43 protein-coding genes and 1 tRNA gene (1 of these 44 running past the window's edge) are annotated in these 57,671 nt (G+C 45.3%); 12 read left to right on the top strand and 32 right to left on the bottom strand.

Features of this window, described 5'->3' with window-relative positions; all coding sequences use genetic code 11:
- From FFM77_RS03025 to yycF, 9 genes are all read right to left on the bottom strand, one after another.
- On the bottom strand, positions 1-285 hold the 5' portion of the coding sequence (locus FFM77_RS03025; RefSeq protein WP_137634267.1) for a DUF4411 family protein. 216 nt of this gene lie to the left of the window's left edge; 285 of the gene's 501 nt are visible here — the first part of the coding sequence; its start codon is at positions 283-285; the stop codon falls past the left edge of the window.
- A gap of 4 nt (positions 286-289) precedes the next feature.
- Entirely contained in the window at positions 290-1,441 is a 1,152-nt protein-coding gene (locus FFM77_RS03020) for an ImmA/IrrE family metallo-endopeptidase (RefSeq protein ID WP_137634266.1), read from the bottom strand.
- Positions 1,442-1,709: 268 nt separating this feature from the next.
- Positions 1,710-2,189, bottom strand: coding sequence for a 23S rRNA (pseudouridine(1915)-N(3))-methyltransferase RlmH (gene rlmH / locus FFM77_RS03015; protein WP_137634265.1), 480 nt, complete (start codon positions 2,187-2,189; stop codon positions 1,710-1,712).
- A gap of 545 nt (positions 2,190-2,734) precedes the next feature.
- The gene (locus tag FFM77_RS03010; protein ID WP_137634264.1) at positions 2,735-4,009 is read right to left on the bottom strand and encodes a S1C family serine protease; all 1,275 of its coding nucleotides are present in this window, start codon (positions 4,007-4,009) and stop codon (positions 2,735-2,737) included.
- A gap of 114 nt (positions 4,010-4,123) precedes the next feature.
- Positions 4,124-4,939, bottom strand: a complete 816-nt coding sequence (locus FFM77_RS03005) for an MBL fold metallo-hydrolase (RefSeq protein ID WP_137634263.1) — start codon at positions 4,937-4,939, stop codon at positions 4,124-4,126.
- Between the two features lie 182 nt (positions 4,940-5,121).
- Positions 5,122-5,988 (bottom strand): two-component system regulatory protein YycI, encoded by an 867-nt coding sequence (locus tag FFM77_RS03000; protein ID WP_137634262.1) that lies wholly within the window; start codon positions 5,986-5,988, stop codon positions 5,122-5,124.
- A 12-nt stretch (positions 5,989-6,000) separates the two neighbouring features.
- A complete protein-coding gene (locus tag FFM77_RS02995) occupies positions 6,001-7,326 on the bottom strand; it encodes a YycH family regulatory protein (RefSeq protein ID WP_137634261.1) in 1,326 nt (441 codons plus the stop codon).
- Positions 7,307-9,184 (bottom strand): cell wall metabolism sensor histidine kinase WalK, encoded by a 1,878-nt coding sequence (gene walK / locus FFM77_RS02990; protein WP_137634260.1) that lies wholly within the window; start codon positions 9,182-9,184, stop codon positions 7,307-7,309. The genes FFM77_RS02995 and walK overlap by 20 nt, the downstream gene beginning before the upstream one ends.
- A gap of 13 nt (positions 9,185-9,197) precedes the next feature.
- The gene (yycF, locus tag FFM77_RS02985; protein WP_137634259.1) at positions 9,198-9,905 is read right to left on the bottom strand and encodes a response regulator YycF; all 708 of its coding nucleotides are present in this window, start codon (positions 9,903-9,905) and stop codon (positions 9,198-9,200) included.
- A gap of 314 nt (positions 9,906-10,219) precedes the next feature.
- On the opposite strand from yycF, the gene FFM77_RS02980 reads away from it, so the two are divergent.
- From FFM77_RS02980 to pgmB, 4 genes are all read left to right on the top strand, one after another.
- Positions 10,220-10,292 (top strand) — tRNA-Lys (locus FFM77_RS02980).
- A gap of 529 nt (positions 10,293-10,821) precedes the next feature.
- Positions 10,822-11,256 (top strand): pyridoxamine 5'-phosphate oxidase family protein, encoded by a 435-nt coding sequence (locus FFM77_RS02975; protein ID WP_137634258.1) that lies wholly within the window; start codon positions 10,822-10,824, stop codon positions 11,254-11,256.
- A gap of 414 nt (positions 11,257-11,670) precedes the next feature.
- The gene (locus tag FFM77_RS02970) at positions 11,671-14,394 is read left to right on the top strand and encodes a glycoside hydrolase family 65 protein (protein ID WP_137634257.1); all 2,724 of its coding nucleotides are present in this window, start codon (positions 11,671-11,673) and stop codon (positions 14,392-14,394) included.
- A 13-nt stretch (positions 14,395-14,407) separates the two neighbouring features.
- Positions 14,408-15,094 carry a beta-phosphoglucomutase gene (gene pgmB, locus FFM77_RS02965; RefSeq protein WP_137634256.1) on the top strand — a complete coding sequence of 229 codons (687 nt, stop codon included), beginning with the start codon at positions 14,408-14,410 and terminating at the stop codon, positions 15,092-15,094.
- 395 nt (positions 15,095-15,489) lie between these two features.
- Here the strand turns inward: pgmB and FFM77_RS02960 are convergent, their stop codons facing one another.
- The 10 genes from FFM77_RS02960 to FFM77_RS02915 all read right to left on the bottom strand — a co-directional run bounded on the left by FFM77_RS02960 (position 15,490) and on the right by FFM77_RS02915 (position 30,304).
- A complete protein-coding gene (locus FFM77_RS02960; protein WP_137634255.1) occupies positions 15,490-16,257 on the bottom strand; it encodes a Cof-type HAD-IIB family hydrolase in 768 nt (255 codons plus the stop codon).
- Positions 16,258-16,546: 289 nt separating this feature from the next.
- Entirely contained in the window at positions 16,547-18,361 is a 1,815-nt protein-coding gene (locus tag FFM77_RS02955; protein ID WP_137634254.1) for a glycoside hydrolase family 13 protein, read from the bottom strand.
- 12 nt (positions 18,362-18,373) lie between these two features.
- Positions 18,374-20,779: a glycogen/starch/alpha-glucan phosphorylase gene (locus FFM77_RS02950; protein ID WP_137634253.1), complete on the bottom strand. Its 2,406-nt coding sequence runs from the start codon at positions 20,777-20,779 to the stop codon at positions 18,374-18,376.
- 19 nt (positions 20,780-20,798) lie between these two features.
- The gene (glgA, locus tag FFM77_RS02945) at positions 20,799-22,238 is read right to left on the bottom strand and encodes a glycogen synthase GlgA (protein WP_137634252.1); all 1,440 of its coding nucleotides are present in this window, start codon (positions 22,236-22,238) and stop codon (positions 20,799-20,801) included.
- Entirely contained in the window at positions 22,231-23,403 is a 1,173-nt protein-coding gene (glgD, locus tag FFM77_RS02940; RefSeq protein ID WP_137634251.1) for a glucose-1-phosphate adenylyltransferase subunit GlgD, read from the bottom strand. Before glgD ends, glgA begins: the two co-directional genes overlap by 8 nt.
- A complete protein-coding gene (locus FFM77_RS02935; protein WP_137634250.1) occupies positions 23,400-24,539 on the bottom strand; it encodes a glucose-1-phosphate adenylyltransferase in 1,140 nt (379 codons plus the stop codon). Before FFM77_RS02935 ends, glgD begins: the two co-directional genes overlap by 4 nt.
- Positions 24,532-26,490: a 1,4-alpha-glucan branching protein GlgB gene (gene glgB, locus FFM77_RS02930; protein ID WP_137634332.1), complete on the bottom strand. Its 1,959-nt coding sequence runs from the start codon at positions 26,488-26,490 to the stop codon at positions 24,532-24,534. The genes FFM77_RS02935 and glgB overlap by 8 nt, the downstream gene beginning before the upstream one ends.
- A 316-nt stretch (positions 26,491-26,806) precedes the next feature.
- A complete protein-coding gene (locus FFM77_RS02925) occupies positions 26,807-28,057 on the bottom strand; it encodes a glutamate-5-semialdehyde dehydrogenase (RefSeq protein WP_137634249.1) in 1,251 nt (416 codons plus the stop codon).
- A 21-nt stretch (positions 28,058-28,078) separates the two neighbouring features.
- On the bottom strand, positions 28,079-28,867 hold the full coding sequence (gene proB, locus FFM77_RS02920; RefSeq protein WP_171001541.1) for a glutamate 5-kinase: 789 nt from the start codon (positions 28,865-28,867) through the stop codon (positions 28,079-28,081).
- A gap of 231 nt (positions 28,868-29,098) precedes the next feature.
- Entirely contained in the window at positions 29,099-30,304 is a 1,206-nt protein-coding gene (locus tag FFM77_RS02915) for an MDR family MFS transporter (RefSeq protein WP_137634248.1), read from the bottom strand.
- A 257-nt stretch (positions 30,305-30,561) separates the two neighbouring features.
- Here FFM77_RS02915 and FFM77_RS02910 point away from each other — a divergent pair, with 257 nt between their 5' ends.
- Positions 30,562-31,167 carry a sunset domain-containing protein gene (locus FFM77_RS02910; RefSeq protein WP_137634247.1) on the top strand — a complete coding sequence of 202 codons (606 nt, stop codon included), beginning with the start codon at positions 30,562-30,564 and terminating at the stop codon, positions 31,165-31,167.
- 192 nt (positions 31,168-31,359) lie between these two features.
- Positions 31,360-32,325 carry a DNA/RNA non-specific endonuclease gene (locus FFM77_RS02905; RefSeq protein WP_137634330.1) on the top strand — a complete coding sequence of 322 codons (966 nt, stop codon included), beginning with the start codon at positions 31,360-31,362 and terminating at the stop codon, positions 32,323-32,325.
- Positions 32,326-32,413: 88 nt separating this feature from the next.
- Here the strand turns inward: FFM77_RS02905 and FFM77_RS02900 are convergent, their stop codons facing one another.
- From FFM77_RS02900 to dnaA, 13 genes are all read right to left on the bottom strand, one after another.
- Positions 32,414-34,684 (bottom strand): ATP-binding cassette domain-containing protein, encoded by a 2,271-nt coding sequence (locus FFM77_RS02900; protein WP_137634246.1) that lies wholly within the window; start codon positions 34,682-34,684, stop codon positions 32,414-32,416.
- A 155-nt stretch (positions 34,685-34,839) separates the two neighbouring features.
- Positions 34,840-36,279: a replicative DNA helicase gene (gene dnaB / locus FFM77_RS02895; RefSeq protein WP_137634245.1), complete on the bottom strand. Its 1,440-nt coding sequence runs from the start codon at positions 36,277-36,279 to the stop codon at positions 34,840-34,842.
- Between the two features lie 15 nt (positions 36,280-36,294).
- Positions 36,295-36,747 carry a 50S ribosomal protein L9 gene (rplI, locus tag FFM77_RS02890; RefSeq protein ID WP_137634244.1) on the bottom strand — a complete coding sequence of 151 codons (453 nt, stop codon included), beginning with the start codon at positions 36,745-36,747 and terminating at the stop codon, positions 36,295-36,297.
- 13 nt (positions 36,748-36,760) lie between these two features.
- Complete coding sequence (locus tag FFM77_RS02885) at positions 36,761-38,773, bottom strand: DHH family phosphoesterase (protein WP_137634243.1); 2,013 nt, start codon at positions 38,771-38,773, stop codon at positions 36,761-36,763.
- Between the two features lie 199 nt (positions 38,774-38,972).
- A complete protein-coding gene (rpsR, locus tag FFM77_RS02880) occupies positions 38,973-39,209 on the bottom strand; it encodes a 30S ribosomal protein S18 (protein WP_057705745.1) in 237 nt (78 codons plus the stop codon).
- Between the two features lie 35 nt (positions 39,210-39,244).
- Positions 39,245-39,862: a single-stranded DNA-binding protein gene (gene ssb / locus FFM77_RS02875; protein WP_137634242.1), complete on the bottom strand. Its 618-nt coding sequence runs from the start codon at positions 39,860-39,862 to the stop codon at positions 39,245-39,247.
- A gap of 44 nt (positions 39,863-39,906) precedes the next feature.
- The gene (rpsF, locus tag FFM77_RS02870; RefSeq protein WP_137634241.1) at positions 39,907-40,206 is read right to left on the bottom strand and encodes a 30S ribosomal protein S6; all 300 of its coding nucleotides are present in this window, start codon (positions 40,204-40,206) and stop codon (positions 39,907-39,909) included.
- Between the two features lie 613 nt (positions 40,207-40,819).
- Positions 40,820-43,399 carry a DNA gyrase subunit A gene (gene gyrA, locus FFM77_RS02865; RefSeq protein ID WP_137634240.1) on the bottom strand — a complete coding sequence of 860 codons (2,580 nt, stop codon included), beginning with the start codon at positions 43,397-43,399 and terminating at the stop codon, positions 40,820-40,822.
- Between the two features lie 83 nt (positions 43,400-43,482).
- Positions 43,483-45,432 (bottom strand): DNA topoisomerase (ATP-hydrolyzing) subunit B, encoded by a 1,950-nt coding sequence (gene gyrB, locus FFM77_RS02860; protein ID WP_137634239.1) that lies wholly within the window; start codon positions 45,430-45,432, stop codon positions 43,483-43,485.
- Positions 45,429-46,553 (bottom strand): DNA replication/repair protein RecF, encoded by a 1,125-nt coding sequence (gene recF, locus FFM77_RS02855; RefSeq protein ID WP_137634238.1) that lies wholly within the window; start codon positions 46,551-46,553, stop codon positions 45,429-45,431. Before recF ends, gyrB begins: the two co-directional genes overlap by 4 nt.
- Entirely contained in the window at positions 46,554-46,790 is a 237-nt protein-coding gene (gene yaaA / locus FFM77_RS02850; RefSeq protein ID WP_137634237.1) for a S4 domain-containing protein YaaA, read from the bottom strand.
- Between the two features lie 950 nt (positions 46,791-47,740).
- Positions 47,741-48,880: a DNA polymerase III subunit beta gene (gene dnaN / locus FFM77_RS02845; RefSeq protein ID WP_137634236.1), complete on the bottom strand. Its 1,140-nt coding sequence runs from the start codon at positions 48,878-48,880 to the stop codon at positions 47,741-47,743.
- Between the two features lie 173 nt (positions 48,881-49,053).
- On the bottom strand, positions 49,054-50,415 hold the full coding sequence (gene dnaA / locus FFM77_RS02840; RefSeq protein WP_137634235.1) for a chromosomal replication initiator protein DnaA: 1,362 nt from the start codon (positions 50,413-50,415) through the stop codon (positions 49,054-49,056).
- 507 nt (positions 50,416-50,922) lie between these two features.
- Here dnaA and rpmH point away from each other — a divergent pair.
- The 6 genes from rpmH to mnmG all read left to right on the top strand — a co-directional run bounded on the left by rpmH (position 50,923) and on the right by mnmG (position 57,172).
- Positions 50,923-51,057 carry a 50S ribosomal protein L34 gene (rpmH, locus tag FFM77_RS02835; protein WP_137634234.1) on the top strand — a complete coding sequence of 45 codons (135 nt, stop codon included), beginning with the start codon at positions 50,923-50,925 and terminating at the stop codon, positions 51,055-51,057.
- 117 nt (positions 51,058-51,174) lie between these two features.
- A complete protein-coding gene (rnpA, locus tag FFM77_RS02830) occupies positions 51,175-51,519 on the top strand; it encodes a ribonuclease P protein component (protein WP_137634233.1) in 345 nt (114 codons plus the stop codon).
- Positions 51,520-51,533: 14 nt separating this feature from the next.
- On the top strand, positions 51,534-52,367 hold the full coding sequence (yidC, locus tag FFM77_RS02825; protein WP_137634232.1) for a membrane protein insertase YidC: 834 nt from the start codon (positions 51,534-51,536) through the stop codon (positions 52,365-52,367).
- A 327-nt stretch (positions 52,368-52,694) separates the two neighbouring features.
- Positions 52,695-53,600, top strand: coding sequence for an RNA-binding cell elongation regulator Jag/EloR (gene jag / locus FFM77_RS02820; RefSeq protein WP_137634231.1), 906 nt, complete (start codon positions 52,695-52,697; stop codon positions 53,598-53,600).
- A gap of 242 nt (positions 53,601-53,842) precedes the next feature.
- Positions 53,843-55,234 carry a tRNA uridine-5-carboxymethylaminomethyl(34) synthesis GTPase MnmE gene (mnmE, locus tag FFM77_RS02815; RefSeq protein ID WP_137634230.1) on the top strand — a complete coding sequence of 464 codons (1,392 nt, stop codon included), beginning with the start codon at positions 53,843-53,845 and terminating at the stop codon, positions 55,232-55,234.
- Between the two features lie 24 nt (positions 55,235-55,258).
- A complete protein-coding gene (gene mnmG / locus FFM77_RS02810) occupies positions 55,259-57,172 on the top strand; it encodes a tRNA uridine-5-carboxymethylaminomethyl(34) synthesis enzyme MnmG (RefSeq protein WP_137634229.1) in 1,914 nt (637 codons plus the stop codon).
- The last annotated feature ends 499 nt before the right edge of the window (positions 57,173-57,671 follow it).

Genomic DNA, 57,671 nt, shown 5'->3' with positions numbered 1-57,671 from the left:
TTCTGAAATACCAGCTGCACTCCATCGCTTGGATTGCGTAATCCAATCCATAATTTCTCCATAAGCCTTTATAATCTCCTTATTAGGAGTAACGATTTCTTTCTGATACGTATTTTTTGTCCACATAGCTAAGTCGTTTGGATACCTAATTTCATTATAAACAAAAGATGTCATCTTAACATTCTTATGACTTGCAAGACAATTCCAAACAGATACAAAGACATTCGGTCGATACCACTTTTGATGCGCATCTATTAATGAATTAGAGTCAATTAAATATTCCATAATATCACGCCATTCCTAAAATTTTATCAACCGTTGTATCATATGTTTTGAGAGTTACTCCTAACATTGACGCTGCCTGTACAATTGCCATACTTCCACTGGACTCTGTATTAATAATCGCATTAGCAAAGTATCGATCAATTCTTGATACTGCCGTATTATAAAAGTCCCCACCGGAAGACTTTTTCTCGAATTTTAATTGTAAATATTTTGATTGTTCTTTCTTCGACCAATCAACTATGTTGTCACCCCAAATATGCAATTCCTTCATACGAATTGCCGTAGCTACCAAACTAGTATGAAACCTTCTGGATAAAAGTTTTACATTATTCTCAGGTGACACTTTTTTTGATATTAATTTGTCAATCTTATTGGCAGGTATAAGCACGTTAATTGTAACTTGATTTATCCAACGCTCATTTGCAATATCATCTTCAGGCGACACATTGAGTACTTCATTATTCCCTAAAAATACGTGAATAAGCTCATGAATCAAAGAAAATATTTTTGCCTTTTTACTATCGCGACTATTTACAAAAATCAAGGGAATTACGGAATCAATCAGTACAAATGCCCGAAACTCCTCAACATCTAATGGACGCTGTGTATTAGTACCAACAATACCATTCTGCATAACCATAATACCTAAAGAACTAATTTTAGTTCTAATGACATTAAAAAAGTCATCATCAGACATTGCAATTCCAAGTGTATCTGACAAATTTAAAAGTTCCAATACGTCCTTCGAAACAGCAACTGGATCCATAGTGTCACTAAACACTTTTGAAAACTGAAAACTTATGGTTTTATTTTGATCTAGCAAATACTCCTTCATCCATTCCTGACGAGTCTCCATAGCATATATTGTATCAATCAACCGTCTGCTTGGCTGAACCGTATCGTTATTAATTGTTCTAAATTTGACAAATTCATTTTTTTCTTCAGGAAGTTTGTCCTTGAAAAAGTAGTTGAATGGAATATGTGTATCTCGACTAAAATTCTGAATTTGCTTGAATGTCGGATTGTCATGGTCAGTCTGTGGATTTTTCCAAGCATCAAGCGCATACTTTTTTTTCAATTCTAATTCTTTTTTTTCACCGTTATCAATTGCCCAGTCAATAATTTCGGCTTTCACTGGAATCCTTAATATTGCCATGACATTCCGCCACCTCTCTTAGTTTGATACTCAAAGTTTAGCATACTTTTTAAGTTTTGATATCTCACAAATACAAAGAATTAAAACAGATGAAGTATCAACTAAATCTTAACCCAATAAGTCCTTAGTCCCCAGCACATGAACTGTTTATTTCTCACTTATGATACGGACTTCCCTAACGACGCAATTAGCTATAAACGCCGAATTACCAAATAATTTACGATGTCATGAATCCCAAGCGCCTAGCATGTGGGACACCTTTTTCGCGTCACTTATGATACGGAGACCCAATATTAATCATAAACGCCCGATAAACCTGCTCCGACAGCACCAACCGCATCAACTGATGGGGCAACGTAAACCGCCCAAACGAGATCTGCGTATCTGCCCGTTGCAAGACCTCTGGTGCCAACCCTAATGAGCCACCAATTATAAAGTCAATATCACTATGCCCATAAGTCGTCAGTTTATCGATTTCAGCGGCGAATTCTTCACTCGTCCGTTCCTTGCCTTTAATCGCCAGCGCATACACATAGTCGCGATCCTTGATCTTCTCCAGAATCCGCTGACCTTCCTTGTCCATGACATTAGCCATCTCTGCGTTACTTAATGACTCAGGAGCCTTTTCATCGGGAACTTCAACAATTTGGAATTTTGCAAATTTACTCATGCGTTTCGCATATTCCGCAATCCCCTGTTTAAAATATTTTTCCTTTAATTTTCCGACACAGATAATTTTGATGTTCATAATTAACCACCTTTACACAAGTTATTAACAAAGTTATCCACAGGTGTATAACTCGATTTGCTACATGTTGTGTTGAACGTATGTTTGCCACAACATTTATTTTGACCGGTTTTGTCAATAGCCCGTCACTTTATCCACAGTTATTAACAGCAACATCCGTTCGCGTTTTCCGGTTACAAATCCCATTATATCAACAATCCAGTTTAATTAAAATAAATTTCAAAAATTTAATCCACAGACTTTTCGGCTGCCTGTGGATAACTTTTAAACACCCCGAATTGCCGAGCTAGCGCCTGTTCATAAAATTCAGTCTCCGTCCGTCAAAGTTATCCCCGAAGTTGTCCACAGTTTTACCCAACTGGTCGACCGGGCAAAAAATGGTTTCCGGATAACCAACTCAGTTTGTTCGGATTCTTTCATAATTATATCGGTTTCATCGTCTAAATAGGTTTTTTGAAAGATGAACTTTCGGTTTTTCCAATTTTGATCGCAAAAAGCGCCGGAACGGCATCACCGCTCCGGCGCTCTTATGAAAGCTTAATCATTTAATTGGATTGTTTAGTTAACGCTTTGGTAGTTTCGGTTAACTTCATCGTTGTACTCTTAAGTTTCCCGTTGTGATAGTACTTCACACTGACCGTATCGTTCACTTGATGATCATATAAAGCTGTCCGCAAGGTTGCTAGACTTGTAATCTTCTTACCGCCTAATTCGGTAATAACATCATACTTCGTCAAGCCAGCTTTCTTCGCCGGTGACCCCGTATAGGTCTTCATAATAACGACCCCTTTAGTCACACTCGTTGGCAACTTCAAGACTGATTTACGATCACTCGCTTGGATATTAGACAAGTTATACGTTGCGACCCCTAAAGCTGGCCGGACGACTTCACCGTTCTTAACTAACTCATTGATAATCTTCACGACTTCATTACTTGGAATCGCAAAGCCCATCCCTTCAACGCTCGTCCCAGAACTATCCGATGACAGCTTCATCGAGTTAATCCCGACGACTTGACCGGCTAAGTTAAATAGTGGCCCACCGGAGTTCCCAGGGTTAATCGCAGCATCAGTTTGGATAACCGTCGCATAACCGGTTTGCTGTCCCGACGTATTCGTTGTGGCAATCGTCCGTTTCTTAGCGGAAATGATTCCTTCCGTTAAGGTCGTGGCGTAGTTAGAGCCTAATGGTGACCCGATCGCTAAGGCACTTTCACCCACTTCGATACTATCGGAGTTCCCGAAACTGGCAATCTTAGAAACTTTAGCTGAGTTAATCTTTAAGACAGCTAAGTCGGTCACAGAATCGGTCCCGACTAACTTAGCACTGAGCTTGGTGCCATCACTCATAATGACGCGAATCGCATTCGATCCACTCACCACGTGATTATTCGTCACGATATAGGCGGCACTACCACTCTTCTTATAGATCAAGCCAGAGCCTTCACTATATTCCTGCAACTTACTGTTACTGCTGGAAGATCCAGAACTTGAATTTGACCCATCACTATCCGATGAGCCGTCATCGCCGCCTAAGATTCCACTCCAGCCACTAGACGTACTTTGCTTTTGCAAGTTGATTACGGAAACGACAGCGGCCTTATTATTCTTAAAGACCTTCGTTGCTTGCGAGCTCACATTAACTTTCACATTGGTCGTTGAAGTTGAGCCCGACTTGTTGGAGCCGGTCGGTACACTGGTTGAAGACGTGGAGACATTATTGTTACTCATGTAATTAATCCCGCCATAAGCGATCCCGCCACCTAACAAACCGGCGACAAGTGCGGTCACCGCCACTTTAACTAATGAATTATTTGCCATAATTTCGCGTTAAAACGCGTTCCCTCCCTACTGATGTTCATTGCTTTAAGCTTATTCTAGCTAAAAAGTGTGATTTTTCTATGACTGAACAATTGTGGAAATATTAAATCGTCATTATAGCGTCACTAATTTCGTGGCCGCTTCCGGGTCAGTATCATAGAGTTGGAAATCATGTTCAACACCAAAATCATGTTCTTTCATCATCGAAGCGACCGTTAAGTGGGCAAGCGTCTTCATATTATTATCCTGACTCCGGTGACCCAGATAAATCCGCTTCGTATGACGGCCAATCACGTCCATTAGCGCATTAGCCCCATCTTCATTAGATAGATGGCCTTCATCGCCCAAGATTCGTTGTTTCAACGGCCATGGATAACGCCCCATCCGTAACATTTCTAAATCATGATTGCATTCAAATAAATAACCATCCGCATCGCGAATCACACCCTCAACCTGTTCAGAAACATAACCGGTATCGGTAATGATCACAAACGACTTGCCCGCATGGTGCAATTCATAAAATTGTGGTTCGGCCGCATCATGGGAGACACTAAAGGATTCAATATCCAGATCACCCAAGCCCAAAGTCGTATTCGGATCAAAGACATGGCAGAGTTCGGCAGGGACTTTACCAATCCTATGAGCCATGGCATCCCATGTTCCCTGGTTCGCATACACATCTAACCCATACTTACGGGCTAAGATCCCGGCCGAATGACAATGATCGGTGTGTTCATGGGTGACAAACAAACTGTCAACCTCGTTAATATCACGACCGATTGACGTCATTAAATTAGCAATCTTCTTGCCGCTCAAGCCGGCATCGACTAAGACTTTATGTTCTGGCGTTTCAATATACGTCACGTTACCGGTACTACCGGACGCTAAGACGCTCACTTGCATTTGATCTGTTGCTAATTTTAATACCATTATTTAGGTTCTTCCTATCTCTGAAAAATCAACGTTCCCAGTTACCACCAGCGGCCCACCTTTCTCGACCACCAATGCGCATTACCCCATATATGATACACGCTTTGAACCAGCATGGAAAGTTATGGCCCTATCAAAAAAGCAATTGCCAACCATTTTAGTGGGGCAATTGCTTATTTTAACTATTCAGCATTCCAAATCATCCCCGCGGCCACATCGCCATCCGTCGTATCACTCGACGCGGTATTGGCGGTATTGGCCTTCATCGCCGCCCCAGTAAAGGCGTTGATTCGATGCAAGCTAATATTGGAACTATTTTTACTGCGGACTGCAAAGACCCAGGTTGGCACATACACACTACTGTCTTTTAACTTCAACAGGCGTGAGTAACCCAACCGGCCCCACACAATCCGGGAGTCATTTGAAACTTGATTATATTGATACAACGCCACTAAGGCTTTCTTCTCACTAATGGTGACGGCCTTTTCGCGCAACGTCTTGACATTGTTGACATAGCCTTGCGTATAGCCAATCAACTGATGATTCTTATTGATCGTCAAGTGCAATTGCCCCGTGCCTGTCAAAATCTTCCCATCTGCGACCTTTTGCACATAGACGTAATCACTGCTTGATGACAATTCCGCACTATACACATATTCATCACCATGAATCACATTAGTCGCTGACTTAACATACTGATCCAACGTCTTTTCAGGGTGATCCGGATCAACCGTTACGGAAGTGCGCAGCGTACTCGTGATCTTGCCGTTGCTTAAGACGCGGGTTGACTGGTCAGTTAACTGATTCAGATGTGCTTTTAAGCCACTATCGTTATTGCCAGCAATATAGTACCCATTATTTTCCTTACCACTGGGGGTACTAAAGCTGATATTGTCATCGCGCATTTCCCGAATCACGGTCGTGGTCGTATCATTCGTCGACTTCGTACTCGTATCACTCGAACTAGTTTGCACGAACATGTACACCAAGAACACATCTAGGACAACAAAGGCCACCAAGAAGATCCATTCAATTCTACGAAAATTCATTATGCGTCCCCCTTACGACCCACTCAGCATGGACGTGTATGTCCGCCAAGCGCCATTGTAATAGACGTAGTACGTCGGATTGAGATCAATCACTAATCTCGATGACGTATTCTTCGACCAGTGGTAGCCAAGTTCAATACTGCCAAGCTTACTTTCTTTAAAACCAGCGGCGACCAGTTTCTTTAAAACGGTGCTCGTACTTGGCAGCGTGACCGACTGTTGTTTCCCAGTCGTTGGAACCGGGACTTGCAGACTATACAATGAGAAGTAGTACCGTTCTAAGCTGTTCGTGGTCATTTGCACCCGGACATCACCGTTTTCCGTTTGATTGAAGATTGGGAACCCTTCAACATAACTCCGATAGATGACACTGTTGCTTGTCGTATCGTAGCCGTAGTAGCGGATATTATCCATCGGGACGCCAATGCTAACTAAGTGATTGTAACTCTTCCGTAGCTGCGTCGTTAACGTCAGTTGCCGTTGATTGCCCGCATCACTATAGTCCTCATACTTAACGGTGCCCTGTTTCGTATTGACGGTCATCCGCTTATACGATCCGGTCGTATATTCTTGTTCGTGCTTACGGTTATGGACCGTCACGGATGAGTTGCCATCCGCATCTAACAACCGGTTAGCCAATTGACTCGCCGCGAGTTTATTCAATAAATAACTATATTGCTGCATCTTCACTGGCTGCGTGTAATCCAAGTAGGTGGCATTATGCCGATACGTCATGGCGACCGGAATCGACTTCACGCTAACCGCCGCAAGGATCTTTTGCATCTTCGTCAGTGACTTTTGCTTGAGCCGCACACTGTAGATCTGATGCTGACTATCATTTAAGAGATAGATATGACTCGTATCATTGATTGGAATCACGATGCGACTGAACTTCGCCGCTTTATAGCTTTGCAAGTTCTGACTAAAGATCGTGTTAAACATGCTAACCGTGACGCTATCTGGGAAATTCAAGACATACGAATCTTGTCCATTCAAAAGCGCGGTATAGCTACGTGCCGACGTGATCCGGACCTTCGAGATACTACGAGCATCCCATTTACTAATCTGCTCTTTGAATTGGGTCACCAGACTGACATTTTTATTAATCAGTAAGGTTTGCTTGCCCTTAGCATCCGTGTGCACAAGTTGCGTCGGCAAATAAACATCATCGATCGTCCGGGTCGCAATCGTCGAATTGGAACTGGCCGTGCTGACCTTACTTTCTCGTTCATAACGCGACGGATTCGTCCAAATATACATCGACAACCCAATACTGAGTAGAATCAATAGGGATAGTCCGATCGGCAGCATTAACCGTCTAAGCCTTCGCATCATCATCCCAAAGATCCTCCTCCTCATAAGGTTCATACGGCAACGAAATATAGAACGTTGACCCTTGGCCTTCAACACTATCGACCCAGATGCGGCCACCAAGCATTTGAACGACTTCCTTAGAAATCGCCAAGCCTAAGCCAGTCCCACCTTGCGCCCGTGAACGCGCCTTGTCGACTCGAAAGAACCGATCAAAGACGTGGTTCAAGTCAGCCCGTGGAATCCCCAAGCCTTGGTCATTAATACTAATAATCACTTGATTATGGGTCTCCAAAAGCCGACACGTAATGACCCCACCATCGGGCGAATACTTGATCGCATTGTTCATAATATTATCGAGCACTTGGGTGAACTTATCGGTATCGATTTCGACCCACAAGTCCCGTTTCGTAAATTCACGTTTAATCGTGTAATATTTGGCTGGATTATCGTCTTTTTTCAGAATCATATCAAACCGATTGAGAACATAGTTAAACATTTCGTTGATATTGACAAGTTCCATATCAACTCTAGTTGTCCCAGAATCCATCCGTGACAAGCTTAACAGCTCATTAATCATCCGAATCATCCGGTCCGTCTCTTCTTGAGTCACCTTTAAAAATCCAGGGGCCACTTCGGGATCTTTCCAAGCACCATCACTTAATGCTTCAATATAGCTGCGTAAACTCGTTAACGGTGTCCGCAATTCATGCGACACGTTAGAAACGAATTGTTTACGATCATTATCAATCTTTTGTTGTTCCGTGACATCGTGCAAGACACAGACCAAGCCGCTAATAAAACCAGATTCACGTTGAATCAGCGAGAAATAAGCGTTCAAAATCAAATCCCGTTCATTTGACGAGAAATCGAGCGTTAGTTCATCTTGATTTTCAATTAAATCCCGCAACGAATAGTCGTCTCGAATTTGAAGCATATCCAAAATCGAGCTACCAATCGCCTTTTCAGCAGTCACGTCCATAAAGTCTGACGCCGTTTCATTAATAATTGTGATATTACCGCGCCGATCCGTCGCGATAACCCCATCACTCATATGGGCTAGGACACTATCCAACCGGCGCCGTTCCGCTTCAGTCGATTCTTGGGCTTCTTCCACCCGAATCGACAAGTTATTGATGGCGCCAGCTAATTGGCCTAATTCATCGTCACTATAAACGCGCACTTGTCCCGCGTAATCGCCACGCGCAATTCGTTGCGTCTGTTGCTTCATTTCTTCAATTGGTCGGGTAATTGCCCGGGCAATGATGATTGCAATCACTAGTCCTAACGCAATCGCAATCAGTGACGCCGACGCAAAGATCACCATAATACTGTTGATCGTATTGTAGACCGACTTCATATTGGCCCGCACATACAAGACCCCGACTAGCTGATTACTATTTCCGGTCGAATTGGAATTATATAACGGCACAATTGAAATATAGTAGCGACTATTGTCTTGGGTATCGTAAGTGTTCTTCGTATAGGAGCGATTATTATAAATCGCGTTCTTAATGTTCCGATCAGTGGTCTTTTGACCAATAATCGCTTGATCATTGACGTCGTTCGTCCCTCGAATCGTCCCTTTACTGTCGACCACGCGGACTTCATCCACGCTAGAATTGTTGATTTCTGACAGAATCGACTTGATTTGAGCGTTCGCCTTAATGGTTCCATTCGTTGACAGTTGTTCTGCCAATGAATTATCCACGTAAGTCGGAATTTGAACCTGACTCTTAAATTGCCGTAAGTTCTCTGTTTCGAGTTGCCGGACAAAGACAGCCCCGACAATCTCCAGCGTAATTAATAGGAGTAATGCAAACACTAACGCAATTTTAAAATTAATCGTTTTGAAGAAGTTTCTCCGTTTAATAAATCTAAACACGGTTCAATGCCCTCTACTCATTTTCTGGATTGCGGAGATAGTAGCCAACACCCCGCCGTGTGACTAACCATTTAGGATGGCTAGGATTATCTTCAACTTTTTCACGTAAACGCCGAACAGTAACGTCAACCGTCCGCACATCACCAAAGTAATCATAGCCCCACACCGTTTGTAGTAAGTGTTCACGGGTCATAACTTGGCCAATATGTTGCGCTAAATAATGGAGTAATTCAAATTCACGGTGGGTTAATTCGATATTATCACCGCGTTTTGAGACCATATACGCATCGGGATGAATCACTAAGTCCCCAATTTCAATGTCGGAATTTGTCTCTTCTTCAGCCGGTTGTGCGGCAGCCGAACCTTGTCGCCGTAAGTTAGCTTTGACCCGCGCCACGAGTTCACGGTTCGAGAATGGCTTTGTGACATAATCATCAGCACCCAATTCAAGGCCCAAGACCTTATCTAGCTCTGAATCCTTGGCAGTAACCATAATGATTGGCATATCATAATTCTTACGAACTTGGCGCGCCACTTCTAGGCCATCCATCTTCGGTAACATCAGATCAAGTAGAATTAAATCTGGATGAACTTCATCAACTTTTTGGAGTGCCTCTTCACCATCAGCAGCGACGTGCACTTCATAGCCTTCTTTAGTTAAATTAAACTTCATAATATCTGAGATTGGTTTTTCGTCATCAACGACTAAAATTTTCTTCATAACGATTCTTCCTCCTTAGGGGAAAACAGTTGCAATTTTTAAATATTCGAATAGTTGCGGGCGTTAGTTGGTCAACCCGCGTCAGGTGGCCGAAAAAAGTTTCTTTTCAGCACTGGTTTTAGTATATCACAAATACTAAGAGCTTTCTTTGATTGCTAATCCGCGGGTTAACGGTATTTCCCGGGAAATATTGCCCTTGATTTTGACAATATTAATCGCCAATTTTCCACGAAAATTCACCTTTTTTGAAAAACTTTTCGAAAAACTATTGTCAGAACCCTGAATTCATGATATTATATTTTTTGTTGAGTTATGGGCAGTTAGCTCAGCTGGCAGAGCAACGGACTCTTAATCCGTGGGTCCAGGGTTCGATCCCCTGACTGCCCATCATATAACCACTAATCAGTTTTCACGCTGTGAGTATTCACCGTGAGAGCTGATTTTTTTATGGCCATTTTTCCCGTAACCTTGTAACCACCGATAGACTACTAGATTATTAGTACAATAACCCATCGTCGCATGATTAGTTTACACTTGGCGTTAGTTAAAATTGTCGCCTGCCGGTTGGTTGGTTTCCAAAATGCTGGAACGCCAAGGCCAACGACACGGCTGAGCACTTTAGCAGCCAATCTCTCGGCTAAATTTGTGGTCAATAATAGATAATCATCAATGCCCGTTAGTTAACGTTGGGCGGGCCAGCATTGGCTCAGTGGTGTCGTTTATCTTAGTCGGTGATTTTCCGACTTAGATAAAGCCCGGCTTTGGAGACCGCCCTTGAGGCTCCAAAACGCGGCCACCACGTTCCAGCCGATGCTGGCCCAACCAGAGTGGTTTCACTTTCCCTGCAGAAATGAGCATATCGGCTGACAATCTCAACAATAATCGGCATACTTAATAGTAAAAAGAGGTGCTGACTATGCAACACACGACCCGTCAAAGCGCCGCCCAAATGATTGCGACCACCGATGTCTTCACCGTTGCTACCATTGACGCAAGCGGCTTTCCAACGACGGTCGCCCTGAGTCCCTTAGCCACTGAACGAACCTTAACTCGGTTATTCTTCTATACTAGTCGACAAATGACGACCGTCCAAAATATCCAAGTCTGTCACCGCGCCACATTATTTTGTTATGACCAAACCACCTATTCCTCACTAATGCTCAAGGGTCATCTAACCGAAGTGGGCGCTTCTCAGTTTCCATCTGGTTGGCAGCAGGCCTTAACCCCCTTTCAGCGGGCGCTGAATTACCACGATCCGGTTATTTTACAATTTCAAACAAGTGCCATCAAAGTTCGCCAAGCCATGACCATTGATCATTTAGAGTTGGGTTCACGACCTGATGACGACTAACACCGAGTTTGGGGTCATCCCAAGCTCTTTTTTAATGCCAACTCATGGTCACTTCGTTCGCTCACTTCCCGTTCAGTCACCTTAATAATTAACCGCACTTTCCACTAAAGTTCTAGTCAATTTCAACACCATTATTTGCAGACCATTTTAAAAGGGACTAACCTTAAACTAGAATTAAATTTTTTATTTCTTATGTATTATCTAATTTATGAGAATGGCAGGTACGGTCATCCGGCTTGAATTCAAGGCACTCTACCCTAGTTTGAAGCGTCTTGAAATTACCGGTCTGGTCCCAGCAGTAAGTTAAGCTAACCGCCATAAATTCATCAGACCAATTATCCAACAACCCGCATGCCGTACAACCTCATAAGTTAGTCTTGTCGCACTAGTTTTAGATAAGGGGTGGACCAATCAATGCAACTGATTAGATTAAGAATTGAAAACGACGCAATGGCGATTGCTTATTACCCGGCTGAGGATCAGGCCGCCACAGCGCATTTTATGATCGCTTATAATCCCCAGCAAGGCATCGGCGAAAACCTTGAAAATATCAAAATTCGCTTAGCTGGTTTACACTTTGACGCGGCGGTCTTGGAAAACGGTCTCGATTATCCGTTTTCCGATACGATTGTCGGCGTCAACTACGAACGTATTGATGTCGGCTTAGCACTAACGAACATGCTTAATATTCCCGTCGTTAGTCAAGCCGCCGTCGAACGTGACGGTCTAACCGCTGCTGTTAAAGCCAAATCAGCCTATCTCAAGTGGCATCTGGACTACTATGGTCAATACGATGGTGTCCGCAATAATGGTCAAGAAGCCATGCTAACCGTGGGGAACGGCTACTTTGGCTTACGTGGAGCCTATGTTGAAGCCCATGCTGACAAAAATAATTATCCTGGCGCCTATGTCGCCGGGATCTTTGACCAAGAAACCACCCAGATCAAAGACCATGCTGTTGTTAATGAAGATTTAGTTAACCTCCCCAACGCCCAATTCATGACTTTTGGCGTTGACCACCAACCCCCATTCACGATTAATCAACACGATATCCAAGACGTTTATCGGAGCCTAGACCTCAAGACTGGGATCTTAACCATCTCGATGATCGTCCAATTAGCTTCCGGTCACCTACTGCAAGTTCAATCTCAAAAACTCGCCAACATGCGCGACTGGCACCGTTATGCCATTCGCTATACGATCACCCCGATGAATTTCTCGGGATCGCTGCAAGTCTACGCCGATATTGATGGAAGCGTTGTCAATGGCAATGTAAGTCGGTATAATGTTTTTGACCAGCATCATTTGCAAACGTTAGGACTGGAATCACAAACGAACACGGCTTATCTCTCTGGTCAGACGAAGACATCGCAGATCACGTATACGATTGGGGCTAAATTAACTAGTCCAGATGTTGAGACGACTAAACACGTTAAGGTCACCAATCAAGCCCAAAGTGTCCGGCAGACGTTGTCATTAAACGTGCAAGCTGGCCAAACGGTTACCTTTGATAAAAACGTTGTCTTACGCACCGGCAATGATCATGCACCAAAATCGTTACCAGCAATCAATGATGAGTTAGCCCAAGCCAGCTTTGACGACACTGTCAAAAGCAGTACCGATTACTGGCATAACTGTTGGCATGACGCCGATATTAAGATTCGTGGTGACATTACGAGTCAACGATTAACGCGTGTCAATATCTACCATAGCTTCGTTTCCGCCGCAGCCATTGAAAGTGGCCAATTAGATGCATCGGTGGGGGCACGTGGCCTACACGGTGAAGCCTATCGGGGACATGTCTTCTGGGATGAGATGTTTATCTTGCCATTTTACAGCTTGCATCGACCAAAGTTAGCCAAACAATTACTGCTATATCGTTATCGACGATTAGCAGCGGCACGTCAGAACGCCCAGAAAGCGGGCTATGCCGGTGCCATGTATCCCTGGCAATCGGCCCAAAAAGGTGACGAACAAGCCCAGTTCATGCATTTGAACCCAATTACCGATACTTGGGACCCTGACAACAGTCGGTTGCAGCGCCACGTCTCACTCGATATTGCGTATAACGTCTGGATGTACTATCACATCACTCAAGATAAAGCTTTTCTCGGCCAATACGGGATGGAAATGTTGTTATCAATCGCCGAATTTTGGATCAGTAAGGCGACCTATGATGACCAGACCGGCCGTTACAGTATTGCGGGCGTCATGGGACCTGATGAATTCCACGAAAACTACCCGAATGCCAAGCAACCCGGCTTGAAGAACAACGCGTATACCAACATGATGGTCGCTTGGTTATTCGATACCATTGATCAGTTACGTGGCGACTTGGCCAATGACGTCTATCAAAAAGCTGCCGGGGCCGCTAACTTTAACGGCCAGTTGCTGAATAAGATGGATGATATCAGTCACAAGCTAACGTTAGAAATCAATCGGAGCGGCATTATTGCCCAATTTGAAGGGTACTTTAAGTTGCCGACCTTAGACTTCCGCGCTTATCGACAAAAGTACGGTGACATCGCTCGGATGGATCGGATCTTAAAGGCCGAGGGTAAGACCCCGGATGCCTATCAAGTCGCTAAACAAGCCGATGCGTTAATGGCCTTTTATAACTTTGACGTGCCGACCGTTCAAAAGTTAATTGAAAAGTTAGGTTACAAGTTGCCCAAAGAATATTTGACCCATAATATTCAATACTACTTGGAACGGACGACACACGGCTCAACGTTATCGCGAATTGTTTATGCCGTCTTGAACCAATTAGATGAAAACTACGACCAAGCTTGGACGCTCTTCTCAGAAGCCTTGTTCTCAGATTACTACGATATTCAAGGCGGAACGACGGCTGAAGGGATTCACTTAGGCGTCATGTGCGCCACCCTTCTCTTGACCACCCGGAACTTTGGTGGGGTCAGCGTCTTAGGCGAGCAGTTGCAAGTCAATCCACAATTACCCGAACAATGGGCTGGCTTAAAATTCAAGCACACCTTCCGTGGCACCCATTACCACTTTGCCATGACCCACAGCAAAGTCTGTGTCACCGCTGATCAAGCGCAACCGATTACGATTGCAGGTAAACAGTATCAATTAAAAGCTAATAAGCCGCTCACAGTAGCGGACGTTACGAATTAGGAGGATTTTATTTATGGCACAATTTAACAATATTAAAGGCTTTGTATTTGATTTAGACGGGGTTATCACAGATACCTCAACGTTCCACAGTCAAGCCTGGCATCAGGTTGCCGATAAAGTCGGCGTTAAGTGGGATGATGATTTAGCTGACGCTTTAAAAGGCATCAGTCGCATGGATTCATTAAATCTAATCTTAGCGCGTGACCACAAGGAAAATGAGTTCTCAGCTACTGAAAAGGAGGCCCTAGCTGCCGAAAAAAATGATAACTATTTGAAGCTCGTTAGCCAAATGAGTCCAGCCAATATTTTGCCTGGTATTCAAGCTTTCCTTGATGATTTAAAGGCTCAAGGTTACCTATTATCATTGGCATCGGCTTCCAAGAACTCGCCATTAGTGTTGAAACATCTCGGTTTAGGTGATTTCTTCACCAAGTCGGTTGATCCCGCTAGTTTGAAACACGGCAAGCCCGATCCTGAAATCTTCCGCCGCGGTGCCGAAATCTTAAACTTAGACCCCGCTCAATGTATCGGGATTGAAGATGCCGCAGCCGGTGTCCAATCTATCAACGGCGCTGGCGAAACATCAATCGGCATCGGTGATCCGAAAGTACTAGCCGCTGCCGATATCAACTTCACCGACACGGCCCAATTGACCTTAGCAAATATCAAACAAGCGATGAATGCGGCCGCTTTAGCTTAAAGTTGCTCACCTTCACTTGAATCCAAATAAGCATCGGCCAAACTTGATTAACAAGTTTGGCCGATGCTTATTTAATTTCAACTAACACTGTAAAACGCTTGGTGCTAGTTGAAATTTCCGCCTGCCGGTTGATTCCTAAAACGCTGGAACGCCATGGGCACGGCTGAGCATTTTAGGAACCAACGGCTCGGCTAAATTTGTGATCGATAATAAATAATCATTAATTCACGTTATTTAACGACGGGCGGGTCAGAATTGGCTCAGTGGTGTCGTTTATCTTGGTCGGTGATTTTCCGACTTAGATAAAGCCCGGCTTGGAAGACCGAATTTTGGCTTCCAAACGCGGCCACCACGTTCCAGCCGATTCTGGCCCAACCAAAGTGACAAATTTTAAGCTAGATCAGTCCAAAATGCTGCAACCCATGCTGAATGCCAGCATGCATATTGTCATCAGTCACATAAGCCGCTAACTTCTTCACGATAGGATTCCCGTTGCCCATGGCGATTGGTGTCTGCACCATTTTGAACATTTCAATATCGTTTAATTGATCCCCAAACGCGTAAGTTGGCACCTGCGTCAGCCCCGCTTTTACTAAAATATCCCGAATCCCAGTTGCTTTAGTCACACCCCAGGCCATCGTATCTAGCGCCCGCGGATTATTCCGGACAAATGTCAATTGGCCGCGATAGCGCTGCTGATACTGCTTAGCGTCCCGCGGATCAAACGTCAACATAAAATTGATATGATGGTTGCGATAGTAATCTGGCGCCACCACCGCCGTTTGTTTTAAGCTCGCAAAGTTGTCAACGGTCAAAGCGTCCGCATGGCTCAACGCAAAACCGGCGTTATTATAGTAAGCCAGTGCTTGACCATGACGATTGGCAAAGTGCGTCACATCGTGTAGCAACCCTTTGTCGAGTTCATGTGCCGATAAGAATTGGCCCTGATACTGCACGTAACTCCCATTGGCACTCACAATCGAATCAATCCCGGTCTGCTTTAATAACGGCATCACTTCAAAGACATTCCGTCCCGTTGCGACCACTGGTAAGATCTGGTTGGCTCTAAGCTGCTGAATGGCTTGCACACTACTGGCGGCGACCGTTTTATCATCTTGCATTAACGTGCCATCTAAATCAAAGAACACCACTGCTTGATACACCGAATTACCCCCTAGGTTTTTATCGTCCTTAGCTTGATCATCACCAAGTTAGCTACCTTAATTATAACGCGGGTCAGGACAGCCCATGAAAATAAAACTTACAAACGCTTTCATTAATTCAGGCCATAGAAAAAAGCCGTGACCAATCAAGGAAAGCCACGACCTCTTCTACGTCTCTTAAGGATCGACGGGGATACTTCTTAATGACATAATCGCGGGGTGCTGATTAAGAAGTACAACTATAATATACGGGTTCACCCTGTAACCAACTATCTTATTTCTGTAAAGTTCATGTAAAGTTTTCAATAAGTTGCACTTGGGTCCCAGCCAGTTCTTGACCGACCAACCGGTGCTGAATCGCGGTCGCCAATGCCCTTGGAATTCCAGCTAGGTGCAAGTCAGCTGCTTTGAGTACTTGGCCCATGGTCGTCACATTAATCACGACCAAGACTTGTTGCCTGGCTTGCCAGAAGACGTAGCCAATCCCGTAATCCCCGACATAAAACGGGGCGAATTCAGCGGTATTTAGCCACGGATGATTCTGTCGCCAGACGGCCCAACGTTGCACAACTTGTTGCTGGGTCTGATCAACGTTAGCCCACGGGAAGTACGCCCGATTATCCGGGTCCTTACCACCCGTCATCTTCGCCTCATCGCCGTAGTATAAACATGGTACTCCCGGCAAGGTCAGCAGCATCGCCACTGCGAGTTGCAGGCGCTGACGATCATTTTGTAGCATCGTCAAGATCCGTGGTGTATCGTGACTGCCGATATTGTTGAAGTTATTGTTGAACGTTGAGGTTGGATAATTTTCCTTCAACGTCATCAGCTCACGCCACCAATCCACTGGGGCCAGTGTCCCATTTAATACGTGGATAATCAGCCGCCGTAGCGGATAATTCATGACCGCTTGTAGGCCGCCACCTTCTAGATAATGCCGCCGTTCACCATAGGCCAACTTATGCGAGGCATCTTCCCAAACTTCTCCAATCAAAACTTTATCCGGATATCGATCCAGCGCTTGGCGAATACCGGCAATAAAGTCATCCGGCAGTTCATCGGCAACATCCAAGCGCCAACCATCTACCCCACGTGCCGTCCAATAATCAATCACGGAACCTGGTTTTGCAAAAATAAAGTCACGATAATCTTGATTCTCTTTATCCACAGTCGGTAAGTCGCTAATCCCCCACCAACTGTCATATTCCGTTGGGTAGTTAATAAAGGTGAACCAATTGTAGTACCGACTCGTCCGGGATTGCGCAGCCCCAACGGTATCGTAGTGCCCACTGCGGTTAAAGTAACGGGAGTCGACCCCGACATGGTTAAAGACGCCATCTAAGATCAGCCGCATGCCAGCGCGATGCAAGGCCGCAACTAAATGATCGAAGTCGGCCAAATCTCCCAGAACCGGGTCAATCTTAAAGTAATCGCCCGTATCATAACGGTGATTACTCGTGGCTTGAAAGATCGGCGTCAGATAAATAATCGTCACGCCAAGTTTTTTTAGATACGGAATCTTTGCTTCAATCCCCTTTAAATTACCGCCAAAGAAATCCCAGCGCATGATCTCCTGATGGGGTCCGCGAATATACAGAGGTCGATCACTCAAGCGACCGTATAGAAAGCTGTTAGGCTTAGGCGCATTTACATGACCGTCCGGATTACCATTGTAGAATCGATCGGCAAAGATCTGATAGGCCACGCCTTCACGATACCAGCGCGGCAAGTGTTCGACACTGGCTAAGATGGTCAATTGATACATTTGAACCTGATTACGTTGCGCATATTGCACACCTGGTCCACCGGCACCACCATCGACACAACCATAATAGATCGCATCGGTCGCCGTTTGCACTTGAAAGTAGTAGAAATACAACCCCGTTTGCGTTGGTGTAAAGGTCGTTGTATAAGTCCCAGCTTGCGCCGTCATCGGTACGGCTTGTTCAGCATTCCATTGGCCATCATGCACGATGCAAAGCTTAACTGCACGCACGGTGGCACTAGTCTGAACTCGCAAGGAAAACGTCACTGGCGTCTTAACCAGCACCGCGCCAAACGGGTGCTTACATTGCGGCTGAAAGGAATCATAATCCAGTTGCATGCCCAAGCCCCCTTAAGCTTTAAGCGGCGTATGTGGCATTTGCCAGATATCATCCGCATAACGCGCGACCGCTAGATCCGCGGAAAAGACGCCAGCTGCGGCAATATTTGCTAGTGCCTTTTGTTGCCAACGCTGCTGATCTTGAAAGTCATGACTGATTTGTCGTTGTTGTTGAATATAACCTTCATAGTCAGCTAAGACAAAGAATTCATCGTTGTACCGTAAGAGCGAGTCATAGATTTCGCGTCCTTCCGTCGAAATTCCCGGAATCGTCCCATCAACCAACGTATCTAAGACTCGTTTTAATTCCGGATCGGCCTGATAGAAGTCCGCGGCATGATAGTCGCCACGGTCATAATAGCCATAAACAGCTTTCGCACTCAGGCCAAACGGATATTCATTGGCTTCACCGGCGGCTTGAATAATATCGATATTAGCGCCATCACGCGTCGCTAACGATAACGCACCATTGGCCATCAGCTTCATATTACTCGTCCCCGATGCTTCCTTAGAGGCGGTTGAAATCTGCTCACTAACATCTGCAGCCGGAATAATCAATTCGCCCAATGAAACCCCATAATTTGGAATAAACGCCACTTTTAACCGATCACCAATATCTGGATCATGGTTGACTAAGTCGGCTAAGGCATTGATGAGCTTAATAATCGACTTGGCATAGTGATAACTAGGCGCAGCTTTGGCACCAAAGATATGCACCCGCGGCGGTTCAACCTGCTCTGGATGATCCTTAATCGCTAAATACTCACGAATAATCTCAAAGACATGCAAGAGTTGTCGTTTGTAAGCATGCAGGCGCTTGATCTGGACATCAAAGATGGCATCGGTCCGTAATGTCAATCCTAGCTCACTCTGAATGTAATCGGCCAACGCTTGCTTATTCTTGGTCTTCACTGCGGTTAACTGCTTTAAAAAGGCCGGTTCGTTGGCGTAAGCGCCTAACAGCTTTAACTGGCTAGGCTCATGCCGCCACTCCGTTCCTAACTTTTGGTCAATCAAATTGGCCAGCGGTTCATTGGCAATCTGCACCCAACGCCGCGTCGCAATCCCATTCGTCTTATTATTGAAACGTTCAGGATAGACCGCATATAAGTCGCGTAAGACATCGGTCTTCAACAGTTCCGTATGCAGCGGTGCCACGCCATTCACACTATGACTACCAATCACCGCCAGATACGCCATCCGCACTTGCCCATTCCCTAAAGGCGCCGTCCGGTTAACCAAGGCTTCACCAAAAATCGGTGTCTTATCGGCACGATAATGTCGATCAATTTCGACCACAATTTGATACAACCGCGGTAATAAGCCTTTAAACATGTCAATTGGCCAAGTCTCCAAGGCTTCTTGCATGATCGTATGATTGGTATAGCTCATCACTTCGCGCGTTAATTCCCAAGCAACGTCCCAGCTGCAATGGTGGTCATCCATCAATAACCGCATCAGTTCCGGAATAACTAGGGTCGGATGCGTATCATTAATATGAATGGCAATCTTTTTGCCAAGCTCACGCATACCGTGATGCCGCAAACTGTAATGCCGTAAGATACTTTGGACGCCAGCTGACGAGAAGAAATACTCCTGTCGCAGTCGTAGCGCTTGACCAGCCGAATTTGAATCATCGGGATACAACACTTTAGTGATCTCATCGATGCGATCACGTTGGGCTTGCGAATAGTAGGTCTGATCAGCACTCGGTGGCAATTCCGCCGACCACAACCGCAACGTATTGGTGACACCATTATGGTCACCGACCATCCCGGTATCATACGGTACCGCTAACACGTCATCGGTATGCTCATACGTTGGCTTCAAACTGCCATCTGCTTGCGGAGTCATCCAGACATTCCCGCCAAAGCGCACTAAACACGCTTTATTTTCCCGGCGAATCTCCCAAACGTCTCCATTACGCAGCCAATCATCTGGTAATTCAACTTGGTAGCCATTCATAAAGACTTGCTTGAACAAGCCATAACGATACCGAATTCCGTTCCCGTTGCCCGCCAAACCTAAGCTAGCCATCGAATCCATATAACACGCTGCCAAGCGGCCTAACCCACCGTTACCTAGACCAGGGTCGGGTTCGGCTGCACTGATGGTTTCCAAATCTAGCCCTAGTTCTTGCAGTCCCTGGCGCACCGGCTGCATCAAGCCTAAGTTCAGTAAGTTGGATTTTAGTAGGCGACCAGGTAAGAATTCAATCGAAAAGTAATAGACCTGTTTCACATCGTCTTGGCGATAGCGTTCGGACGTCTGCGTCCAGTTAGGGCCGTCATACCGCCGCAACAAATGTCCCAAAGCGACGAATTGGCCAAATGACGACGTATCCGCAAGATCTGTGGCATACAACGTCTTAATTTCCGCTAAAAAATCCGTTTTAAATTGTGCCGTCGTTAATTTCAATATAGTTCCCCCTTAACTCCTAACTCATAACGTCTTGGTACAACTGCAAATAAGTCGCGGCCGAAGCCGTCCAACCAAAGTCGTGGCTCATCGCCTGTTGCTGTAATTGCCGCCAAGCTTTCGGCGTGTCGTGATAGACCCGACAGACTTGGTTCATCATCTTGCGTAAGACGGCCGGCTGGAAATCATCAAAGCCAAAACCGGTCCCCGCCCCCGTGAAACGATTATACGGGGTAACGGTATCCTTAAGACCGCCGACTAGATGAACTAACGGCAAGCTGCCATACCGCATCGCCATCATTTGTGACAAGCCACACGGTTCAAACGCAGACGGCATCACAAAGCAATCACTACCGGCATAGATCAGCTGCGCCAAGTTCACATCAAACTTAATCTGCGCTGCCACTTGCTTAGGATAAGCAGCCTGATAGGTCTTAAAGGCATTTTCTAACGCTGGTTCACCAGTCCCCAAAACAATCAATTGCGCTTTTTGCGCCATTAAAAAGTCATTTAGACTATCCAGTAAGACATCCATCCCTTTTTGCTTGGTCAGCCGGGACACGACGGCAAAGACCGGCACATCGGCCACCGGCAAGCCCACCTTTTTTTGTAAAGCCGCTTTATCCGTTGCCCGTTCTGTCAGCGAATTAACACTGAAGGGTGCCGGCAAAGCTGGATCAATCGCCGGATCATAGCGCGTCGTATCAATACCGTTCAAAATACCGTGAAGCTTCCCTTGATTCGCACGTAAGACACCATCTAACCGTTCACCAAAAGCCGCGGTCTGAATCTCTTCGGCATAGCTTGGTGAGACCGTCGTAACGGCGTTGGCAAAGTTAATCCCGCCTTTTAAGAAGTTCACTTGGTCGTAAAAGGCAATCCCGTCATCCGTAAACGTCTGGGTGCCAATCCGAAATAAACTGTCGAGCACGATTGGGTCATAGATCCCTTGGAACTGCAAATTATGAATCGTTAAGACCGTTTTAATTGCCTGATAGGCCTCAATCCAGTAATACTTTTCAGCCAACAGTACTGGAATAAACGCGGTGTGCCAATCATTTAGATGTAAGACATCGGGAACATAGGCCACGCGTTCCATCATTTCGCAGATGGCCATCTGGAAGAAGGCAAACCGTTCGCCATCATCCCAATAGCCGTAAAGCCCCTCACGACCGAAATAATCCCGATTATCGATCAAGTAATATTGCAGCCCATCTAAGGTGAGTGTTTTGATCCCGCAATATTTCGCTTGATCACCAACTTGGACCCAGAAATGGGTGACATCCGCCACTTGATCCTGATACTCATCCGGGAAAAGTTGCTCGTAATAGGGTAAGACGATCCGTACCGTCGCCCCCGCAGCCGTCAACGCCTTTGGTAATGCGAGACTCACATCGCCCAGTCCCCCAGTCTTATAGAACGGCGCAGATTCTGCGGCGGCAAACAAGATCTTAGTCACTGGAAACCACCTCCGCTTGTTGAAAGATATGCTGGCCTTTACTGATGACCAGCGGCTGATCCGGCCGGCCTTTCAAGACTAGGTTAGGTCCAATGACCACATTCTTATCAATGACGACATGCTCAATCTTCGTCCCAGCCCCAATCCGGGTGCCTTGCATAATCACAGCATCCTTAATCTGGCTGCCACGATTAATCAGAACGTTCCGGAAGATGACTGAATGGTCAACTTGGCCTTCGATATAACCACCGGTACCACACAGACTCGCTCGGAACTGTGAGCCTTGCGCGAAGAAAGTTGGAATTTCATTCTTCACTTTGGTGTAAATCCGCCGTGAACTGTAAAATAACGCTCGGAAGTTATCTTCATCTAAAATCGCCATATTCGCCGCGTAATAGCTGGCTAAGTCGTGAATATTGGCATAAAAGCCAGTATATTCAAACGCATTGGCATTGTGCTGAATCACTGCTTGCTTCATCAATTCTTCTAGACTAATCAAGTCACCGCGCCGATTGGCTTCTTGTAAGATGTCAATCAAATCAACCGTACTCATCAAGTAAATATCCATATTCTTGGCAGCCTTTTTCGTTGTGGCTTTCAGCTTGGCTTTCCCAGCCGGTACGACCGCCGTCGCCATGCCTTTATCCGTCAGCTGCAAAATCGTGTTGGCTGGGGTTAATGTCTGCGGATCCACACTCTTATAGACCGTGGTGACTGGATTATCACGTTCTTCGTGATAGCGAATCAATGCTTTTAGATCAATATTACCGACATTGCGAGTACTCATCACCACTGAATATTCACTATGACTCCGTTTTAAGAAAAGGATCGTATTGTCATAGTAATGATGGATCAACGTCGCCTTTTTCTCCGGTGAGACTAGCTTCAAATCATTATAAGGATACGTAAAGAGCCCCCCACGAATCGTATCCAAATTCCAATCACGGCCGCTCCGCAAATGGTCCGCAACTGACCGCCCGGAACGTGGCGTAGTGACCATCACATTTTGAATGCCGGCATTGATCACACTGGACAATGGAAAGTCCAGCAGCCGGTACCGGCCGCCAAATGGTAACGTTCCAACTGGGCGACTAGTGGTCAACGGCTCTAACGCTTCCCACGGTTCGACTAAATTAATAATTGCACTAACACTGCCTCGTTTCATGGCTGTTGCACCCCCACTACTTCGTTATAGCCCACAACGGCAATTTCCGTTGGCGTCCCTTGCACGATAGCATCGTCGCCAATTACCGCTTCTTCACCAATTAACGCATGGTCGATGACCACGTTTTTCCCAATCGTGGCACCGGGCATGACCATACTATCCACGACCCGACTACCCATGCCGACTGACACCCGTTGTGACAAGATCGAATGGTCGACTTCACCAGCTACATAACAACTGTCGACAATCATCGAATTATTGACCTGACTCGTATCCGTCAAAAACATCGGCGGCAAGACTTGCGCCTTGGAATAAATCCGCCAATTCCGATCGCCAATATTTAAGCGGTTATGCGGTGATAAGAACTCCATATTGGCTTGCCAGAGGCTCTGAATCGTCCCAACATCGCGCCAGTATCCTTTAAACGCGTACGCATACACAGATTCGTTATGCGCCAGATAGGACGGAATCACGTTCTTCCCGAAGTCTTCTAACGACTTATCGGTGGCATAACTCTTCACCAAATAATCACGTAAGGTCGGCCAGTTAAAGATATAAATCCCCATTGAAGCCTTATCACTCTTAGGGTGTTCCGGCTTTTCTTCAAATTCGATAATCCGATCTGTTTCGTCTGTATTCATCATCCCAAAACGCCGGGCCTCTTGCTTGGTGACCGGGATAACGCCGACCGTCAACGACGCCTTTTTCGCCTTGTGATAGGCCAGCATCGCATCATAGTCCATCTTATAGATATGATCTCCAGATAAGACTAATAAATACTTTGGATTCTGCTGATCGATATATTCAATGTTTTGATAAATCGCGTGCGCCGTACCTTCAAAGAACTTTTCGCCTTCCGTCGAGGAGTACGGTTGTAAGACCGTGACCCCGCCGTTTAAGTCATCCAACCCCCAACTAGCCCCGTTGCCGATATGCGCATTGAGCTCTAAAGGTTGATACTGCGTAATAACGCCCACCGTATTCACTCCGGAATTGGCGCAGTTACTCAGCGTAAAATCAATAATCCGATACCGCCCGCCAAATGGCACCGCGGGCTTCGCCGTATCTTTCGTCAGCTTCCCTAAACGGGTTCCCTGACCCCCAGCTAAAATAATCCCAAGCATCTCGTTATTCATGTCTCCGACTCCCCTTCTTAACATCACGCGGCCGAATCAATAGCGCCCCCATCGCCGGCAAAGTCACCTCAAAACTGGCCGGTTGACCATGATACGGCGTTTCAGTCGCAGTAAACGTAGTTTCTAATTGTGTCCAAGTTCCACCAAACGCTTTGGCTTCAGTGTTCAATAACAACTCATAGGTTCCGGGATACGGCACCCCAATCCGATAACGCCGCCGCTCAACTGGTACGAAGTTAAACGCCGCAATGACAAAGCTGAATTTGCGTTTGGCTTGGCGAATAAAAGCCATCGTTGAACTTTCAGGATCATCCGTGTAGGTGTAAACCATCCCAGCTTGGTCGTGATCCAGTTCCCATAACGGGCGATTGTCCCGATAAACGTGATTCAGTGCCGCTGTAAACTGTTGCATCCGCTGATTCAAAGGATCAGCCAAATCAACCCATTCTAACTGGCTCCAATCCCGCCACTCTAAGAATTGACCCCATTCTGCACCCATAAAGTTCAATTGTTTGCCCGGAAAGGCCGCAAGATAGACGAACATCGTCCGCAAATTAGCGAACTGATTGTAGCGGTCCCCTGGCATCTTATGCATCAGTGACTTTTTGCCATGCACGACTTCATCGTGCGAAAACGGCAAAATAAATTGTTCATCATACATATAGACAAAACCAAACGTTAACAAGTTAAAGTGGTCGTGACGAAACAGCGGGTCCATCATAAAGAAATCCAGCGTATCGTGCATCCAACCCATGTTCCATTTATAGTTAAATCCTAAGCCGCCGTGGTCCACACGCCCCGTCACTTGCGGATAGGCGGAAGATTCTTCGGCAATCATCAAGATATCGGGATGCTGCTGAAAGACCGTTGTATTTAACTCCTGTAAAAAGGCGATCCCTTCTAGATTCCGATTATCCCCATACTGGTTCGTCTGCCCCTCGCGCCCTGCATCATAGTCGAGATAGAGCATATTAGACACCGCATCAACTCGCAACCCATCCAGATGACAGTCAGTTAGCCAGAAGAGGGCACTAGAGATCAGAAAGCTCTGGACCTGCGTCTTACCAAGATCAAAGTTCCACGCCCCCCAGCGATGATTATCTGCCCGCTGTGGGTCCGCATACTCAAAAGTTGCGGTACCGTCATAGCGATACAAAGCATCATAATTCCGAATAAAGTGCCCCGGTACCCAGTCGACTAACACGCCGAGATTGGCTTGGTGACACTGATCAACGAAAGCTAAAAAGTCATCGCGTGAGCCAAACCGACTCGTTGGGGCAAAGTAGCCTAGCTGCTGATAACCCCAAGATGCGTCTAACAGATGCTCCATCACCGGCATCAGTTCAATATGCGTATAACCTAGCTGCTTAACGTACGGAATCAATGCCGCAGCTAATTCTTGATACGTATAGTAGCGATCATCATTCTGCCGACGCCATGACCCCAGATGAACTTCATAAATATTGATCGGCCGGTGCTCCGGCTGCATCTTTTTCCGCCGCGCCATCCAGAGACTGTCATGCCAATCATGCGTCATCGGTGCTGTAATAATGGCGGCATCCCCCGGCTTCTTCTCGAACTGTTGCGCAAAGGGATCAATTTTCAGTTGGGTCGCCCCATCAGCCCCCGTGATTTGAAACTTATATAAATCGCCAACTCGAACCGACTTCAACTGACCAGTCCAAATCCCAGTAGTCACGTTTAAATGCAACTGCTCCGGCTGCCAGTCGTTAAAACTCCCGACGACCGCGACAGCTTGAGCCTGTGGTGCCCACACCCGAAAGCTCGTGTCGGTTGGCGTCCAATGACTGCCTAAATAATCCTGACTGCGAAACCCCTTACCAGTGTTAAACAAATAAGCTAATGTGTCTGTTGCTGCTTGTGACGTTGTCAAAAGATCGACACCCCCCAATATTGTGATGACTTGAACAAAAGCTTGCCTTAGCTTCATTATACGAACGTTCATCAATCTTGCCTATCCTTGGTTAATTGACCGATAAAATTAAGCTTATCGCTAACAAAAGCCTAGGCAGTCCCGTTTAGACCAATTAATTGGGAGTGCTCTGGAAACTGTTCAACCATCACTATCCACAGGAACCGCGTCAGCTCGTCCTTTTGGTTCGATTTCGTTAAAGATTAAGATTTCCTTAAGAAAGCCACTTAAACTGTGCTCGTTAAGTCACTCAATTACCAAACCAATAAAAAAAGCTAATTACTTGATTACTATCACTAGTAATCAAGTAATTAGCTTGAAAGTAACGTTGATTTTAGTTGCGAATCTGTCCATTCCCATCAATCACATACTTGTAAGACGTTAATTCATTTAAGCCCATTGGACCACGGGCATGTAATTTCTGCGTTGAAATTCCGATTTCCGCCCCGAAGCCGAATTCAAATCCATCCGTAAAACGGGTGGACGCATTGATATAGACACAAGCGGCATTGACGCGTTGTTGGAACAACTTACCGGCTTGATAATTATCAGTAACAATCGCTTCAGAGTGTTGCGTATTATACCGATTGATATGTGTAATTGCGGTCGCTTCCGAATCAACAACCTTAATCGCAATAATCAAATCATTATATTCCGTTCCCCAATCAGCGGGCGTCGCCGGGACGACATCCGGGACAATCGCTTGGGTCGCTTCATCACCACGCACTTCTACCCCTTGGTCGCGTAAAGCTTGCACAATGGTTGGTAAGAATTTTGCAGCGACGGCTTGATGAATCAAGACCTTTTCCGTGGCATTGCAAACGGATGGCCGTTGGACTTTACCATTGACAATAATCCGCGTCGCCATTGGGAGCTGTGCGGCTTGGTCAACATAAACGTGACAATTACCGGCCCCTGTTTCGATCACCGGCACGGTGGCTTGTGACAACACCGCTTGAATTAGTCGCGCACTCCCACGTGGAATTAAGACATCCACATAATCAGTGAGCTGCATGAATTTCGCAGCGGTGGCATGTGACGTATCTTGAATAAGTTGAATCGCATGGGCATCCACGTCCGATGCTGTTAAAGTCGCTTGCAACACTTTTACCAAAGCTTGATTCGAATGCAAGGCTTCTTTACCACCACGTAAGATAACCGCGTTCCCTGCCTTAAAGCAGAGCGCTGAGGCATCGACAGTTACATTTGGCCGTGCTTCAAAGATCATCCCAATGACCCCTAATGGCACCCGTTCTTTAGCGATTAATAATCCAGCCGCATTTCGCCAAGCATGATCAACATTGCCGATTGGATCAGGTAATGCCGCAACTTGTTGTAACCCAGTCGCCATCGCTTGAATCCGATCAGCCGTTAAAGTTAGCCGATCGACAAACTTAGCGGGCACTTGGGGATTCTCTAAGTCTTGCGCATTAGCGGCTAAGATCTCATCTTGATGGGCTAACAATGCGTCCGCCATCGCCGTTAACACGTTATTTTTTTGCGTACTCGTTAGTAGGCCTAATGCGTAACTCGCTTGTTGCGCCTGTTCGCCCAGTTGCTGTAATGTTTCATTCGTTGCTTCCATGATTCATCCTCCTTCAATCGACTACCCAAATAAGGTACCGACTGGTTCACCCGCTAGGATCTGGAAAATAATGGCCGGATCGGCACCATTAGCTAAGATCATTTGACCATTAGCCTTCAGCATCCGTTCAGCGGCCTTTAACTTAGTGACCATCCCACCTGTTCCGAAACGGCTACCACTACCACCAGCAAGCGCGTAAGTCTGGGCATCGACCGTCGCAATGTGCGGCAATAATTTAGCTTTCGCATCGGCATGCGGATTACCATCATAAAAACCATCAATATCTGATAGCATAATTAATAGGTCCGCATCAATATTCGTCGCAACAATCGCGGATAATTGGTCATTATCACCAAACTTAGTTTCATGATCCAATTCATCAACCGCTACCGTATCATTTTCATTAACGATCGGTACCACGTCTTGTGCAAGTAGCGCTTCAAACGTATTTAAGACGTTTTGATGACTCTTCGGATAGACGAAGATATCCCGCGTTAATAACAATTGCCCAATTTTTTGTTCATAGATTGCAAAGCGTTCTTTATAGATTGAGAGTAGCTCAGCTTGGCCAATCGCCGCAATCGCCTGTTGCTCTGGAATGGCTTTAGGGCGTTGCTTTAAGCCCATATAGTTCAGACCGACCCCAATCGCCCCTGACGAAACGAGAACGACTTCGCGATGATGATGTCGCATGGCACTAACCACGAAAGCCAACTGATCGATAGCACGTAGATTGATCGCGCCATCTGGATAAACTAACGTACTAGTCCCAACCTTAATCACAACCCGTTTTGCTCGTAACTTGCGCATCTCTTCCACTATTGCACCAACTTTTAAATTTTTTTGTTTCACGTGAAACATTTTGAGTATGCTGTTGCCACTCTGGTTGGACCAGAATTGGCTGGAACGTGGTGGACACGTTTGGAAGCCAAATGTGGGCTTCTACAAGCCAGGGGGTTATCTAAGTCGAAAAACCACCGACTAAGATAGACGACACCACTGAGCCCATAACCTCAACCAGTACCAAGCATACTTTGATTATTATTTATGTTTAATTTCAGTTTTCATATAATTCGTCGTTGCCGGACGATTAGCGTGCACGACCCCGACATTAACCGCTAGGACCACTAGCAAGATACCAAAAGCCAATAAAAATAGGCTGCGGTAAGACCAATTATCAATGATTAAGCCGCCAAATAGCGGCCCCAATGAGCGACCAAACGCACAAAAAGCCTGGACTAAGCCTTGATAACGCCCCTTCGCACTGACTGGCGATAACTGGCTCACTAGTGTTGGCATCGCTGGTGACCAAGTCGCTTCACCAATCGTCAATAAGACCATCGCAAAGATAAAATGCGGATAGTCATGGGCAATCACGAGTGATAAAAAGGATAAACCGACAAATAGCATGCCGAAAAAGAATTGATGATACAGGCTTTTTATTCGATCACCTAATAAGCTCAAAATACTCTGAATCACAACTAGTAAGCCTGCATTTACGGTCCATAAGAAGCTATAATTGCGTAACGGCATGCCCAGGTTGGTCATGTAGACGGATAAATTGCTGACCCATTGTTCGTACAATAACCAAATGATAAACAAACTCACAAAGAAGGTCCAGACGATCCGCGCATTGGCAGTCGGCAAGTGAACATCGCGGGCCTGCCGCGGATCAACGCCGGTAACGTCCACAGTATCCACATTATACTCTAATAAAGCGATGACTAAGAAGATAAGATACAGTCCGGTCGTCATTGAGAATAATGGCGCCATCCCCATCGCATATACGAGTCCCACAAACATCGTCCCAAAGACCACACCCAGGTTGGCTGCTAAGTACATCAGCGTAAACGTTCGGCGAACTTTTTGACGAGGGACGCTGGCAGCTAGGGCATTGAACATCGTATTCAACCACCCACTGGCAAAACCAGTAATCACTAATAAGACTGGATACCATGGCCAACTATGCCAAAAAATCAGCAAGAAGTTAGCCGTCCCATTGATCAAAATACCCATTAATAACAAATAATACGGGTTACTGCGGTCAAAGATTCGACCACCCACCGTACTGGCACAGACATTCGCAATCGAATTCAACATCAACACGACACCAGTCTCAGTCAACGACTTGCCTAAAACATTATGCATATAGATCGTCGTTAACGGCCAGATAAAGCTCATCCCAATGCTATTCATGAATTGACCAGTAATCAGCCATGGAATCCCAATCGTTTGTTTTTTCGTCATCGCACCACCGCCCTTGAAAAAAATCGTTACTAATTTTATCATAACAAAATTTATCTCAAAAAGCTTAGTCAATTTATATTGCAACCAATCACGATCGCGGTGACTAGTCGATCACTTCACCATTAACACTTATTGAAAGTATCATTGTAGACTAATCTTAATCACAGTGATTATTTAGAAAAAAGGCCCCAGAACACTTTACCTATCACTTTCCGACCCTGTATAATTTAATTATTACTTACTTGGAGGGAAACCAAATGTCTTTGAAAAAAACCGTTGGATTAGTAATCATCGGCTTAACCTTATTGAGCGGTTGTAGCACGACCACGACCCGCGCACCTAAAACTATTATCAAGCATCAGACCAGTATCGTTGATCATCGCACAACTGCTGATCAAGATGCCTGGTCTGCAGCCCGGGCGGTTAGCCGGGCTAATGCCGCTTCAGCGAAAAAGTTAGCCAAGCAAACCACAGTGCTAGCAAAAGCGTCCTCTGAAGCTAATTCACAATCAAGTGATTTGGCTGATCAACGTGAATCTGTTAAAGCCGCTTCACAGGCTGCTGCAGATTCTGCATCCAAAACAGCTGCGTCACAAGCTAAGCAAGCTAGTAAGAATGCCAAAGCTGCGTCGGAATCAACTGCTGAAACGCAGACTAGCTCAGCCAAACAAACTACCGAACACGCAAATCGTTTTTCAGGTAATACCGATACCGCTCAACAAGGCGTCATTATTGGCAATAAACGGTCTAAAATCTATCACGTTTACAGCCAGCATAATTATCGAATGGCTGGCAAAAACGTTGAAACATTTAATACCGAAGCCGAGGCGCAAGCAGCCGGTTATCGAAAATCACTACGCTAATTTATTCGGAGGACTCTGATCATGCATATTTTTGTTGGTTTAATCATCTTAATCGCGACCCTCTACTGGTGCTGGGCTTTGAAACAACGTAAACACTATCAAGGCAAACAATGGCGTCATCACGCTTGGCCCGCAATTTTTCCTTTATTAATTAGTTTGGGCTTACTTGGCACAACGCTTTGTGGCTGGTTAATGCTGGGACTGCTGATTTATTGGAGCTGGTACCTCATTACTCGACAGCATTATCGTGGCAAACAGTTAGCTAAACATGGTTGGCCAATCCTATTGCTAGTCTGGATCAGCCTAGGTCTGATTGGCAGTTCAACACCTGAAGTCCCTCAAACTAAGGTTAAAGTTGAAACCGTCAAAAAGACACATACCATTACAGTAAAAAATGATACTGAATTACAAAAACTGCAAGCTGCCAACAGTAGTTCAACTAGTAGTTTAAAAGCTCAGGCAACAAGTTTGGCGAAACAGAAATCACAGGTTGATAAACGCAAAGACAAAAATAAGACTGATGGGGCCACTAAAACTACGGCTGCCACTACCCTTAAAACTGGCACTAACCCTAGTCCTACAAGTCTAGCCGCCCAATCTTACACTGGTCAGCAGACAATAACCGTCAATGACAATCAGCCTGCTTTCTCAGCAGCTGACTTAACAACGAGTCAAGGTGCATGGCAGCGTTATGGTAACCTTGACCAGCTCAATCGTGTCACCGCCGCGAATGCACTACTAAATCAATCGCTCATGCCCAAATCTCAGCGGGCACCCTTGACCGTCACACCAACTGGCTGGCGAAATAAGAGAATTGCTAGCGGTTGGCTATATAATCGTAGCCATTTAATCGGTTACCAGCTCACTGGTCAAAATAACAATCCGAAAAACTTAATGACCGGGACACGCTCCCTAAACGCACCTGAAATGGTTACCTATGAAGATCAAGTTGCTGATTACCTAAAAACTGACACTAGCCACTACGTTCGCTACCAAGTGACACCCATCTTTAAGGGAAACGAATTATTAGCTCGTGGTGTTCAGATGCGCGGCCAATCAATTGGTAGTGAGGCAGTTAGTTTCAATATTTATATTTTCAACGTTCAAGCTGGCATGACCCTGAACTACAATGACGGGACTAGCCATATCACTAAGTAACCCAGCAATTAATTATCATCACATCATTAAAAAGCTGCTAGTCACAGAATATGATCTGTAACTAGCAGCCTTTTATATTTCGAAAGTCCTACTTAGCAGTAATCCAAGCCTTTAAGGCCACGCCAGTTCGTGATTTAGCCACGTTGATCGATTTCCGTGGCGTACCGCTATACTGAATCTGACCACCGTAGCGTCCGGCATCGGGGCCAACATCAATCAACCAGTCCGCCTGACCAATGACATCCAAATTGTGTTCAATGATAATCAGCGAATTACCAGCCGTCACTAACGCATTAAATAACGTCAATAAACGAGCCGTATCTTGCATATGCAAGCCAGCAGTCGGTTCATCCAACAAATAGATGGTGCCTTTTTTACCAAGTTCGACCGCTAATTTAAGTCGTTGTAACTCGCCACCAGACAATGTAGTTAGAGGTTGGGCCAAGGTTAAATAGCCTAAACCTACGCGATCCAAATTCGTCAATTGCACGGCTAATCTAGGTGTCGCTTGGAAGAAAGTCACCGCGGCGCTCACTGACAACTGTAGGACTTCGGCAATATTCTTCCCTTGATACGTGTACTGTAACGAGTCGTCACTATAGCGTTTTCCATGACAAAGCTCACAAGTCTGCACGACCGGATCCATAAAAGCCATGTTCGTAATCGTGACCCCTTTACCTTTACAACGCGGACAAGCACCTTTGCCATTATAGCTGAACAAGCTAGTCCCCACTCGCTGATTCGCCAGACTAAATAACTTGCGAATCTCATCCAAAAGTCCCAAGTAAGTCGCGGGGGTCGATCGACTATTGAGTCCAACCGGCGCCTGAGCTAGATCGATATAAGGACCCTTTAATTGGCTTTTCAAGGCGGTCACCAATGAAGACTTCCCCGAACCAGCCACACCAGAGATAACGGTCATCACGCCCAATGGCACATCCACATCAACCTGTTTCAGATTATTTTGGGTAACCTGGCGCAAAGCTAATTGCCCGGTTGGTTGCCGTTCAGCGCCCCAATGATGGGTCTGGCGCAGCCATTTACCAGTCAATGAATCCGACGCCAATAGTTCAGGGTATGTGCCAGTAAAGGTAACTTGACCACCACCTTGGCCGGCTTGTGGCCCCATTTCAACCACATAGTCTGCAAAATCAATCATCGCGGGATTATGTTCCACAATCAAAATGGTATTGCCCTTATCCTTCAATCGTGTCAACGCTTGTTTGACCAGCTGAATATCATGTGGATGCAAACCCACGCTTGGTTCATCCAAAATATACACCATATCGACTAAGGCACTGGTGAGATACTTGGCAATCTTAATCCGCTGCGCTTCCCCACCGGACAATGAGCTCGTCCCCCGATCCAGCGTCAAATAACCTAAACCAATATCAACTAATGACTGGATCTTCGTCCGCAACTCACGGACAACATCCGTCGCTAACGGTGCGGTAATCTGCTGTAGAAAGCCAAGCACGTGCCGCAAATCCATCGCCGTCACCTCAGCAATGTTTTGACCATTGATCCGATTAGATAAGACGACCGGCTTTAGACGCGTCCCTTGACAATCAGGACAAGGTTTCCGCGTCACGATTTGAGAAATAGCCTCCCGATGATGCTCCGCTTCCTTTTTACCAATCACCGAGCGCCGAATCCGGGGGACGACCCCTTCATATAACGCTGTCCGTGGGAACCCGTCACCCGGATGTTTGAGCTTTTGCTGAGGCGCGTGCATCAACAAGTCGTATTCGGCGGCTGAGTAATCCTTAATGGGTTTATCATTGTCGAATAAGCCGCTCGTTGCGTACCGCCGCCAACGCCAAGTATCAGGACCAAAGCTAACAAACGTGATGGCGCCTTGATTCAACGACTTATCTGGATCAATTAAATGCTGTTCATCAATATCATCGACATAGCCTAACCCCTGACAAGTTGGGCACATGCCTTGTGGTAAATTGAATGAGAAGCTGTCGGAATAACCAATAAAAGGCTGGCCAATCCGTGAAAACAACAGCCGCATCAACGAGTAGATTCCGGTATAAGTCGCCAATGTTGAGCGAGCATTCTTCCCCAAGCGCTGCTGCTCAATCACAATTGCTACTGGTAAATGATCAATCTCACTGACATGTGGTTGACCGTATTTGGGGAGATACTGTTGCGTAAAACTGGGAAATGTTTCATTCAATTCCCGCCGTGATGCCGCCGCAATCGTATCGAATACCAGTGACGATTTACCAGAACCGGACAAGCCGACAAATACGGTTGTGTCGTACTTCGGTACTCGCAACGACACATGTTGCAGATTATTTTGCGTTGCATCGTTAATCTCAATAAAATCACGCTTAAAAACTGGTTGCATTCAAGTTACCCCTCTCACTTAACCGTTCGAAACACCTACTCATCCACCATACCACATTCTAAAATTTTTTCGGTCACTGAAAACTGGTCACCGAAGATGATCAATCTGAAAACAAAAAAAGTCCAACTAACCGATCGCTAGTTGGACTTTATAGCTTAACTTGGATTTTGTGGGTCTTGCGCATAGGAGACTGATGAGAATTTATTGAACGGTTTAACGAACAATAACTTCACCGTTCCTCGCGCCCCGGCCCGGTTTTTTTCAATAATCACTTCGACTTCACCGACATCTTCCGAGGCGTCTTGGTCACGGGGATCGCCGCCATTGAAGTCGCCGCCACCGTTGCCACCAAAATTACCGCCACCGCTATCATCATCGCCATCTTCATCCCGGTAATAATCTTCCCGGTATAAGAACGCAACGATATCGGCATCTTGTTCAATTGAGCCGGATTCACGAATATCAGATAAGACCGGTCGTTTATCTTGTCGCTGTTCAACCCCACGTGATAACTGGGATAGCGCAATGACGGGAATACCTAATTCCTTCGCTAACTTTTTCATTTGCCGTGAAATTTCCGACACTTCTTGTTGCCGACTTTCGGTATTGCCGCCTTCAATCAGCTGCAAATAATCGACCACGATCAAGCCAAGATTACCTTGCTCTTTTGACAACCGCCGACTCTTAGCCCGAATTTCAGACATTTTAATCCCCGGCGTATCATCGATAAAGATACTGGCTTTGGACAAACTCCCCATCGCCACTACTAAGTGTTCCCACTCTTCTTCATCCAGTTGTCCGGTTCGCAAATGTCCGGCATCGATACTACCTTCTGCACACAACATCCGGTTAACTAACGACTCGGCACCCATTTCTAGACTGAAAATGGCAACCGTCGTATCGGTCTTAGTCGCGACATTTTGCGCAATATTCAACGCAAAGGCCGTCTTCCCAACGGCGGGCCGCGCCGCTAAGATAATCAAGTTATCCGGCTGTAATCCGGCCGTCATCTTATCAAGTTCGGTAAAGCCAGTTGGTAAGCCGGTAATATCATCATCATTTTGATACAATCGATCAATTTCTTCAATCGATGAATTTAAGACATCCGAAATCGACTTAAATCCACTTTGATTCCGCTGCTCCGATACATTCATAATGTCACGTTCGGCATCATCCAGTAAGGTCGTCACATCATCATTTTCAGTGTACGCTTTCGTCGTAATTTCGGTCGTCGTCTTAATCAAACGCCGAACCGTTGCCTTTTGAGCGACAATTTTGGCATAATAACCAGCGTTGGCCGCTGTCGGCACGGAACCGGCCAATTCAGCAATATAACTCATGCCGCCGACATCATCTAATTGATTTTGCGCCGTTAGTAGATCACTAACCGTCACGGCATCAATCGCCTCATCGCGGTCATTTAACGTGACCATGCTGGCAAAAATAAGTTGATGCGCACGCCGATAAAAATCTTGCGCTTCCACGAATTCCATCGCTTCGACCAGTGCGTCACCATTTAAGAAAATTGCCCCTAAAACGGCTTTTTCGGCCTCAATATTTTGGGGTGGCGTTTGATCCAGCACATCATTGTTCATTCGCGGTCCGTCCTTTTACTTTTCGACAACGTGCACGCGAATCTTCGCGGTTACTTCTGGATGAAGCTTAACGGGCACGTTTGTGTAACCTAACACCCGAATTGGGTCTGGTAATTCAATCTTACGTTTGTCCAATTTCACTTGGAATTGATCCGCCAAAGCGGTCGCAATCTGCTTGCTAGGAATCGAACCGAATAATCGGCCATCAGTCCCGGCTTTGGCTTGTAATTCGACCACCGTCGCGTCAGATTCTAAAGCCGTTTTAGTGGCTTTAGCTGTGGCTAATTCTTCCGCTTCACGAGCGGCTTCTGACTTCTTTTCAGCCTTCAAGGTATTAATGGCGGCTTTAGTCGCTTCTTTAGCTAACCCTTTTTTGATTAAAAAGTTTTGGGCATACCCATCTGGAACATTTTTAATTTGGCCTCGTTGACCTTTACCACGTACATCACTCAAAAAAATAACTTTCATCATTTATTCACTCCTAATTAGATTCTGAATCTTCATCATCAGTTGCCGTCAATAAATCCGTTAATGCTTGTTTAACTTCATCGACCGATTGGCCTTCAATCTGAGTCGCCGCATTCGATAAATGGCCACCCCCGCCCAAGCGTTCCATATACACTTGAACATTGATTTCACCCAACGACCGCGCCGAAATACCGACCCGACCATCTTCTCGGCGAGTGATGACAAACGACGCGTCAACGCCAGACATGGATAATAGGGAGTCTGCAGCCTGGGCTGCTGTGACCGGATCATAGACCTGATCATTTTCCCCGACACACAATGCCATGTCCTGATTAACAAATTCGACGGATTCAATTAGATGATTACGTTGTAAGTAGCTATCGACATTTTCCTTCATGAACTGTTGGACCAGCAAGCTATCAGCACCCGCTGATCGTAAGTAACTCGCCGCATCAAAGGTCCGTGACCCTGAACGCAACGAGAAGGACTTCGTATCAATCACAATCCCCGTCAACATGGCGGTCGCTTCAATCTTATTGATTGGTTCTGCGTCATGTGACTGATATTCGAACATTTCCGTAATCAGTTCACAAGTTGATGATGCGTATGGTTCAATATAAACCAAAACCGGATTTTCGGGAAATTCTTCGCCCCGGCGATGGTGATCGATAATCATCACGCGATTTTCTAATCGCTGATAAAGTGCTTGTGACATTGAGATGCTTGGCTTAGAATGATCCGCCATCACTAACAAACTTTGATCAGTGGCCTTTTCTAAGGCTTCAGCGGGTGAAATAATTGCTGATTCAATATCATCATCAAGCTTTAATTGATCCAATAGACGTTGAATATCCGAATGTAGATTCTGCTCATCTAAGACGATCCAACACTGCTTGCCATTCATTTCCGCAATCCGACGAATCCCTAAACAAGCACCAACGGCATCCATATCTGGTTGATGATGGCCTTGGACAAAGACTTGGTCCGATTGATTCATTAGTTCAATCAACGTTTGGCTAATCATCCGTGCCCGAACTCGGGTCCGCTTTTCCATTGGATTGGTCTTTCCACCATAGAAACGCGCCGGTTCATCTTCGGCTTTGACCACGACTTGATCCCCACCACGGCCTAATGCCAGATCCATATTACTCTGCGCTAAGTCGGCGAGGTTATTCATATTCCGTTCCCCATAAGCAATCCCGATACTCAACGTTAACGGGAAATTTTGCTTGGATGTCGATTCACGAATACGATCAAGAATGCGGAATTTATTTTCTTCCACCCGCCGTAAACTGCTAGCATAGCCTAAGACGAAGAAATGATCATCATCTAAGCGTTTCAAGTACATCCCAAACGTTTGCGTCCATTGTGACAACTCGTTAGTGACATAATTATTTAAATTAGAAATATCCGTATCCGCCATTGACTGCGTAATCTCATCATAGTTATCCAAGAACACTTGGCCAATGACTAACTTTTCATCTTCAAACTGATCAGCGAGTTCGGCATATTTGGTCACGTCCATCAGATAGACCGTATTGGTACTCTGCTGCACGCGTAAATCAAACTGGTAATCTTGCCAACGAATCGTGGCCGGTTGGTCCTGGTGCGCTTTAATGGCCGCTGCCAGCTCTTGGTCAATGTCTGCTAACTTATACCCCAGCACATCTTGATTGCCAAAATAGCGCTGCAAGTACGGATTAACCCATTCGATTGTTTGGTCCGCATTAAAGAGCATGACGCCAATCGGCATTTGAATTAAGGCCTCTTGTTCACCCCGTTTAATACGATATGACAGATCCGATATATATTCCGTGGCGCTTGAACTTAATTCAATCAGGGTATTGTAAGACATCACACCGCCCATAATGATTAAGACCAACACGATCGTCCCAAAGATCCAGTTCATTAAAAATCCAGTCACTAAAGTAATCAGTGACAGACCTAAAATCACTAGCGATAACAGCCGCAATGGTTGATTTTGTAAGAAAAATGGAATGTTTTCGCGCGAAAAAAGTTTTTTCATTTGAAATTCCCTCGAGAGTTCTCAGTAATAGTTATATTTTATCACAAACCATGCCAGCATTCAGTCTCGGTCACGTGAAACCTCGTTGACAATCTTGACCTAACAATCTGTTAGATGGCTTTTGGGTCATCGTTTCCTATTGAATTAAGGACAAAATAAAAAACCACGGAATTAATCCCGTGGTTTTTAAAAGACTTAATTATTCTTCGGAAACGAATGGCAATAAGCCCATGATCCGTGCCCGCTTGATAGCGATTGTTAAAGAACGTTGGTTCTTAGCACTCGTACCAGTTACTCGACGTGGCAAAATCTTCCCACGTTCGGAAACGAAGCGACGTAATAAGTCAGTATCTTTATAATCGATGTATTCGATATGGTTTGCGGCGATGAAGTCGACTTTACGACGACGACGGCCACCTCTTCTTTGTTGTGCCATAGATATTTCCCTCCTCTAATTAGCAGTTGACCTGCTTAGAATGGCAAATCATCATCTGAAATATCAATTTGATCCCCGTTATTAGCAAATGGATCAGCTTGGTTGTTGTTCGCACTACTTGCAGGGGCACTATTATTAGCGCTACCGCTCGTGCTGGCACCAGCCGCATTCCCATTGCCAAAAGGATTATTGTTGTTATTTGATGAAGATTGCTGAGGAGCTGCATTTTGGCCGTTTTGACTGTAGCCACTATTGTTATTCTGGTTGTAGCCGCCACCGTTATTAGTCGGTGCGCTACCGCCACCATTGTTGGCACGATAACGTTCGGATTCAGCACGGGATTCCAATAATGAGAAGTTTTCAACGACCACTTCTGTTACATAGACCCGCTGGCCCTGTTGGTTTTCATAATTCCGGGTTTGAATCCGGCCATCAATCCCAACTAGCGACCCTTTGTGGGTGAAGTTCGCAAAGTTTTCAGCAGCTTTACGCCAAATGACGCAGTTGATGAAATCAGCTTCACGTTCCCCATTTTGATTGGTGAAATTACGGTTAACGGCTAACGAAAATGTTGCCACTGCCGCACCACCAGCTGTGTATCGTAACTCAGGATCTCTTGTTAGTCGGCCAACAAGAACTGAACGGTTTATCATAAACAGAAGTGCTCCTCTCGTAATTTATTTCGATTTAGTTTGAATTAATCTTCGCGACGAACGATCATGTGACGTAAAATGTCATCATTGATCTTTGAAAGCCGATCAAATTCGTTCAAAGCGGCATCATCAGTCGTTGTAGCGTTAACGATATGATAAGTACCTTCGTTGAACCCGCCGATTTCGTATGCGAAACGACGCTTCGACCAGTCTTTTGAATCAATTACTTCCGCACCGTTATCAGTTAAGATTTTGTCAAAACGTTCAACTAAAGCTGTTTTAGCAGCGTCGTCGATGTCTGGGCGTACGATGTAAGTAATTTCATATTTCTTTGATTCACTCATGAAATTTGCACCTCCTTATGGACTTCAGGCCCTTTCCTTTTGAAAGAGCAAGGAAAGTAATCTAAGTTTTGCTTAGATACTCACGAATAAATAGTATAGCATCTAAGTCAATTTGTTGCAAGGTTTGAAACAGCCGACAAAACAAAAAGCTTCCTAAGCTCGATACGTTAATAAACTACGCAAGGGGTTGAAATTTTCCGTTTATTTCCCGGGAAATTATTTTAAAACTAGTACCAGCTTAGTTAGCTTAGGCTTGCCATCCCGATTGGACCAGTATCGGCTGGAAACACAAGCGATATCACTGGCAAGCCGGAGCATTTTAGAATCCAACGGCTCGACTAACTAACGGAACTAAAAATAATCAATTGCTATTTTTTTAATTTCCGTTAGTTAACGACGGGCGGCCCAGAATTGGCTCAGTGTATCTTAGTCGGTGATTTTCCGACTTAGAGATAACCCCACCGCACTGTGGCTCGAAAACGCGGTCACCACGTTCCAGCCGATTCTGGGCCAACCAGAGTGGCGGTTTAATCCAACTAGCATCAAGCGTACTAAACTAAAAACGGATGATCGCCATTTGACTGACAATCATCCGTTTTGAATTTACTAATTATTAATCTTGTTGATCAGTTGGCTTAGCTTCCGTCGCCGATGAGTCATCATCAACAACACTCGTTGATGCCGGTTCAGTCGTCGCACTATCACTAACTTCCGCGCCATCACTGGCAACTTCAGTATCGTCATCTGGGGCATCCACTTCTGGATCAACCTTGGCCATCGTGGCAACCTTGCCACCATCATCCAAACGAATCAAGCGGACGCCAAGCGTTGCCCGACCCGTTTGAGAAACGGTCGCAATATTGAAGCGAATCATGACGCCATGATCTGTCATGACCATGATATCTTCGGCACCTTCAACGGTCGTTAAACCTGCTAATGGCCCATTTTTTTCGGTGACGTTAGCGGTCTTAATCCCTTTACCGCCACGACCCTTGATTGGGTATTCACCAGCTGGCGTTTGTTTACCATAACCTTTTTCAGTAATGATAAAGACTTTGCTATCAGGCTTTAGAATATCGAAACCGACGACATAGTCCGCGTCGCGTAAGCGAATCCCACGAACCCCAGCAGCGGTCCGGCCCATAGAACGAACCGTTGTCTCATCGAAGCTAACGGCATAACCAGCATGTGTCCCAATGATCATATTTTGATGACCATCCGTAATCGTCACACCGATTAATTCATCATCGTCTTTCAACGTAATGGCTTTGAGCCCATTACTTCGGATATTGGCAAATTCTGACACTGGGGTCCGCTTTACGACCCCTTTCAAGGTCGTAAAGAAGAGATAATCGTCGCTGTCATCAGCCGCATCGTGCACGTTGACAACCGCTTGGATCTTTTCACCGGAGTTCACCCCTAATAAGTTAATCACGGGAATCCCTTTGGCCGTTCGACCATATTCAGGAATCTCATAGGCTTTCATCCGGTAAACTTTCCCAGCATTCGTGAAGAATAACAACACATCATGCGTAGACGTCGTCAATAAATGTTCAATGAAGTCATCATCATGAACATCCATCCCTTGAATCCCACGACCACCACGATGTTGTGACTTGAACTCAGTCGTTGGCAAGCGTTTGATGTAGCCGTTATGTGTCAAGGTCACGGCGACTTCTTCTTCTTCAATCAAGTCTTCATCTTCAAGACTCAAGACTTCACCAATCATTAATTCCGTCCGGCGTGCATCGCCAAATTTACGTTGAATTTCAAGCAATTCTTCATAAATAATTTGGTTGATCCGATCTTTGCTGGCTAAGATAGCTTTGTAATCCGTGATTGATTTCAAAAGTTCTTGGTATTCACTTTCAATCTTCTCACGTTCCAAACCAGTTAACCGAACCAGGCGCATATCCAAGATGGCTTGAGCTTGCTTATCAGATAACCCATAGTTATCCATCAATTGGTTCTTAGCGATGTCACTCGTTTCCGATTGACGAATAATCCGAATGATTTCATCGATATGATCCAGCGCAATCCGCAAGCCTTCCAAAATATGAGCTCGTGCTTGCGCTTTCTTCAAATCAAATTGGGTCCGGCGCCGAATAACATCTTCTTGATGTTCCAAATAATAGATTAAGATTTGCTTTAAGCTTAAGACTTTCGGCGCACCCTTAACGATGGCTAACATGTTAAAGCCGAAGTTTGTTTGCATTAAAGTCATCTTATACAGATTGTTCAGAATAACTGACGCACTGGCATCACGCCGCACATCAATCACGACCCGCATCCCTTCACGGTCACTTTCATCGTTGATATCAGTGATACCTTCGATTTCTTTGTCCCGGGCTAATGACGCGATCCGTTCGATTAACTTGGCTTTATTGACCATATAAGGCAATTCAGTCACGATAATCCGTTGTTTACCGTTCTTTTGGTCTTGAATATCCACTTTAGCCCGAATAATGATATTCCCGCGACCCGTTTCATAAGCTTTACGAATCCCGGATTTACCCATGACAATCCCACCAGTTGGGAAGTCAGGACCAGGTACGGCTTCCATCAGGTCCGCCGTGGTAACATCGGGATTATCCATCAACATATGGATCGCCGAAATCACTTCTGACAAGTTATGCGGTGGAATATTGGTCGTCATCCCGACCGCAATCCCGGTCGCCCCGTTAACTAATAAGTTTGGAAAACGGGCTGGGAGTACTTCTGGTTCTCGTTCTGTATCATCATAGTTAGGCTGCCAATTAACCGTGTCTTTGTTAATGTCGCGCAGCATTTCAACGGCAATCTTGCTCATTCGCGCTTCGGTATACCGCATCGCGGCCGCGCCATCACCATCGACAGACCCAAAGTTCCCATGACCATCCACTAACATGTAGCGATAGCTAAAGTCTTGGGCCATTCGAACCATTGATTCATAAATTGCGGAATCGCCATGCGGATGATACTTCCCCATGACATCCCCAACGATTCTGGCTGATTTTTTATACGGTTTTTCGGGGGTCACCCCAAGTTCGCTCATGCCATATAAGATCCGCCGGTGAACTGGTTTTAACCCATCACGCACATCTGGTAACGCCCGCGCCACGATAACACTCATGGCATAGCTTAGAAATGACGTTCGCATGGTCTTCGACAAGTTCACATCGGTTATTCGATTTGGTAACTCTGATTCAGCCAAGTCTTGCATCCTCCTTTATCGATGTTATTAATTACGTTCATTCGTCAAATTATATTGACTTTATTTGCTTTTTAAATCGGTGCTTAAACATCGAGATCCTTAACGAACACCGCATTATCTTCAATAAATTCACGCCGTGGTTTAACTTGATCGCCCATTAACATAGAGAAGACGTCATCAGCATCGGCCGCATCTTCATCGCGAACCCGCAACAAACGCCGCTTTTCTGGATCCATGGTCGTTTCCCATAATTGTTCCGCGTCCATTTCACCTAACCCTTTATACCGTTGAACAACGGGCTTCGGTGATGGTGCTAATTGACCTAAGACTTCACTCAATTCGTCATCCGAATCAATATAACGGACAAATTTTCCTTGGCGAACTTGATACAACGGTGGTTGCGCAATGTATACGAAACCAGCATCAACTAATGGCCGCATGTACCGATAGAATAACGTCAACAACAAGGTCCGGATATGGGCCCCATCGACATCGGCATCAGTCATGATGATCAACTTGTGGTAATTGGCCTTGCTCAAGTCAAAGTCACCACCAAAGCCAGTCCCCATCGCCGTAAAGAGTGACCGAATTTCTTCGTTGGCCAGGATCTTATCGATGCTGGCTTTTTCAACGTTTAAGATTTTCCCACGAATCGGCAAGATAGCCTGCGTTAACCGTGACCGCCCTTGTTTAGCGGAACCACCGGCAGAATCCCCTTCGACAATGAATAATTCACTGATTTCAGGATCTTTACTCGTGTTATCAGCTAATTTACCAGGTAAGTTACTGATTTCCAGGCCGCTCTTCTTCCGCGTCACTTCACGTGCCCGTTTGGCAGCAACCCGGGCTTTCGATGCTAACGTCCCTTTATCGACCACTTTACGGCCAATACTTGGATTTTCGAGCAAATACTTATTAAAGTGTTCTGAGAATAACCGGTCAACGGCTGCCCGGGCATCGGAGTTCCCCAACTTGGTCTTAGTTTGTCCTTCAAATTGCGGGTCTGGATGCTTAACACTGACAACCGCGGTCATCCCTTCACGCACATCTTCCCCGGATAAGTTAGGTTCGTTATCCTTCAGCAAGTTATTCTTGCGCGCATAATCATTGATAACTCGGGTTAAAGCCCGTTTGAACCCTTCTTCATGGGTCCCACCTTCGTACGTATGGATATTGTTCGTAAAGGTCATCAGATTACTGTGATAGTCATCGGTGTATTGTAAGGCCACTTCAACGGTAATCCCGTTTTGTTCGCCTTCAACATAGATGGGTTCTGGGAATAACACGGTTTTATTCTTATCTAAAAATTCAACATAATGCCGAATCCCACCTTCATACAAGAAATCTTGTTCAGTAGGTTCAGCTGGCCGATTATCCCGAATCGTAATCTGTAGTCCCTTATTCAAGAATGCTAATTCACGAATTCGCGTTGTTAAGATATTGATATCGTAAGTCGTGGTTTCACGGAAAATATCTGGATCTGGCAAGAAATGCACGATCGTCCCATGCCCATCAGCTGGTGCATGGTCATCGATGACCTTCATTGGCGTCTTTACTTTGCCCCGTGCAAAGTCCATGTAATAGATCTTGCCATCGTGAATAACTTTGACATCTAGTTCCGATGACAACGCGTTGACGACCGATGCACCGACCCCGTGTAACCCACCAGAAACTTTATAACCGCCGCCGCCGAACTTACCACCGGCATGCAGAATCGTAAAGACCGTTTCCAAAGCGGGTTTGCCAGTCTTCTTTTGCGTCCCGACCGGAATTCCTCGGCCGTTATCAGTTACCGTAATACTATTATCTTTTTCAACGGTGACGTGAATCTCGTTAGCGAAACCAGCTAACGCTTCATCAATCCCGTTATCGACAATTTCCCAAACTAGATGGTGTAACCCTTGGCTACTGGTCGTCCCGATATACATCCCGGGACGCTTACGAACAGCTTCAAGGCCTTCCAAAACTTGGATCTGGCTGGCGTCATATTCATGCGCCCGCTCACGTTTGGTTTCTTTTTCATCTTCGGTCAATGCGGTTCCTCCTCATGTAAAATGCCATGGCTAACGTCAAACACCTTTGGCGCATTTATTAATTTACGGGCCACCCCATCCAAACTCGGAGTGGTCAAGAACGTTTGGACTTTATCTTGAATTGCCGTCAGTAAATGTGTCTGACGGGCAGTGTCTAATTCTGACAAGACGTCATCCAGTAATAATACCGGATACTCCCCTGTTTCAGCTTTCATGAGGTCAATCTCAGCTAACTTAACGGATAATGCCGTGGTACGCTGTTGCCCCTGAGAGCCATACGTTTGGACGTTCTTCCCATTAACACTGAATTGCAAATCATCGCGATGCGGCCCGAGTAAAGTCGTGCCTTGAAAGATTTCTTTGGCTTGTTGCTGGGCATATAACGCCTGCAACGCCGGATATAGTTGCGCCGCGGTCGGATTTTCGGCCACGTCAACTTGGGTGACATAGTGAAAAGTCAGTTGCTCTTGGTCTTGCGTAATTTCCGCGTGGACAGCTTGTGCCCATTTTTCAAGTTGCTGCAATAACTCTAAACGTTTAGCAATAATTTCGGCGCCAAATGCCGCCAGCTGATCAGATAGGACCCCTAAATAGACCTTATCTTTCGCTTGCTGACGGTTCAATTGCCGCAAGTATTGATTGCGTTGTTTTAAAATAGTGCGGTACTGACTCAGGTTATAGAGGTATTTAGGACTCATCTGACCAAATTCCATATCCATAAATCGCCGGCGAATCGCCGGTGCCCCCTTAACGATCGATAGATCTTCCGGTGCAAAGACGATCACATTTAAGTTGCCGATATATTGTGATAGTTTGGCTTGTTCCAGATGATTGACCCGGGCCCGTTTCCCGCGGCGGCCCAATTCCAGTTCTAACGGCACACTACCAGTCGCTTTATGTAAGCGGCCTTTTAACGTGGCCGTCGTCGTTTGCCAACGAATCAATTCTTTATCATTGGCGGTCCGATGACTACGAGTTAAGGCCAGTACATAGATGGCTTCTAGCAAGTTCGTTTTTCCCTGGGCATTTTCGCCGAGTAAGACGTTGACCCCAGGCTTAAAGGTCACCTGCAAGTCCGCGTAATTACGAAAATCATGGAGCACTAAATTTTCTAGATACATTTAATCAGTCGTTTCTGTTGATTGGGACTGAATCACAAATTCACCATTATCAGCGATCACGATCGTATCACCAGGATAAAGTTTGCGACCACGCCGATCGTCAAGTTCTTCGTTGACCAAAACGTCGTATTCTTGTAAGAACCACTTGGCCTGACCACCAGAACTGATGATGGCTTCTTCTTTTAGTAACTGCCCGAGTGTAATAAAGGGCGTATTAATTTGGACTGGCTTTTTCAAAATGTCACCTGCCTAACCTTTCAAGACTACTGTAAACCGACTTATAACAAGTTATATTATACCGTTTTTTTAATGAAAATTCAATTTATAACCGCATTTAGAGCCAGTTTAAGCCGATTTAAGCAAAACTAATGTCGGGGTACCAACCTGGGGGTAAATTCGCTAAAATTCGAAAAATTTGCCGATTTTAACAAATTTACTGTTTTTTCAGGCTCAAAATCGACTGAAAATCACTTTTCAAGAATTAGTAACTCACTGTTTATCGTTTAATCTGGATAAAATCGCGTTACTATCCCTGATTTAAGTCTATTTTGAGCTTGGTGCTAGTTCCAATTACCGCCTGCTGGTAGGTTTCTAAAATGCTGGAACGCCATGGACCATTTTGACACCAAAGGGCGGTCTTCAAAACTGTCGTTGGTCTAAGTCCGAGCAAACCACCCGTGCTAAGGCCAGCGACACGGCTGAACATTTTAAAAAACAAGCTCTCGGCTAAATCTGGGGATTAAATGATGACTATCTGGTGATTAACACTTATCGCCGGGCGGTCCAAAATTAGCTCAGTGGTGTCGTTTAGCTTAGTCATGGTTTTCGACTTAATAAAGCCCGGCTTTTGAAACCGTCTTGTGGCTCAAAAACGCGGTCACCACGTTCCAGTCGATTCTGGGCCAACCAGAGTGGCAATTTAATCCAACTAGCACCAAACATCACTTGCTATTACTGTGTAACATAGCGTTAGCTGTTCAAAATTCCACTTTTATTAAACTCTTTTTGAAACAACAATTGGATACAAGTGTATATCGTTCCAAGTCAGTGTAACTGTAAAAGTTACGGTAACGTAAATAGCCTATCAACCTCCCACTATCAGTCACTTTACTACCAACAAAAAAAGGCGACCAATCAGTATTTGATTGGTCGCCTTTAGCATCACTTTGTATATTTATTCAACTCAATTAAAAGGTCCGCACTGGCGTGATCAACTGAATAAAGTTTTCGCCTTCTTCAGTTGGCACCAGGGTAAATGGCCGTAAAGCCATCGTGAATGAAATCTTGATCATGGCTTGGCCGAATGACCGTAAAGCTTCTTTCATGTAATCCGGGTTAAACGAAATTTCAAGTTCATCACCATTGAGTTCAGCGGGTTGTAATTGTTCCGTAACTTCCCCAACATCTGGTGAATTCCCAAAAATCGTAATGGTTTTGTCTGTTGGATTAACCGAGAAACGCACCACGTTATTACGACTTTCATGTGACAGTAGTGAGGCCCGTTCGATTGCTGCTGACAATGCTGGGGCTTCAATTTCGACCGTGGTGTTTGATTCTTTAGGAATTAACCGTGACGTATCGGGATAGTTACCTTCCAGCAAACGTGAATAAAACGAGGTCTTGCCTAACACAAATAGCACTTGATTTTCAGATAAGCGCATTTGGACATCCGGATTGTCATCCCCAATCATCCGAGATAATTCCGTTAAACTCTTCCCTGGAATAATCACGTCGTAATTGGCATTGTTGGCTTCTGGTAACTTGATCTTACGTTGACTTAACCGATGTGAATCGGTAGCAACCGCTAAAAATTCGCCGTCTTTCAAGATAAAGTGAACCCCAGTTAAAATTGGCCGACTTTCTTGATTTGAAACGGCAATTACGGTTTGGCCAATAAGTTCTTTGAAGACATCACCGGCTAACGTAATGGTGTTAGTTGTATCGATTTCAGGTAAATGTGGATAGTTTTCCGGATCTAAGCCATTGATGGTAAATGAAGCCGCGCCGGAAGTGATTTGGGTTTGGAACCCATCAACTAACGCAATGGTCATCGTATCTTCTGGTAATTTCTTAACGATTTCACTGAAGAAACGGGCTGTTAGGACAACTGAACCAGGTTCTTCAACGACCAACGTATTGTTTTCGTCGTCAGCGGGAATCGTGGTTTCAATTGAGATATCGGCATCACTACCGGTTAGGGTTAAGCCATCCGTTGCAACGTCGATTTTTAGTCCGGTTAATATCGGAATGGTGGTTTTAGATGAAATTGCGCGTTGCACATTATTTAATTCTTTAATAAAAGCTGATCGATTGATCGTGAACTTCATAAGGTATCCTCTCTTCTTGGTGACACGGGTTTATATAGATTAATAGATAAAAGATCGTAGTAATAGTAGGGCAGTGGGTACTGTGGAAAAGTTTTGTAACCCTACTAACCATCGAGTTTTCCACATGTGCATAAGTTGTGGAAAACTTTTAGAGTTATTAGAATTTATCCACACTACGCTTTTAGCTGACTTTTCAGATCACCGATAGCTTGTTGTAATTCGGTATCGGTTTTGAGTGCCGCGGAAATCTTATCACAAGCATGGATGACCGTGGTGTGATCTTTACCGCCAAACTCGTTACCAATGCGTGGGAGTGAACTATCTGTTAACTCTCGTGCTAGGTACATCGCGATTTGGCGTGGATTAACGATCTGTTTATTACGTTTCTTCCCCTTAATGTCAGCCATTGTAATATGGTAATACTTGGCGACTTTTTCCTGAATAACGGGAATCGACACTTCTGATAGCTTACTATTAAGGTTTAAGCTCTTCAATGCATCGGCCACTAAACTCGTGGTGATGGGTGATTTGTTTAATTGTGAGTAAGCTTGAACTCGAGCTAAAGCACCCTCAAGTTCGCGGACATTAGAATCGATCTGTCCCGCAATGTAACTTAGGGTATCATCGGGGATCGCAATCCCTTCAAGATCCGCTTTGTTACGCAAAATGGCAATTCGGGTTTCAAGATCAGGTGGGGTAATATCAACGGATAACCCCCACTTAAATCTAGAAACTAACCGATCTTGTAATTTCGGAATTTCATTTGGTAAGCGATCAGAGGTGAGGACGATCTGTTTATCATCTTCATATAACGCATTAAATGTATGGAAGAACTCTTCTTGAGTAGCTTCCTTATTAGCAAAGAATTGAATATCATCAACTAATAATAAGTCAACATTACGGTATTCTTCACGAAACGATTCTTGTGTCCCAGTTTGGATAGCGTTAATCAAATCATTGGTGAACGCTTCACTGGTGACGTACTTAACCTTGCCATTTGGATTCGAATCGAGAAGTTTGTTGCCAATCGCGTGCATCAAATGGGTCTTGCCCAGTCCGACGCCCCCGTAGAAAAACAATGGATTATACATCGTGCCGGGTTCTTCCGACACGACCAACGCCGCGGCATGGGCCATTTGGTTCCCCTTGCCAATGACGAAGCTATCAAAGGTATATTTCGGATTGAGTTTCGTTTCCCGCATAAATGTGGGGGTAGTTGCGGTCGCCGATTTTTCGGTTGCAACGTTACCGGTAGATGCTTGCGATTTTTCCGTAAGCTGCTGACGTTCTTCCTCTGTGATCATTACTGGTTCAATCTGCTCATTGGTCGCTTGGAAAGCATAGTCGCTGAATTTTTCAGCGAGATTTTTTTCCCAATAGTCACGATGAAGTTTAGTTGGGACTTCAATCGTCATTTGCGATTTATTTAGTTGCAGCGGATTGGCCGGCTCGACGAATGTTTGAAAAGTCATCGATGAGAGATCACTTTTTAGGGAGAACTTAATGATGTTCCATAAGTCATTACGATCCAGCACATGGATACCCCTTTTCTTAAAAAACGTAAGTCTATTTTAGCATGAACGTTAAAAGTTTTCCACAGGCAGCCGATAAGAATGTAAATTGAAATCACAAGCTGTTTTTAAAGTTATACACAGGGTGTCTAAAACTGGAGGATTTTGGAGAAAAGCAGAGTTGTCCACAAAAAGGTGGTTAAAAGTGGCTTTGACAGACTAACGTTTCAAAAGGTTATGCACACAAAATAAACACGCTGTGGATAACTAAATCACACCCCGTTATTTTGTCAATAAGGCTGTGTGTAACTTGGGGACAGTCAAAAGGTAATTCACAATCATCCACAGGGCTAGCCACAAGTTATTCGCTAAAATCATTGGTAATAGTTGACGGGATTATTAATTTCGAGGTTTTCAAATTAGTAAATCTATGCTATAGTATCTAGGAAATGCGTTTTAGAATAGACTGCGTTTTGAAAATAACGACTTAATCGAATTGATTCATGTCATTATAGAGAAGGAGGTGTCATGATGAAGAGAACTTACCAACCAAAGAAGCGGCATCGTTCACGTGTCCATGGTTTCCGCAAACGGATGAGCACCAGCACAGGCCGTAAAGTGTTAGCCCGTCGACGCCAACGAGGCAGAAAAGTATTGTCTGCATAGGCCACTGATAATCAGTGGCTTTTTCTTTACAGTCCTGAGTGACTTCGGTCGTTCAGGGCTGTAAAGTTGTGCAGCGATTTGCTCAGGTGAGCTTGAGCGCACACATGGAGATGGATTATGCGAAAATCATATCGGGTCAAAAAAGAAGCTGACTTTCAGCAGGTTTTTGAAACCCGCAACTCGTATGCCAATCGTCAATTTGTCATTTACGTTTTGGACAAGCCTGCACAACCACATTTTCGCGTCGGTATCTCAGTTGGTAAAAAGATTGGGAATGCTGTTGCTCGGAATTGGGTCAAACGGCGGATTCGACAGTCAATTACTGAGTTAAAGCCACAGTTGCCTACAACGGTTGACTTTCTCGTGATTGCACGGCCGAGTGTTGCTGGTAAGTCGCAAGCTGAAATCAAAGCTTATCTTAGCCATGCGCTAAAGCTAGCGCACCTGCTGGACAATGATTAAGTGAGGATATTCGTTTGAAAAAGTACAGAAAAATACTGGCAATGCTTTCCGTGCTGGCAATTGCGCTAGTACTGACTGGGTGTAGTAATACCCCAATTACGGAGCAGAGTACCGGGTTTTGGGATGGCGGTGTCATCCTGAACTTCTCACGGGCGATTATTTGGTTATCGCACTTGTTCGGTCACAGCTACGGCTTAGGGATTATCGCCTTTACGTTGATCATCCGGATCATCATCTTACCGTTAATGATCTTCCAAACTCGCAGTATGCTTGCGATGCAAGAAATCCAACCACAGATGAAGGCTTTACAAAAGCAATATTCATCTAAGGATATGGAAACACAACAAAAGCTACAAGCCGAGATGAAGAAGCTTTACAGTAAGTATGGCGTGCACCCAATGGCCAGCATGTTACCATTGTTAGTTCAAATGCCGATTCTGATTGCGTTATATCAAGCAATTTGGCGTACTAAAGTCTTGAAGACTGGGACTTTCTTATGGTTGCAACTTGGTGATAAAGATCCGTATTACGTTTTGCCAATCCTAGCGGCGTTATTCACGTTTGCTAGTTCCTGGTTAGCGATGAAGTCGCAACCAGAACAAAATGGGATGACGCAATGGATGACGTACTTGATGCCGTTAGTCATTTTGATTACTGCCATCAACGTGCCATCCGCGTTGTCACTATACTGGGTTATTTCTAACGCGTTCCAAGTTGGTCAAACAATGTTGTTGCAAAACCCATTCAAGATCAATCGCGAACGAGAAGCCAAGAAGCAAAAAGAAAAAGACCGTCAACGTACGATTGAACGTGCCAAAAAGCGTGCGATCAGAAATCATAAACGTTAATACGATTGAGTAGACCTGCCATGTGGTGGGTCTTTTTTTGCGTGTTTGGGCTGATAATTTGGGGCCGAGCTTTTAGGATGACGCCATGAGTTTCCGAGCAGTGCTGATGACATAGCGAGTGGCATTTCCCAGTCAACCCGAAAACGTTTCGGCAAGTGACTAAGATTATAGAAAAAAGCACTGCTATTTTACCAATCGGTCAAAAATGAAAACAGTCAATAAAATTCCAATCTAACCCACAATGTCACGCCTCAACCCGCAATTCCCATGCCTCCTAGTTCAATGCTATAATAAACACAGGTATTTTTACGAGGAGGAAACAGCAATATGGCAGTATTTGAAGGACCTACCGTCGCTGAAGCAATTGCGACGGGCCTTAAGCAAATGCAAACGACCCGTGACAACGTTAAAATTGACGTACTTGAAAATCCCAAGAAAGGGTTCCTAGGACTTGGTAAGCGCCCCGCTAAGGTTGCGTTGATTGCTAAGCCAGCACCGCAATCAATTGCGGCTAAAACGGCGACGCCCGCTAAATCGGCAGTTGGTTCTAAACCAGCTCAAGCAGCAGTACCAACGCAACCGGTGACACCGCAACGGCCAGTAACAACTAAACCAGTTAAAAAGGTGGCTCACCAAGCGAAACCCAAAGCAGTGGCTAAACCGGTTAAGTCGACTAAACCCAGCAAAGTGGCCAAGTCCAAACCAGCCAAGCCAGTTAAAGCTTCAGCTAATGAAGTGCCTACGCGGACACCGGCTGAAATTGCGGCGCGGCAAGCGGCAAATGAACAAGCCGTTCGAGATTTGAGCGCCTACTTGTTAGAAGTGGTGAAGCAACTTGGCATTACTGCTGATTTGGATGTCGATTTTGGTAATCGATATGCCAGCTTGAACTTTGACACGCCCAAGCAAGGGCTATTAATCGGCAAGCATGGGCGGACCATCAATGCGTTACAAGATTTAGCGCAAGTGTACATGAATCATCATGGTGCGTCACACGTCAATGTTGTCTTAGACGTTGATGATTATCGGGAACGTCGAGAAGACACTTTGAAACGCTTGGCTGAAAGTACGGCACGTGAAGCGATTGCGACTGGCAAACAAGTTTTCTTGGATCCGATGCCATCGTTTGAACGAAAATTAATTCATGCCGAACTGGCTGACAATCATCATGTGACGACTTTTTCTGAGGGCCGTGATCCGCATCGAGCCGTCGTTGTGGCGATTCGTAAATAGCTCTTTTTAGTGAGCACAAACAGGCGTTTGACAAACGACAAATGAGCTATTATAGTAAGTGGTAATCATTCTTATCTTTTAGATAAAGTAGTCAAAGTGCTTTATCCACGCTTTAAGGTGGCGTGGACTAGGCGCTTTTTTTCTGCATTTTAGGACATATTGTTAACTAATTGTAAGTAAAACTTGGTATAGTATTAGGCGGTAAAGCGCTATTCAGACAGCAAATGAAAGGAAATGATGACATGCCGACGACCACGGAATTTGATACGATTGCGGCAATTTCGACCCCACCTGGTGAAGGTGGTATTTCGATTATCCGGATTAGTGGTGAGCAGACGTTTAACGTTGTAGCTCGCATTTTTAAAGGGAAAGATTTAAGCAAGGTTAACTCCCATACGATTAATTACGGGCATATTATTGACCCTGATACGAAGCAAGAAGTCGATGAAGTGATGGCTTCCGTGATGCGGGCACCCAAGACATATACGCGTGAAGATGTGATTGAAATCAACTGTCACGGTGGTCTCGTGGCAACAAATGAGATTCTACAGTTGATTTTGAGTCATGGGGCGCGGATGGCGGAACCAGGTGAGTTTACCAAGCGAGCCTTCTTAAACGGCCGGCTAGACCTTTCTCAAGCTGAAGCCGTGATGGACTTGATTCGGGCTAAGACCGATAAGTCGATGAAAGTAGCCTTAAATCAATTAGACGGTGATTTATCGACCTTAATTCGGCATCTACGGCAAGATATCTTAGATGTGTTGGCACAAGTCGAAGTCAATATCGATTATCCGGAATATGATGCGGTCGAAGCGATGACCACGAAGATGCTGACTGAAAAGGCAACTGAAGTGGGTCAAAGTATCGATCAATTGTTGGCAACCGCCAAGCAAGGAAAAGTCTTGCGTGAAGGGTTAGCAACCGCGATTATTGGGCGGCCTAACGTTGGTAAGTCGAGTTTACTAAATCATTTGTTGCATGAAGATAAAGCGATTGTGACGGATGTCGCTGGAACCACGCGGGACGTGATTGAAGAATACGTCAATGTCCGCGGGGTGCCGTTGAAACTAGTCGATACGGCTGGGATTCGTGATACTGAAGATAAGGTCGAAAAGATCGGGGTTGAACGGAGCCGCAAAGCCATTGGTGCCGCTGACCTGGTCTTGTTAGTTTTAGATAACAGTCAACCGTTAACCGCTGAAGATTTGGAATTACTTGCTGAAACAAATGATTCCAAGCGGATCGTGATCTTAAACAAGACCGATCTACCTGCTAAGCTTGATCAGGCGAAACTCGCTGATAACGTTGATATGGCTGATGTCATGAGTATGTCGGTCTTACAACAGGCGGGTGTTGAACAGTTGGAACAACGGATTGCGAAGATGTTCTTTAATGAAGGCATCGAAAGTAGTCAAAATAATGTGATGGTCACTAACGCCCGTCATATCGGGTTATTGCACCAAGCCAAGCAAGCCTTGCAAGATGTTCAAACGGGGATTGCAGCCGGGATGCCCGTTGACTTGGTTCAGATCGATATGACCCGTTGTTGGGAATTCCTGGGACAAATTACCGGGGATAGCTATGAAGATGAATTAATTGATCAACTATTTAGCCAATTTTGTCTGGGTAAGTAGCGTCGTACGGAGGAAAAGTTAATCATGACAGAAGTAAAGCAATACGCTGGCCGCGACTATGACGTCATCGTCGTAGGTGCTGGCCATGCCGGTTCGGAAGCGGCTTTAGCAGCGGCCCGAATGGGTAACCGCACGTTACTGATGACCATCAACTTAGATATGGTGGCCTTCATGCCTTGTAATCCATCCGTCGGGGGGCCGGCGAAAGGCATTGTGGTCCGTGAAATTGACGCCTTAGGGGGCGAAATGGGCCGCAATATTGATAAGACTTATGTCCAAATGCGGATGTTAAATACTGGTAAAGGTCCCGCTGTGCGTGCACTCCGGGCCCAAGCAGATAAGCATGCTTATCATGCTGAAATGAAACATACGATTGAACGCGAACCTAACTTGACCTTGCGTCAAGGTATCGTGGATGGCTTGATCGTGGAAGATGGTGTCTGCAAAGGGGTTATCACGAATACTGGGGCCCGTTACAGTGCCAAAAGTGTGGTCTTAACAACTGGTACGGCCGCCCGTGGGAAGATTATTATCGGCGAATTAATGTATTCGTCAGGTCCTAATAATTCTCAGCCAGCGATGAAGTTATCTGGCGACTTGGAAAAGCTCGGGTTTGACCTTGAACGGTTTAAGACTGGGACACCACCACGGGTTGACGGGAACACGATTGATTATAGTGTGACCGAAGAACAACCAGGTGATCCCGAACCGCATCACTTTAGCTTTGAAACCAAGGATGAGGACTATATTGACTTAAAACATCAATTATCTTGCTGGTTAACGTATACCAACGAAACCACACATAAGATTATTCGGGACAATCTCGACCGGGCGCCGATGTTTACTGGTGTGATCGAAGGGGTTGGTCCACGATATTGCCCATCAATTGAAGACAAGATTGTTCGTTTTGCCGACAAGAAGCGGCATCAATTATTCTTGGAACCGGAAGGCCGTAATACGGATGAATGGTATGTTCAAGGATTATCAACGTCGATGCCAGAAGAAGTCCAACAAGACATCTTACATTCAATTAAAGGTCTGGAAGACGCTGAGATGATGCGGCCTGGTTATGCAATTGAATATGACGTGGTAGCACCCTATCAATTACGCGCAACGCTAGAAACCAAGCTGGTAAAGAATCTGTATACCGCCGGCCAAACCAATGGGACTTCTGGCTATGAAGAAGCTGCTGGTCAAGGGTTGATTGCTGGGATTAATGCCGGTTTACGGGCGCTAGATCGTGGTCAATTGACCTTAAAGCGTAGTGATGCCTATATTGGGGTCATGATCGATGATTTGGTGACAAAGGGGACGAATGAACCTTATCGTTTGTTAACTAGTCGGGCGGAATATCGGTTAATTTTACGGCATGATAATGCGGACTTACGCTTAACAGATAAGGGGCATGATTTAGGGTTGATTGACGATGACCGGTATGCAGCTTTTGAAGCTAAACGCCAAGCAATTAAAAATGAACTTGACCGATTGGACAACATCCGTATCAAACCTAATGATGCCGTGAACGAATTCTTGCGCGAACGTCATTCTGGTGAACTTAAAGATGGCGTTTTGGCTGCCGATTTCTTGAAGCGACCAGAAGTCAGCTATGCTGATCTGATGCGGTTTATTCCCGCAGCGCCAGAACCATTGGAACGGCATATTATTGAACAAGTTGAAATTCAAATCAAGTATGCCGGCTACATCAAAAAGGCTGAAGAACGCGTGGCCCACTTGAAGAAGCTGGAAGCTAAGAAAATTCCTGATCGGATTGATTACGATGCAATTGACGGCTTAGCAACTGAAGCCCATCAAAAGCTGAAGAAGATTCAACCAGCGACGATTGCACAAGCCTCCCGGATTAGTGGGGTCAATCCCGCTGACATCGCTATTTTGAGTGTTTACATTCAACAAGGGCGGATTGCTAAAGTTCAAGATTAACTAAAAACGGTGACTAGTTGTGATGGCTAGTTGCCGTTTTTTTGTGCTTGTCAGTTAGTTATTGAAAACATTTGGAAGTCTGGTTGGATAGTGACTACGCTTGGTGCTAGCTGGTTTAAATTGTCACTCTAGTTGGTCCAGAATCGGCTGGAACGTGGTGGCCGCGTTTATGAGCCACAAAGCGGTCTCATAAGCCGGGCTTTGACTAACTCGAGAAAATCACTCGACTAAGTCAAACGACACCACTGAGCCAATTCTGGCCCGCCCGACGTTAATTAACAGATATAAAAAATTAACGATTGTTTATTTTTAATCCGGTCATTTAGCCGAGAGGTTGGTTCCTAAAATGCTCAGCCGTGTCGTTGGCCTTAGTGTGAGTGGTCTGCTCGGACTTAGGCCAAGGCCAGTTTTGAAGACCGGGCTTGAGGTGTACCCCAAAAGTTGGAACACAATCTGAGGTGTTCTGATAATGGATAAAATGAGCGTAGATACCCAGCTC

Source organism: Lactiplantibacillus songbeiensis (genome assembly GCF_005405125.1).
GTDB classification, from domain to species: domain Bacteria; phylum Bacillota; class Bacilli; order Lactobacillales; family Lactobacillaceae; genus Lactiplantibacillus; species Lactiplantibacillus songbeiensis.
This window is presented reverse-complemented; position numbering and strand designations above follow the sequence as displayed.

Bases quoted from the DNA above. Each gene is read 5' to 3' on its own strand.
- rpsF (WP_137634241.1), bottom strand. From the start codon at position 40,206: ATGAGTGAATCAAAGAAATATGAAATTACTTACATCGTACGCCCAGAC.
- jag (WP_137634231.1), top strand. From the start codon at position 52,695: ATGGCAGTATTTGAAGGACCTACCGTCGCTGAAGCAATTGCGACGGGC.
- dnaN (WP_137634236.1), bottom strand. From the start codon at position 48,880: ATGAAGTTCACGATCAATCGATCAGCTTTTATTAAAGAATTAAATAAT.
- FFM77_RS02995 (WP_137634261.1), bottom strand. From the start codon at position 7,326: ATGATGATGCGAAGGCTTAGACGGTTAATGCTGCCGATCGGACTATCC.
- recF (WP_137634238.1), bottom strand. From the start codon at position 46,553: ATGTATCTAGAAAATTTAGTGCTCCATGATTTTCGTAATTACGCGGAC.
- FFM77_RS03020 (WP_137634266.1), bottom strand. From the start codon at position 1,441: ATGGCAATATTAAGGATTCCAGTGAAAGCCGAAATTATTGACTGGGCA.
- FFM77_RS02910 (WP_137634247.1), top strand. From the start codon at position 30,562: ATGTCTTTGAAAAAAACCGTTGGATTAGTAATCATCGGCTTAACCTTA.
- rplI (WP_137634244.1), bottom strand. From the start codon at position 36,747: ATGAAAGTTATTTTTTTGAGTGATGTACGTGGTAAAGGTCAACGAGGC.
- rnpA (WP_137634233.1), top strand. From the start codon at position 51,175: ATGCGAAAATCATATCGGGTCAAAAAAGAAGCTGACTTTCAGCAGGTT.
- FFM77_RS02900 (WP_137634246.1), bottom strand. From the start codon at position 34,684: ATGCAACCAGTTTTTAAGCGTGATTTTATTGAGATTAACGATGCAACG.
- FFM77_RS02935 (WP_137634250.1), bottom strand. From the start codon at position 24,539: ATGAATAACGAGATGCTTGGGATTATTTTAGCTGGGGGTCAGGGAACC.
- yycF (WP_137634259.1), bottom strand. From the start codon at position 9,905: ATGAAGAAAATTTTAGTCGTTGATGACGAAAAACCAATCTCAGATATT.
- FFM77_RS02885 (WP_137634243.1), bottom strand. From the start codon at position 38,773: ATGAAAAAACTTTTTTCGCGCGAAAACATTCCATTTTTCTTACAAAAT.
- FFM77_RS02925 (WP_137634249.1), bottom strand. From the start codon at position 28,057: ATGGAAGCAACGAATGAAACATTACAGCAACTGGGCGAACAGGCGCAA.
- glgB (WP_137634332.1), bottom strand. From the start codon at position 26,490: ATGAAGCTAAGGCAAGCTTTTGTTCAAGTCATCACAATATTGGGGGGT.
- FFM77_RS02975 (WP_137634258.1), top strand. From the start codon at position 10,822: ATGCAACACACGACCCGTCAAAGCGCCGCCCAAATGATTGCGACCACC.
- FFM77_RS03005 (WP_137634263.1), bottom strand. From the start codon at position 4,939: ATGGTATTAAAATTAGCAACAGATCAAATGCAAGTGAGCGTCTTAGCG.
- mnmG (WP_137634229.1), top strand. From the start codon at position 55,259: ATGACAGAAGTAAAGCAATACGCTGGCCGCGACTATGACGTCATCGTC.
- FFM77_RS02955 (WP_137634254.1), bottom strand. From the start codon at position 18,361: ATGCAACTGGATTATGATTCCTTTCAGCCGCAATGTAAGCACCCGTTT.
- FFM77_RS02915 (WP_137634248.1), bottom strand. From the start codon at position 30,304: ATGACGAAAAAACAAACGATTGGGATTCCATGGCTGATTACTGGTCAA.
- pgmB (WP_137634256.1), top strand. From the start codon at position 14,408: ATGGCACAATTTAACAATATTAAAGGCTTTGTATTTGATTTAGACGGG.
- FFM77_RS02905 (WP_137634330.1), top strand. From the start codon at position 31,360: ATGCTGGGACTGCTGATTTATTGGAGCTGGTACCTCATTACTCGACAG.
- proB (WP_171001541.1), bottom strand. From the start codon at position 28,867: ATGCGCAAGTTACGAGCAAAACGGGTTGTGATTAAGGTTGGGACTAGT.
- rlmH (WP_137634265.1), bottom strand. From the start codon at position 2,189: ATGAACATCAAAATTATCTGTGTCGGAAAATTAAAGGAAAAATATTTT.
- rpmH (WP_137634234.1), top strand. From the start codon at position 50,923: ATGAAGAGAACTTACCAACCAAAGAAGCGGCATCGTTCACGTGTCCAT.
- FFM77_RS03000 (WP_137634262.1), bottom strand. From the start codon at position 5,988: ATGAATTTTCGTAGAATTGAATGGATCTTCTTGGTGGCCTTTGTTGTC.
- FFM77_RS03010 (WP_137634264.1), bottom strand. From the start codon at position 4,009: ATGGCAAATAATTCATTAGTTAAAGTGGCGGTGACCGCACTTGTCGCC.
- rpsR (WP_057705745.1), bottom strand. From the start codon at position 39,209: ATGGCACAACAAAGAAGAGGTGGCCGTCGTCGTCGTAAAGTCGACTTC.
- dnaB (WP_137634245.1), bottom strand. From the start codon at position 36,279: ATGAACAATGATGTGCTGGATCAAACGCCACCCCAAAATATTGAGGCC.
- glgD (WP_137634251.1), bottom strand. From the start codon at position 23,403: ATGAAACGAGGCAGTGTTAGTGCAATTATTAATTTAGTCGAACCGTGG.
- FFM77_RS02970 (WP_137634257.1), top strand. From the start codon at position 11,671: ATGCAACTGATTAGATTAAGAATTGAAAACGACGCAATGGCGATTGCT.
- ssb (WP_137634242.1), bottom strand. From the start codon at position 39,862: ATGATAAACCGTTCAGTTCTTGTTGGCCGACTAACAAGAGATCCTGAG.
- mnmE (WP_137634230.1), top strand. From the start codon at position 53,843: ATGCCGACGACCACGGAATTTGATACGATTGCGGCAATTTCGACCCCA.